Source organism: Butyricicoccus sp. AF35-5AC (assembly GCF_003477715.1).
GTDB lineage: Bacteria > Bacillota > Clostridia > Oscillospirales > Butyricicoccaceae > Agathobaculum > Agathobaculum butyriciproducens.
In genome coordinates this window covers 173015-229870 of record NZ_QUDX01000005.1, presented here as the reverse complement: position 1 = coordinate 229870, position 56856 = coordinate 173015, and the positions used below count along the sequence as shown (strand labels likewise).

Sequence of the window (56856 nt, the reverse complement as noted above, 5' to 3'; positions counted from 1 at the left end):
TATGCTGAAAGGGTGAGTGGATGTGCGGAAATTAATCTGTGCCGCCTTGCTCAGCGGTCTGTTTACGGTGCAGGCGGCGGCGCTGCCCGAAATGGGCGCGCTCTACGCGAAATCGGCGGCACTATATGCGGCAAACGGGCAGGAGCTTTACGTCTATAACGCCGACGAGCAGCTGCAGCCTGCGTCGGTGACAAAGATCATGACCATGTTGCTGGCGATGGAGGCGTTCGAGCGCGGCGAGGTGACACTGGACACCATGATAACCGGCAGTGAGTACGCCTGCTCGATGGGCGGCACGCAGATCTGGCTGGAGCCGGGCGAGCAGCTGACACTGGATGAAATGCTCAAGGCGATTGCGGTCGGTTCAGCGAATGACTGTGCGGTTGCGGTAGCGGAGCATCTGGCGGGCACAGAGGCCGCCTTTGTCGAACGGATGAACACGCGCGCACGCGAACTCGGCTGCACGAACACAACGTTCGTCAACGCCAACGGACTGGACGGCGAAGGTCAAAAGACGCTGACCTCGGCACGCGATCTTGCGCTTATTTCCTGCGAGCTGCTGCGCCACCCGAAAATACTGGAGTACACCGGCATCTGGATGGACACCGTGCGCGGCGGCAAATTCGGTCTGGCGAACACGAACAAGATGCTCAAAAGCTATCAGGGTCTGACCGGTCTCAAAACCGGCTACATCCGCGAGGCCGGCTTCTGCATTTCTGCAAGTGCCGAGCGGGACGGACTGAGCCTTGTAGCGGTCGTGATGGCGGCGCCCACCAAGGAGAACCGCACAGCGGACGCGACCGCGCTGCTCAATTACGGCTTTGCCAACTTCACGGCGTACACGCCTGCGGCTGACGATCTGGCACCCATTCCGGTGACGCTCGGCACCGCGGAGACCGTGCAGCCGGTGCTCGAGGGCAGTGATTCGTTCGTGATCGAAAAGACGAAAGCAGGGGATATGCAGACCGCGTTCGACCTGCCGGAGACGCTCACCGCGCCGATACAGGCCGGTCAGCGGTTGGGCGAAATGACGGTATCCGCCGGCGGAGAGACGGTTTTGACCGTTCCCATCATCGCCCAAGCCGGTGTGGACGCGCTCGGACTGCCTGAGCTGCTTATTTCCTTTGTGCGCGGCCTTGCAGGAAATGTTGTAAAAGATGAAAAATAACGTCAAAATCCGGCGTTTTCCGAACAAAATTGGAAAGGCTGAGAAAATTACCATACAAAATGACGGAAAGTTTGCAATTCGGACTTGTGATTTTGGCTAAACTATGGTACACTAATAGCAACCTCAAAGGTTGGGAGGATAAAAACTATGGTAAAACTTATTATTGGCGGTACCGGTTCCGGTAAGACCAAGGAGCTTATTGATCAGGTCAACGCTGCAGTAAAAGAAGAAAAGGGCAGTGTCGTTTGCATTTCCCGCGGCAACAAGCTGACTTTCGATATCTCGCATGACGCGCGTCTGATCGACGCAGCGGATTATCCGGTTAGCGACATCGCAAGCCTGCTCGGCTTTGTCGGCGGTCTGCATGCCGGCAACTACGATATCACCCGTGTCTTCATCGACGGTCTGTACAAGATCATCGGCGGCAAGGACGCAGCCAAGGCTGAGGAGTTCCTCGTCGCTCTGGACGCATTCTCTTCCAAGCACAGCGTAAACTTCACCGTTTCGCTCAGCGAGGAGCCGGAGTCTGCTACCGAAGGCATGAAGCGTTTCCTGTAATCCTTAAACGGAAATACATATCGCAAGCACAAAAAAGCAACGATGAAAGTCGTTGCTTTTTTCTTTTGCCCGCAGCCGGGCTGGTAAGAAAAAAACAATGGGGAATGCTGCGTCTTTTTCCCTTTGTGATAAAAAAGACAATCTGGCATTTTACATATACTTAATAAGAATAATTTGTGCAGAATGTATGATACGACACAAAGTCACAAAAAATATTTAGCTTTTCTGAGCAAAAGTATTTTACTTTTTGGGCAAGTTGTTTATAATAAGTAATATAGCGTGCCGAGAGAGCACGCTGCATTTTGTACAATGTTGCTATGGCGTTCATGAAGGGGGAATGCGATTGCAAAGAGGGAAAGAAGGCTTTAGTGTGCTGCGCTACCTGATCTATTTTTCTCAGGTAGGCTTCACAGTGATCACACCGCCGGTGCTTTGCTGCTTCGGAGCGATATGGCTCCGCAACCGGTTCGGTTGGGGCAACGGTGTGGTGATTATCGGAATCCTGCTCGGTATCGCGGTTGCAGCCTGCAGCCTGCGTGACTTTCTGCGATTTACCGAGCGCAAAGCCAGAGAAAGCGCAGAGAAAGAAAAGGAGCTGTGACGGAAATGCACATCGTTTATGAGGAAACGAAGCGCATGCTGCGCGGCATGCTCCCGTTGGCGCTGGTGACCTTCGGTGTGTTCGCTCTTTGCGGACAGGGTATCGCTCGGTCCGGCGCAAGCGTTCTGCTCGGTACGGCGTTCGCGCTGCTGCTGTTCTATATGATCGGCAGGAGCACGGTAAGGGCAACCGCCTTTCCGCCGGCACAGGGCATTCGCATTACGCGGCGCGGCTATGTAGTTCGCTACATGCTCACGGCGGTGTTCGTTATCGCGGCGATCAAGCTGCCGTATCTGAACGCAGCTGCAGCGGTCATTCCGCTGTTTTTCACCAAGGCGCTGCTCCTCTGGCGCCACGCAGTTCAGCGGAAAGGAGGTTAAACGGTTGAACGTCGAAATAAACGGTCCTAAAATACTGGGTTATTTGTTCGGCAATACCAATCTGCCGATCACGGAGACCATGAGAAACTCATGGATCATCATGGCGTTTATCCTGTTCCTGTGTATCTTTTTAACACACCGCATGCAGAAGATCCCAAAAGGCAAGCAGGCACTGGCCGAAAAGGCGGTGCTGATGATCGACGGTCTGGTCGAAAGCACGATGGGTGAAGGCTGTCAGGCTTTCTCGCCGTACATTATGACGCTGATGATGAGCTCGCTGTTCGGTTCACTGGCCAGCCTGTTCTGGATGCGCTCTACCACGGCAGACCTGAACACCACGCTCGGCTGGGCGCTCATCACGTTCGTGCTGATCACGTTCAATAAGATCAAGTACGGCGGCATCAAGGGCTACCTCAAAGGTTTCCTCGAGCCGATCTTCGTCATGGCGCCGCTTAACGTGCTCAGCGAGATCGCAACGCCGGTCTCCATGTCGTTCCGTCACTTCGGCAACATGGCAGGCGGCCTTGTCATCACTACGCTGATCATGGGCGCACTCAAGGTGCTGTCTAATGCGGTATTGGGTTTCCTGCCCGATAATATCGCGCTGCTGCAGATCGGTCTGCCCGGTGTGCTGTCGCTGTATTTTGACTGCTTCACGGCCTGCATGCAGGCGTTCATCTTCAGTATGCTCACCATGGCTTATGTGGGTGACGCAAGAAACAGCTGACGTGAAGAAAAAACAAATTCCAATTTCGTTATCTGAATTAGGAGGAAGAAAAGTATGGATCCCAAAGCATTCGTAGCAGGTATGTCCGCTCTTGGTGCAGGTATGGCAATGATCGCCGGCCTTGGCCCTGGTATCGGCGAGGGTTATGCCGCCGGTCAGGCGTGCTCCGCAATCGGCCGTCAGCCGGAGGCGCAGGGCGATATCACCCGTACCATGATCCTTGGTATCGCAATGGCAGAGTCCACCGGTATTTACGCGCTGGTTATCGCGCTGATCCTGCTGTTTGCCAATCCGTTTGTTAGTCAGTTTTAAGGGAAGCGTCAATATCCCAACTGGGTTTGCCAGTTGAAATATTGCCTCTTTATAGACCGCGCGTATTGAGCGGTCTATGATTGAAAAGACGAAACGGATTCTTCCGTTTGGGAAGGAGGTAAACCAGTGACAGCAGCATTATATGAAGCGTTCGTTAGCATCGGCTGGTGGGAGATCCTCGTGACGATGTGCAACACGCTCATCACGTTCCTGATCATCAAGAAGTTTCTGTACAAGCCGGTGCGCAAGATGCTCGCTGCTCGCAGCGAGGAGGTACAGTCCATGTACTCCAACGCCGAGAAGGCGCAGAGCGAGGCCGAGCAGATGCGCAGCGAATACACCGAGCGTCTGTCCAAGGCGAAGGAGGAGGCTGCCGAGATCGTCGGCTCCGCTACCCGACGTGCGGCAGAGCGCAGCGATGAGATCCTGCGCGAGTCCTCGCAGCAGGCATCCGCTATGGTCAAGAAGGCCGAGCGCGTCATTGAGCAGGAGCGCATCAAGGCGCACAAGGAACTCAAGGATGAGGTTGCGGATCTGTCCGTGATGATCGCCTCCAAGATCGTGGAGCGCGATGTAAAGCCGGAGGATCACGAACGCTTTATCGAAGACTTTATTGACAAGGTGGGGTGAGCAAACATGGCGGATATGGTAAGCGAGCGCTACGCACTGAGCCTTTACGAGGTCGCGCAGGACGAGAAGCAGGAAAAGCTGTATCTCGATCAGCTGACCGAGGTGTGCGCGGCGTTTGACAGCGAACCGGATTTCCTCAAAATGCTCACAACGCCCTCTATCGCGGCGGAGGACAAGCAAAAGGTCCTCAAAACCGTGTTCGAGGGACGTATCGAGCCTTTTCTGCTCAATTTCCTGATGCTCGTAACGGATAAGGGCCGCATCGGCCTTATCCACGAGATGTGTCAGGCATATAAGGAGCAGTATTATTTTGAAAACGGCATCGTAGAGGTGCTGGCGGTCACGGCGGTGCCGATGAGTGCGGCGCTGACCGACAAGCTGCGCGGCAAGATGGAACAGGTTACGGGTAAAAAGGTAGAGCTGAAATGCTCGGTCGATCCGAGTATTATGGGCGGCATCGTTGTTAAGGTGAACAACGAGCAGTTCGATACCAGCCTGCGCACCCGTCTGGAAGAGCTTGCAGCACGGTTGACCGGTACACAGGAAAGCAGGTGATTTTTATGGAATTGCGCTCCGAAGAGATCAGCAGCATTATCAAGGAGCAGATCACGCATTATCAGAGCCAGATCAAGCTGACCGACGTAGGTACTGTCGTTACCGTCGGTGACGGTATCGCGCATATCCATGGCCTTGAAAACTGCATGGCAGGCGAGCTGCTCGAATTCCCGGGCGGCGTGCAGGGCATGGCGCAGAACCTGGAGGAAGAACTGGTCGGCGCGGTTATCCTCGGCTCGGACCAGAATATCCGCGAGGGTGACACGGTAAAGCGCACCAAGCGAATCGTAGAGGTCCCGGTCGGTGAAGCCATGCTGGGCCGCGTTGTTGACGCACTCGGCAAGCCGATCGACGGCAAGGGCGCTATCGAGACCAAGGAGAGCCGTCCGATCGAAATGCCCGCACCGGGCATCATCGAGCGTGCACCCGTTAATGTGCCGCTCCAGACCGGTATCAAGGCGATTGACTCCATGATCCCGATCGGCCGCGGTCAGCGTGAGCTGATCATCGGTGACCGTCAGACCGGCAAGACCGCGATCTGTCTGGACACCATCATCAATCAGAAGGGCACAGGCGTTATTTGTATCTATGTAGCAATCGGTCAGAAGCGTTCGACCGTTGCACAGGTTGCAGAAACGCTCGCGGCCAACGGCGCGATGGACTATACCTGCATCGTAGCCGCAACCGCATCCGAGTCTGCACCGCTGCAGTACATTGCACCGTACGCGGGCTGCTCGATCGGTGAATTCTTCATGCACAAGGGCAAGGACGTTCTGGTCATTTACGACGATCTGTCCAAGCACGCGGTAGCTTACCGTGCACTTTCCCTTCTGCTTCACCGTCCGCCAGGACGTGAGGCGTACCCCGGCGACGTATTCTATCTGCACTCCCGTCTGCTCGAGCGTGCAGCGAACATCCAGAACGGCGGCAGCCTGACCGCACTCCCGATCATCGAGACGCAGGCAGGCGACGTTTCGGCGTATATCCCGACCAACGTAATCTCCATTACCGACGGTCAGATCTTCCTCGAGACCGAGCTGTTCAACTCCGGTATCCGTCCGGCGGTAAACCCGGGTATTTCGGTATCCCGCGTCGGCGGCAACGCGCAGATCAAGGCGATGAAGAAGGTTGCCGGTACGCTCAAGCTGGCGTACTCGCAGTTCCGTGAGCTGCAGGCGTTCTCGCAGTTCGGCTCCGACCTGGACGCGGACACCAAGAAGCGTCTGGAACAGGGCGCGCGCATCGTAGAGGTGCTCAAGCAGCCGCAGAACAGCCCGATTCCGGTCGAAAAGCAGGTTATCATCATCTATGCCGTTGTTTCGGGCGCACTGCTCGATATTCCGGCAAATCAGATCGGCGAGTTCGAGAAGGAGCTGTTCTCCTTCGTGGACAGCGTTTACGGCGACATTCCGGAGTCCATCCGCACCACCGGCAAGCTGGAGGACGATGTGAAGGAAAAGCTGACAAAGGCAATCGAGGAATGCAAGAGCAAGTTCCTTTCCGAGCACTAACGCGAAAGGGAGGGACTGAAAATGGCTTCCGGAAATATGAAGGACATCAAGCGCCGTATCAAATCGGTGCAGTCCACCATGCAGATCACCAAGGCGATGGAGCTGGTTGCGTCCTCCAAGATGCGCCGCGCGAAGGAGCGTGCCCTCGGGGCCCGTCCGTACTTTAACGCGCTGTATCAGACCATCACCCGCCTTGCGGGCGCGACCCGCGGCAGCGAATCGGTTTATACCAGACCGCGTGAGGTCAAGAACAGCCTGTACATCGTCATCGCGGGCGACCGCGGACTGGCAGGCGGCTACAACGCCAACCTGTTCAAGCTCGCCGCTGCCGAGATGCAGGGCAAGCAGGCACAGGTCATCACCATCGGCAAAAAGGCGCAGGAGCATTACGCAAAGCGTCCGGTAACGGTGGCGGCGGACTATCCCGGCATTGCCGAGACCATGCGCATCAGTGATACGCATCCCATCGTGGAGGACATGCTGAAGCTGTTCCGCGAGGGCAGGGTGGACGAGGTTTTCCTGTGCTACACGGAGTTTATCTCCCCTCTGCAGCAGGAGCCGAAGTGCCTCAAGCTGCTGCCTGCGCACTTTGACGCGGCAGACAAGCAGCCGGCAGGCGCCCATGTTCTGACCGAATACGATCCCTCGCCGGAGAGCGTGTTTGATGCAGTCATTCCGGAGTATCTGTACGGCGTGCTGTACGGCGCGGTAGTCGAAAGCTACTGCTCCGAGCAGTCCGCGCGCCGCATGGCAATGGAGGCTGCGTCCGATAACGCGGGCGAGATGATCGAAAATCTGAATCTGTCCTACAACCGTGCGCGTCAGGCAGCGATCACACAGGAAATTACGGAGATCGTAGCCGGCTCGGGCGAGGTAGGAGCTTAAAATAAGTTAGGAGGTAGGAGTGCTGCGGCATGCTTTATTCGCAGCAGACTCGATAAACCAAAGGGAAACTCCACACTCCTAACTCCTCACTGAATTAAGGGAGTTTTGCCAATGAGTGAGCAGAATATTGGCACCGTTGTCCAGATTACCGGACCGGTGCTTGACATTAAATTTGCCGCTGACGCGCTTCCGAAGCTGCTGAATGCTATTACGATCGACAACCACGGTCAGATCATCACGGTCGAGGTTGCGCAGCACATCGGTCAGGATACCGTGCGCTGCATCGCAATGGAATCCACCGACGGCTTGGTGCGCGGCATGAAGGCAGTCGATACCGGCAGCCCGATCACGGTGCCGGTAGGCGACAAGAACCTCGGACGTATCTTCAACCTGCTCGGTCAGCCGGTGGACAACAAGCCGGCGGTCGAGGGCGAGGAGCGCTGGCCGATCCATCGTCCGGCGCCGTCCTACGAGGAGCAGCAGTCCACGACCGAGATCCTTGAGACCGGCATCAAGGTCGTTGACCTGATCGCGCCGTTCGCCAAGGGCGGCAAGATCGGTCTGTTCGGCGGCGCAGGCGTCGGCAAGACCGTTATCATCATGGAGCTGATCAACAACATCGCAAAGCAGCACGGCGGTATTTCGGTATTCACCGGTGTCGGTGAGCGTACCCGTGAGGGCAACGACCTGTACAACGAGATGCAGGAATCCGGCGTTATCAACAAGACTGCGCTGGTTTACGGCCAGATGAACGAGCCGCCCGGAGCGCGTATGCGCGTTGCACTTTCCGGTCTGACCATGGCGGAGTATTTCCGCGATGTCGAGGGTCAGGACGTGCTGTTGTTCATCGACAACATCTTCCGCTTCACGCAGGCCGGCTCGGAGGTATCCGCGCTGCTCGGCCGTATGCCGTCTGCCGTAGGCTATCAGCCGACGCTGGCAACCGAGATGGGCGCGCTGCAGGAGCGAATCACCTCGACGAAGAAGGGCTCGATCACGTCCGTACAGGCTGTTTATGTGCCTGCCGATGACCTGACCGACCCGGCTCCGGCTACCACGTTCTCGCATCTGGATGCAAAGGTCGTTCTGTCGCGTGATATCGCATCCATGGGTATTTACCCGGCGGTTGATCCGCTGGATTCGTCCTCGCGTATCCTGTCGGCGGACGTTGTCGGCAAGGAGCATTACGAGGTTGCCCGTGCGGTGCAGTCCATTCTGCAGAAGTACAAGGACCTGCAGGATATCATCGCCATCCTCGGCATGGATGAGCTGTCCGACGAGGACAAGCTGACCGTTGCCCGTGCCCGTAAGATCCAGAACTTCCTCTCGCAGCCGTTCCATGTTGCAGAGCAGTTCACCGGTATGGCGGGCAAGTACGTGCCGGTCGCTGAGACCATCCGCGGCTTCAAGGAGATTCTTGAGGGCAAGCATGACGATCTGCCTGAGTCGGCGTTCCTGTTTGCCGGCACGATCGACGAGGTAGTGGAGAAGGCTAAGAAGGGGGCATAATATGGCTACCTTTCATCTCAAGGTGCTCACGGTCGATAAGCAGTTTTTCGACGGTGAAGTGGACCGTATCGTGGTTCGCACCTCACAGGGCGATGTCGGCATCCTGCCGAACCATGTGCCGTATGTTGCGGCGCTCGGCACCGGTGGCCTGACCATCATCCGGAACGGCGAACGCCGTGTAGCGGCGGTTTCGGGCGGTTTTGTGGATGTTTCGGCAGAGCAGACGGTCGTGCTGGCGCGTACCTGCGAGTGGGCCGACGAAATCGACGTTGCCCGTGCCCGTGAGGCCGCAGACCGTGCGAAAGCGATTCTGCAGAAAAAGACCGGCGACCGTGAAATGGATATCGCACAGGGCAAGCTGAAAAAGGCGGTAAACCGTATTCGCATCGCGGAGAGCAAATGATACAATTTCCGGCAGAGGAATTGTATCAGTATCACTGAATAATTCGGCATATTGACCGAATATAAATCCCTCGATTTGATTGAATCGGGGGATTTTTTGTGCTATAATAGCCGCTAGAAGACAAAGAAAAGTTCTCTGCTGAAGTGAAATGGGGGAATTTCCATGAGACGAGCGCACGGGCAGATGTCGGAATCGCTGCTGCTGGGTGCACTGCTGGCTATGGCCGGCGGTTTTTTTGACGCATATACCTATCTCTGCCGCGGCAAGGTGTTCGCCAACGCGCAGACCGGCAATATTGTGCTGTTCGGCGCGAATATTGCCGAGGGCAACTGGCTGCGTGCGGCCGAGTATCTCTTACCGATCCTGGCGTTCGCACTGGGCGTTGTGGCGGCGGAGATTGTCAAGCGGCGGTACAAAAAACGCCAGAGCGACATCAACATTCACTGGAGACAGATTGTCGTGCTGGTCGAGATCGTGCTGCTGATTGCAGCGGCTTTTATGCCGCAGACGCTGAATACCACGGTCAACATTATGATCTCATTCATCTGCGCGATGCAGGTCGAGTCGTTCCGCAAGGTGCGCGGCAGCGCATTTGCAACCACGATGTGTACAGGCAACCTGCGTTCGGGCACCGAGCAGCTTGTGATCTGGGCACAGACCGGCGACCGGAATGCGATCCGCAAAACGCGCAACTATTACGCAATCATCCTGTTTTTCATCCTCGGCGGTGCGATTGGCGCACTGACGACCGCGAGAATTGGCGAAAAAGCGCTGCTGCTGACCTGTATCCCGCTGAGTCTGGTCTTTGCAGTCATGTTTGTCGAGGAAGAACATACGCTCGAGGCGGAGGAGACCGCCGGAAAGGAACGGTAAACCATGTCGATCAAACTGATCGCCGCAGATATGGACGGCACGCTGCTGTCCAGCCGCAAGCAGCTGCCCAAGGGCTTTTTTCCGCTGGTGCGCACACTGAAAAAGATTGGTGTACGCTTCGCACCTGCATCCGGACGGCAGTATTACAACCTGTACGAGCAGTTCGGAGAGATAGCGGACGAGCTGATGTACATCAGCGAAAACGGCGGCATGGTGTGCGACGGACGCAAAATCGTGTCGTTCGAGGCCATGCCGCAGCAGCTGGTGTGCGCGGCTGTGGAGCTGGCGCGCGGTCTGCCGAATGTGCACGCAATCGCGTCCATGCAGGACGGCGCGGCCTACGAGGACGACGATCCGGTGTTCGTGGAGAACATGGCGATGTACTACGCGCGTCGCAAAAAGGTGCCTGATCTGCTTGAAGCCGTGCAGCAGGAGCCGGTGTGCAAGGTGGCGCTTTTCTGCAAAAATGCAGCGGAAACCAACGTGCTGCCGTACTATCGGCAGATGTTCGACGATAAGCTGCAGGTAGCGCTCTCCGGCGCGGACTGGGTGGATTTGATGCGCCTGGGGCTGAGCAAGGGCGTGGCCGTGGGCGTTATGTGCGATAATCTGCACATCACACCCGCGCAGTGCATGGCGTTCGGCGATTATCTGAACGATGTAGAGCTTCTGCGCTCGGTGGGCGAGTCCTACGCGATGGCGAATGCACATGAGCGGCTCAAGAAGGTCGCAAAGCATGTTTGTCCATCCAATGATGAGGACGGCGTGTGCCGCACGATCCGCAGCGTATTGGCGGTGGAATAAAAGGCGAAACCCGGGAATCGAAGGATTCCCGGGTTTCTTTTTGAATTAGGCTGTATTTGTATTCTGTTTGGAGACTTGAATATAAATAAGAGAGAATAAATTGAATGTGGAATAAGAATGCGGTTTCGAGAACGATTATTCGAGGGTCAGCTTCTTGTCGGTCAGGAAGGACTCCTTGCAGCGGAAGGCGATCTTGGTGGACTGGGTGCCGTCGATAACGCCCGGAGTTGCCTTGCGGCCGGTTGCTACGCAGTCGCAGAATTCTTCAATCTCAGTGATGTATGCATCGTGCCAACGGGTGATGAAGTCCTGATAGCACTCGCGGCATACGCCGTGCTGGCTCATAACCTCTACGAGAGAGTCGGTCGGAACGGATGCGATACGCAGGGTGCCGCGGGTACCAACGATTTCGGTCTCAACATGAGAGCCGTGAGCTGCTGCACGACCGGCAAAGAAGAATGCCATAGCGTCGTTTTCCATCTTCATCAGGCCGGAAACGTTGTCGCCGTCGTCCCAGTCCTTGTACTGCTTGAACTCGTAGCAGCCGCCGGTAGCCCACAGCTCCTTGACCTCGGAGCCGGTCAGCCAGCGAATCAGGTCGAAGTCGTGAATGGACATATCGATGAACTGACCGCCGGAGCGCGGAGCGTACTCCAGGGTGCCCTCGATGATGGAGATCGGGTCCTGCGAGTAGCAGCGAACCAGAATAACATCACCGATGTCACCGTTTTCCATCTTCTTCTTAGCTACCTGATAGGAGTGGTCATAGCGGCGCATGAAGCCCAGCATAAAGGTCAGCTCCGGGTGAGCGGCGATGATGGCCTCGGCCTCCTTGCACTTTTCAACCGTGTCCGCCAGCGGCTTCTCGCAGAAAACGTGCTTGCCTGCGTCCATCGCAATCTTGATCATCTCAACGTGAGAAGCGGTGTTGGTGATGATGGCAACGGCCTCAACGTTCGGGTCAGCGCACAGATCCTTCGGGTCGTTGTAAACGGCGGTTACGCCCAGTTCTTCAGCGACCTGCTTTGCGCGGTCGAAGTTTGCGTCTGCGATAGCTACCAGTTCCGAACCCGGAACGCGGTTTGCAATGTTGCAGGCGTGCTCATAACCCAGACGGCCTACACCGATGATACCGATCTTCAGTTTTTTCATAGTAATACTCTCCTTTGCGATCTTTTCTTGCTCTTTTTATTAAGGCAACACCGCACAATTAAAGCTGCGGCGCTTTGCGGAAATTTTGTGCCCTGACTTTGTTGCGATTTCACGGTAATACGTCAAGTATTACCGCAAAACCGCGCCTCGTCAGTACGCAAAATTTACTCGCAAATCGCTCTTGTCCAATTATGCGGTATTGCCTTGAAAATAATGGGTTAACTTACAGTCCGGTGTGCTCCTTGACGTAGGCGCGGGCCATGCGGGCGTACTCGAGCGGATTTGCGATAGCCGGATCCTGCTCAGCCTCTACGACCAGCCAGCCCTCGTAGTTGTACTCGTCGAGCAGCTTGAATACGGTCGGGAAGTCTACGCAGCCTTCCGGGTCGCCGGGAACGGTGAACACGCCTTCCGGAATCGAACGGAGGAAGCTCTTGTTCTCAGCGTAGCACTTGTCCATTGCAGGCTTGCGGACATTTTTGAGATGGACATGGCCGATGCGGTCGTGGTGCTTCTTGAGAATTTCGATCGGGTCCTCGCCGGAGAAGGTGAGATGACCGGTATCGTAAATCATGCTGACGTACTTCGGGTCAGTCATAGCGAGCATACGGTCGATTTCGTCGGTCTTCTGCACGGTAGTCGTCATGTGATGATGGTACACGATCTTCATGCCGCTGTCATAAGCGATCTTGCCGAGGTGATCCAGACCCTTGGTCAGTACCTCCCACTCATCGTCGTTCAGCACCTTCTTGTTGGAAAGCGGAGTGTTCCACTGATGCTGAATGGAGAACGACTGATCGGATGTGTTGATAATCGTAGCACCGATCGACTTCAGGAAGTTCATGTGGTCAACGAACGCACGCTCGTTCTGCCACATCGGCAGTTCATTTAAGTAGGTGCTGATCCAGCCGGTGATGGCGGAAATACCGCGGCGGCCAAACTCCTTATTCAGAATCGCCGGATCACGCGGGAACTGGCAGCCGATCTCGGTGCCAACATAACCGGTCAGAGCGATTTCACTGATCGTCTGCAGGAAGCTGTTTTCAGCACCCATCTCCGGCATGTCGTCCTCGGTCCATGCAATAGGCGCGATACCGATTTTAACCTTTTTGGGATCTAACATAATGCTTCGTCCTTTCATTCTTGTTGTATCTCACAACTGAGCTGTGAGATTCTTTCTTCTCTTTGTGCTTATAGTTTAGCAGATATGGCGAACGGTTTCTTTTAGATTCTTGGCTTGATTCAAAAAACGGAAACTTTTTTTCGGACACCCGAAAATCCCATATATATAATATATTAGAGGTAAAAGCGGCGGTAAAAATGCACAGTATTTTTTCGGAGCGGGTTTGAGGCTGTGCGCCTGTTTTTATAAATCCTGCTTTTTGCCGGTCGGAGACCGCCGAATCGGCAGGTTTGCGAAAGCTGAAAAACCGCAGAGAAACATACGGAAGATTCTCGGTCGGATATGCTATACTATAAATAAGCGAGAACAAAAAACAAGAATCTGCAAATAGCAAGAATTTATAATTATTCTCAGCCCGACCGCAAAAAAGCACGATATACGGCGGTCTGCAAAAGCAAATATGTGCTAGCGCACAACGGACCCGTGTGCTATACTTTTATAAGAGTAAAATCACCGTCAGAGAAAGAGAGGAGCTGCAAAAAACTATGCCGAAGGCAAGCCTGAACGTACAGTGCTTTGTAGAGAAGGAAGTTAAATCAATTTTTGAGGGGGAGAATCAGCCGAAGCTGCTTTACGTCAGTGAAATCCGACCGGATGCCAGTGCGCATCCGCGTGTCATGCATGCGCATGAGGATTTTGTCGAGCTGATTCTCATTTGCAGCGGTTCAAGTGAATACCTGATTCACGATAAAAAAGTCATCATCAAGCCGGGTGATCTGCTCGTATACAACGCAGGCGTGGTGCACGACGAGGTTTCCGGTCCGAATATGGAGGTCGGCAGCTACTGCATTGCCGTCGGCGGGCTGCATATGCCCGGTCTGCGCGAAAACGCACTCATTCCGGATGATGCGGGCTATGTATTCCCGACCGGCAAGTATTTTGCTGATCTGCACTGCCTGTTTGAAATGATGTTCCGCACCCTGTCGGCAGGCGAGCCGAATGCTGAGTTGTTCTGCAGTTCGCTGATGCACGCGCTGCTGATGTCGGTGCTGACGGTCACCGCCGGTTCTCACGCGGAGTCGGAAAAGCCGCTGGAGGAGCCGCACATTCTCGGCAGACGGATTAAGGAATATATTGACAAGCATTATATGGAGCCGATCACGCTGCAGAGCATGGGTGAGGCGCTGCACATCAGTCCGTATTACTTATCGCATGTTTTCAAGCAGATGAGCGGGTATTCGCCCGTGCAGTATCTGCTGCGCCGCCGCATCGGTGAAGCACAGACGCTGCTGATCACGACCGACCTGTCCATCACGCGTATCGCAGAGAGGGTGGGATATGACACGCAGAGCTATTTCAATCTGCAGTTTACCAAAAACGTCGGTATGCCGCCGAATAAGTTCCGGCAGAATTATATTGTGTCCACCGGCATCGAGGAGAAGCCTAAGCGCAAACGCAAGTAAAAAATCCCTGTACAGAGTAAGAATTCTGTGCAGGGATTTTTTTAATGAGGAAAACTGCGGAAAAAGAAGCATTCTCGTGGACAGAGCAGGCGATTTGCTGCGGGAGTTTTTGTACGCATATTCCGTCCGAAATCCGCATAGAATTTCGTGAAATGGGGTCATGCTGTGCGGGTCAGAAAAGGAACGATTTTATACGCGGCAGGCGTGCTCGCGTGCGGAAATGTGCTGCTGCAGGTGCTCGGATTTGTCTATCGCGTGGTGCTCAGCCGCTTTGCGGGTGCGGAAGGTCTGGGCGTGTATCGGCTGGTCAATTCGGTGTATTTAGTATTGAATGCGGGCTGTCTGTCCGGCGTGACAACAGCGTGTTCGCGGCTGAGCGCGGCGTGCGAAGCAAGAGGGGAGAGCCATCGCTTAGGCGCGGTTTTGCGGCTGGCGTTCCGCGCCTTTTTTGCGCTGAGTGCGGCCTGCACAGCGGTGGTGCTGCTGTGCGGCGGCAGTATCGCGGCAAATCTGCTCGGTGATGGACGCTGTGCGCGCGCGTTTCCGTACATGCTGCTGTGTCTCGCACTCACTGGCGTGGAAAATATTTTTAAATCGCTGTTTATCGGACTGGAAAGGGTGCAGTACACGGCCTGCTCCGAGGTCGGTGAGCAGCTTATCCGCATATTCGCGGTCAGCTTTCTGCTGTACGAATATGGCAGCGGCGACTATGGCAGAATCGCCATGCTCATCTTCGCGGGCATGGTGTGCAGCGAGATTTTCAGCGCGCTTTTCCTCACACGGCTGTTCCGACGAAATATGCGGCATATTCGCTTTACAAGGCCGGATAAGGAACTTTACGGTCAGTTTTTCGGCATTGCCGCGCCATTATCGGCCTCGGCGCTGATCGGGAATATGCTTGGCTCGGCAGGCTCCGTTTTGCTGCCGCAAAGGCTGATGGCCGCTGGTCTGGACTATGAGCAGGCGCTGTCTGCGCTCGGCGTGATCTCGGGCATGGCCATGCCGCTGCTGCTGTTTCCGGTCGCGTTCGTCAGCTCGGTCTGCACGGCGCTGCTGCCCGCCGTCACGGCAGCGCAGGCAGTCGGTGAGCAGGCACGCGTGCGTGTTTTGACCGGCCGTGCCGTTACGACTGTGGGTCTCATCGGCATGCCGGCAACTGCTGTTCTCGTGCCGCTGGCACCGCAGCTGAGCGAGATGTTTTTCCGCCAGTCACTCACCGGCGGCTACGCCGCGCTGCTCGGCGCGGCAGCCGTGGCGGCCTACTACCAGATGGCGACCGGCAGCCTGCTCAATGCGCTCGGTCTGCAAAGGTGGAACGTGGCAACCGCCATCTCTGCGGAGCTGTGCCAGCTTGCGTTGCTGTACCGCTGGTGTGCAAGGCCAACGCTCGGCATTTACGGCTACCTGCTTGCCATGTTTTTGACCGGAGCGAGCGCCGCTGCGGTCAACCTTGCCATCCTGCACCGGCGGACAGCGTTCCGCCTGAAACCCTTCCGGCGGTTCGGCGTGCCGCTGCTCTGCGGCGCTGCAGTTTACCTGTGGACTCGCTTTTTCGCGCAGACGTTCGCCTGCCGGTTTGATAACACCGTGACCGCCCTCACGGCAGCACTCGTGTCGGCTATCATACTGTATTTGCTCGTGCTGAGGCTGCTCGGCATCCGTCTCGGACGGTATCTGGCACATCGCGTGGAAAATCCGGCAGTCCTTCCATTATTCTTGTGGTAGGAAAATAGAGAAGTGCTATCAGTGTGAAGGTGGAAAAGTGTCAGATATGTATGAGGCCGGCGCCTGCAAAATGCAGACGCCGGCTTTTTTGTTGCAGGAATAAAAAATGAAAACAGAGCGCTTCACAGCAGTGAAACGCTCTGTTTTTGTATGAGTATCATCGGATTTGCGTGCTCCGGAGCCTCCTGCAGCCATTGCTCGGAAATCCGGATGAAGCAGTTCCGCAGCAGCCGGAGATGATTCGTACAGCGGGAACTTCTCGGTGAATACATGATTTGTCTGTTTTACGCAGTTTTTCCGACCGATTTCACAGGGAATACTATTTACTACTTGAATAGTACGGATTTTTGCGGTATACTATAAACAAACAAAAAGCAACAGGAGGCTACTATCATGGCTGCTATTACGAAGAAGTCCACCATTGGTGAGGTTCTGAATATGAACATCGAGACCGCTCGTTTCTTTATGGAAATCGGCATGCACTGCCTCGGCTGCCCGGCATCTCAGGGCGAGAGCATCGAGGAGGCCTGCATGGTACACGGCACCAATGCAGATGAACTGGTTGCCAAGCTCAACGCTTTTCTGGGCGAATAAGTCGAGTGAGTAAGAAAATTAGAGCTGGCATTGTTTGCCGGCTCTGTTTTTTTGGAGTTTTACATGGAAAGTATGATTTTAACACCGCGGCTGGCCTGTATGGCGGCTCTGGTGCCGCAGAATGCTCGATTGGCGGATATCGGAACGGATCACGGCAAGCTGCCGATCTCACTGCTGCTGGATGGGCATATTGCATCGGCTATCGGCTCGGATATCCGTTCGGGACCGCTGGCGCATGCGGAGCGCAATGCGAAAGAGCATAATGTATCCCTGTCTCTGCGGCTTGCGCCGGGACTGGAGGCTGTGCGGGCGGAGGAATGCGACACCGTAACAATCGCAGGCATGGGCGGTCAGACCATCGCAGAGATTTTGACTGCCGCACCGTGGACCGCCCAAGGTGACCATCTGCTGCTGCTCCAGCCGATGACCATGATTGCCGAACTGCGCCGGTGGCTGTACGCGCACGGCTACGCCATCGAGCGTGAAACGCTGTGCCGCGAGGACAGACGGCGTTACGTCGTTCTCAGCGTGCGCGGCGGTGCATCGAAGCGGGAAATACCGCTGAGCGAATGTGCGGTTTCTCCGGCCTTGCTGCGTGCAGAGGGGGCTGCCGATTATCTTGAGCAGCTCTACCTGCGGGAGAAAAAGGCACTGGACGGCATGGAACAGGGCGCATCGGAGAACAAGCGTCTCGCGTACCAGCGTGCGCTGGTGCAGTGCATCCAATCTGCAAGGGAGGAACTGAAATGACGACAGTTCAGGATATTTTGACATTTATGGAGGGCCTTGCTCCCTACGAGCTGGCGGAAAGCTGGGACAATGTCGGCCTGCTGTGCGGCGATCGTGCGCAGGAGGTCACGAGCGTGCTTTGTGCGCTCGATGTGACAGAAACGGTCGTGCAGGAAGCGGCTGAGCGCGGTGCGCAGCTTGTTGTCGCACACCATCCGGCGATCTTCACCTCAGTCAGCCGTGTGACATCGGACGATACGACCGGTCGAGTGCTGCGTTACGCGATCAAGCACGATATTTCTATTATCTGCATGCATACCAACGCAGACTGTGCGGAGGGTGGTGTCAATGACGCACTCGCGTCCGCGCTGTTCCTCACCAACGTGGTGAATATGGAGGCCGGCGAGAACGGCATGCTCGGTCGTGTGGGCGATCTGCCGCGTGAAATGCAGCCGCGCGAATTTGCACTCTATGTCAAGGAATGCCTGCGTGCGGGCGGTGTGCGCTTCTGTGACGGCGGCAAGCCGATCACGCGCGTAGCGGTCGGCGGCGGTGCCTGCGGCAAGCTGATGGACTATGCCGCTGCAGGCGGCGCACAGGCGTTCGTCATCGGCGACTGCAGCTACGATCTCATGCAGCGTGCACAGGCCATCGGTCTGTCTCTGGTGGATGCAGGACACTTCCCGACCGAAAATCCGGTCGCAGCCGTGTTTGCCGATAAAATCACAGCCGCATTCCCGCAGGTGCTCACCGAGGTTTCCGAGCGGCACGCGGACTGTATCCAATTTGTTTAAGGAAGAATTTATATGCCATTAGATGCGATCTGCCTGCGGGCAGTGACAAATGAACTCAATAACGTACTGGCAGGCTGTCGTGTAGAGAAGGTTTATCAGCCGGACCGCGATGAAATCGTACTGCAGACACGCGGCGGTCAGGGCGGTCCGCGCCGACTGCTGCTGTCGATCGCGGCAGGTGCGCCGCGCGTGCATTTTATTGACGCGGCTCGAGAGAATCCGGCGGCACCGCCGATGTTCTGCATGCTGCTGCGCAAGCATGTGCAGGGCGCAAAGATTGCGGCAGTGAGCCAGCCGGCGGTTGAGCGTATGCTCACCATTGAACTGGATACGACGGATGAAATGGGTGTGCCCTGCAAAAAGCACCTCATCTGCGAGCTGATGGGCAAGCATTCCAACGTCATCCTGTGTGGCGAGGACAACCGCATTATTGACGCTCTGCGCCGTGTAGACGGCGACCTGTCCGGCAAGCGACAGGTTCTGCCCGGTCTGTTTTACCGCATGCCGCCCGCACAGGACAAGCACGACCCGTTCACGGTTTCCGGCACGGGACTTGCCGCCGCCGTATCGCAGGCCGAGGAAGGGCAGACGCTTGACCGCTGGCTGCTCAGCCAGCTTCTGGGTTTTTCGCCGCTGCTCTGCCGCGAGCTGTCCTTCCGCGCGACCGGCGATGCAGCCAAGCCGATCGCACGCATGACAGACGAGAACCGTCAGCAGCTCGGCAAGGTGTACGACGATTTCATGTCGTATGTCGAGGATGACCGAGCCAAGCCTTTCCTGCTGACCAAGGTCGAGGACGGTGCGGTGTTCGACTTCACCTTCCTGCCGGTGACGCAGTACGAGGGCCTGATGAACATCACGCAGGCGGACAGCTTCAGTGCACTGCTTGCAGCATTCTTTGAGAAAAAGGGTAAGGCTGAGCGGATGCAGCGCCGCACCGGCGACCTGCACAAAACGGTCACGAATGCCCGCGACCGCGTGGCCCGCAAGCTGGCGGCGCAGAAAAAGGAACTCGCGGCTACGCACAACCGTGAGCAGTACAAGCGCACTGGTGAACTCATCGCTGCGAACCTGTATCAGCTGGAAAAGGGCATGAACAAGGCGAAAGTGGTCGATTACTACGCTGAAAGCTGTCCGGAGGTTGAAATTACGTTAGATGTGCGGCTGACGCCGCAGCAGAACGCACAGAAGTATTTCAAGCTGTACAACAAGGCCAAGACCGCTGAGGAAGTGCTCACACAGCAGATCGAGCAGGGCACAGCCGAGCTGGATTATCTGGAAAGTGTCCTCGCTGCTCTCAGCGAAGCCGAAAACGAGCGTGATCTTGCACAGCTGCGCGAGGAGCTCACGCAGTCCGGTGTGCTCTCTGCCAAGCAGACGCGCAACAAGAAGCTGCGCGGCAAGCCGGTGCAGGCCAAGCCGTTCCATTACCGTACGAGCGACGGCTTCGACGTATTTGCAGGTAAAAACAATCTGCAAAACGACCTGCTGACACTCAAAACTGCGTTCAAGAGCGATATCTGGTTCCACACGCAGAAGATTCACGGCTCGCACGTTATCCTCGTGACGGATGGCAGGGAGCCGACTGATGAGGCCATGACCGAGGCCGCTATGATCGCGGCGTACCATTCGCGCGGACGCTCGTCTTCTCTGGTGCCGGTGGACTACACGCCGGTTCGCCAGGTGAAAAAGCCTGCGGGCGCGAAGCCGGGCATGGTCATCTACCATGTGTACCGGACCGCGTATGTCACGCCGAACGAAGCCGAAGTAGAAAAGCTCCGCGTAGAATAAAAATAAACCGCTCTCGAACTTTCAAGAGCGGTTTTTACACGAAAAAAGGGATTCTGTCAGAAACAGAATCCCTTTTGCTTTACTTGTGGGATGCGATAACATCGCTCATGTCGTACATACCCGGCTGGGTGCGCTCGGCCATGAAAGCGGCTGCATCAACCGCACCGACCGCGAAAACCTCGCGGGACAGGGCGGTGTGCTTAATCTCGATGATCTCATCGCGGCCGCAGAACAGCACGCTGTGTTCACCGACGATGGTGCCGCCGCGGATCGCGGAGATACCGATCTCGTGTGCCGGACGCTTTTCGCGGCGCTCGTGACGGTCGTAAACGTACTCCGCATCATAGGGGAGTGCGCTCGCAACTGCGTCAGCCAGCATGAGAGCCGTGCCCGAAGGAGCATCCAGCTTCTGGTTGTGATGCTTCTCAATGATCTCCACGTCGTATTTGTCACCCAGAACAGCGGCGGACTGCTTGAGCAGCTCGCTCATCAGGTTGATGCCGAGCGACATGTTGCCCGAACGGAATACTGCGATTTTTGCAGAAGCCGCACGAATGCGATCCAGCTGCGCCGCAGAGTGACCCGTGGTGCAGATAACGACCGGCGTGCCGTGCTGCTCGCAGTAATCGAGCAGGCGCTCGGTAGAAGCGGCGTTGGAGAAGTCAATGATTACATCGCATTCGCCGGTAAACTCGAACGGATCGGCAAAAATCGGGAAACCTGCATACTGCACCGTATTGATATCAAATCCCGCAACGATCTCCATACCTTCTCTGCCGCTGACAATGTCGTTGATGACATGGCCCATACGGCCGCAGCAGCCGGAAAGTGCAATTTTCAACATCTTTTTATAGCTCCTTTAGATCTTGCAGCCGGCGTTTTCCAGCTCGCGCTTGATGTACGCGATGTGCTCCTCGCTCGGCTCAACCAGCGGCAGACGCAGACCGCCGACCTTCCAGCCTAGCAGCTCCATAGCCTTCTTAACCGGAATCGGGTTGACTTCGCAGAACAGTGCATCGATCAGATCGTGATACTGCAGCTGCAGCTTAGCAGCCTCCGGATAACGGTTGTCAAAGCACAGCTGAGTAATGTCGTGTGCAACCTGCGGTGCTACGTTGGACAGCACCGAGATAACGCCCTTGCCGCCGAGAGACATCAGCGGAACAATCTGGTCGTCGTTGCCGGACCAGATATTCAGGTTGTCGCCGCACTTAGCCATGGCCTCAGCCAGCAGGCTGAAATTGCCGGATGCGGCCTTGAGACCATTGATGTTCGGATGCTTGGACAGCTCATACAGGGTATCGGCGGTAAAGCATACACCGGTGCGGCTCGGTACGTTGTACAGAATGACAGGCAGATCGCAGCAGTCTGCGATTGCGGTGTAGTGTGCGATCAGACCGCGCTGCGTAGTCTTGTTATAGTACGGCGTAACCGACAGACCGGCATCCGCGCCGCATTCAGCTGCAAACTTGGTCAGCTCAATGGCGTATGCGGTGTCGTTGGAACCCGTGCCGGCAATGACCGGAACACGATGGTTGACATACTCACAGCACCATGCCAGTGCTTCGCGGTGCTCCTTATCGTGCAGGGTAGATGCCTCACCGGTGGTGCCGCAGACAACGATGGCATCCGTGCCGTGTGCGATCTGGTGGTCGATGATCTTGCCGAATTCCTCGTAATCGACCTCACCGGTGGACTTGAACGGCGTGATAATAGCAACCGCAGCACCGGTAAAAACAGGCTTCTTCATAATAAAACGGTGACCTCCTTAACGGTCCATGTAGCCCTCGGCGCAAAGCAGCTCTGCCATCAGAACAGCGCCGCCTGCTGCGCCGCGCAGCGTATTGTGCGACAGGCTGACAAACTTGTAATCAAAGATGGTATCTTCACGCAGACGGCCGATGGAAACACCCATACCATTCTCAAGGTTGCGGTCCAGCTTGGTCTGCGGACGGTTATCCTCTTCAAAGTAAGTAAGGTAGTGCTCCGGAGCGGACGGCAGGTTCAGTTCCTGTGCGCGGCCCTTGAAGTTGTTCCAGCGCTCGATCATAACTTCCTTGCTCGGCTTGTTCTTAAACTTGACCGAAGCGGCAGCCATGTGGCCGTCAGAGCATGCAACGCGCAGGCACTGTGCGGAGATAACCGGAGTGGTCGCAGACTCGATGTGGTCGCCCTCGATGTGGCCCCAGATCTTCATCGGCTCCTTCTCGCTCTTCTCTTCCTCGCCGCCGATGTACGGAATAACGTTGTCTACCATCTCGGGCCAGGTCTCGAAGGTCTTGCCGGCACCGGAGATCGCCTGATAGGTGCAGACGGAAACCTCGGTCGGCTCAAAGTCCATCAGAGCGGACAGCGCCGGAACGTAGGACTGGATAGAGCAGTTGGATTTAACGGCGATAAAGCCGCGCTTGGTTCCCAGACGCTTGCGCTGTGCCGGAATGATCTCGGCATGGTCAGCGTTGATCTCCGGAATGATCATCGGAACATCCGGGGTGCCACGGTGAGCGGAGTTGTTGGAGCAAACCGGGCACTCGAGCTTTGCGTACTTCTCCTCAAGGGCGCGGATCTCATCCTTCTTCATATCTACCGCGCAGAAGATGAAATCAACCTTGGAGGCGATCTCCTCTGCATCAGCAGTTGCATCATACATTACCATGTCCTTGTACTTGTCGGGCATCGGAACGGTCATCTTCCAGCGACCCTCGCAAGCCTCGGCATAGGTCTTGCCCTTGTTTCGGCCGGATGCAGCGAGTGCTACGACATCGAACCACGGGTGGTTTTCCAGCAGCAGGGTGAAGCGCTGACCTACCATACCGGTCGCGCCGACAATGCCTACTTTGTACTGCTTCATGTTTATCAAATCCTTCCAAAAGGTATTCTAACAAAGAAATTATGTGATGAAAAACATACAGAAAGAACATTCAGAGGTGACTTCGGATGATTCAGCAAGAGCAATTTTTCGCAAAGTGCCGCAGACAAATCGTGCGGAGTTACCTCAAAAGAAAAATACCGGTTGAAAAACCGGTATGATCTATACTATAATAGAAGGAGCGGAACAAACCGCAAACCTCTAAACAGAATAGCTCTCCACCGGCGTTTCCGCTGATGACAGACGCTGGGATATTTTCCGACGGCGTCCAGCACGGTCTTTCCGCAACAAGCACCGGCTTCGGCGGAGGTCCCTTTCCCGGGTGATTATCGGGTCTGCGGACCCTTCCAACCGGTACTGATGAAAACCGCACCTCTATCTGTATTGATACTTTCGCTTTTTATTTTAGAATATACCCTTGAGTTTGTCAATAAGAACAAGGCGAAACAAGGATAAAAAATAAAACAGGAGTTGATAAAATGAAAAAGCTGTTATCCATGCTGCTTTGCGCTGTGATGACGGTCACCTGCATCGGTGCTGTTCCGGCACATGCAGCAAACAGCGATACACGCCTGCGTGTCGGTCTGACAATCAGCGGCGCTTCCGCCTTTGCGGCACCGCAACTCGAGAACGTTAGCGGCTGCAAAACCGGCTACACGGTCGGCACCGTCAGCGGTACCGCGTTCTCCGGCAGCAAGTCGATCACGAGCAGTGCGCTGACCGTCAAGCTGGTGAACGATGCCTTTCAGGTCATCGATACCGACAGCGGCTCGGTGCTGTATACGTCCGCAGCGGGTGCAGACCATATCGCCATCCGTCCGAACAGCACGCTGACGTGGTTCAAGGGCTACAAGTGGCACGGTGATTTTGTGTACCGCCGCGCATCGAACGGCAGCATCACTGTTATAAACTATGTGGGTGTGGAGGATTATGTGAAGGGTGTTCTGCCGTACGAGATCGACCCGGACTGGCCTGCCGAAGCACAGAAGGCGCAGGCAGTCTGTGCTCGTTCGTTCGCACTGGGCACACACAAGCACGGCAGTGATTACGAGCTGTGCAACACCACGAACTGTCAGGTGTATCTGGGCGCCAACCGTGCAACCGAGGCCTCTGACGCGGCAGTAGATGCGACCAAGGGTGAAACGCTGTCGTACAACGGCAGCTCGGTCATCGGTTACTTTTATTCGTCGGACGGCGGCGCAACCGAGGACGCAGCGAATGTCTGGGGCGGCGATTACGCGTACCTCAAGGGTAAGGCTGACCCGTATGAGGACCCGAGCAAGGACAGATGGACGGTGACGCTCACCGCCGATGAGATTCAGCAGAAGGTGAATGCCGCAGGCTATTCCATCGGCAAGGTGGCAAATGTGCAGGTCACCAAGCGCACCGCAACCGATAACGTAAACGAAGTGACGGTGACGGATACGAGCGGCAAGTCGGTTACGATTTCCAGGAGCAGCGTCCGCACAGTGTTCGGTCTCAAGAGCATTCGCTATACGATCACGCCGGTCGGCGGCTCGGGCAACAAGACAAGTCTGCAGGTCAAGGCTTCGACGCATAACGTCAAGGTCAACGGCAAAAACGTATCTCCGCAGGGGTATTACATTGTAAACGGCACGCAGTATGGCAACAATTATTTCAAGCTGCGCGATATTGCATATCTGCTGAGCGGCACCAAAGGCCAGTTCAACGTCCGCTGGGATAAGGAGAATGAACGTATTCTCCTGACCTCCGGCACGGCGTATGAGACCGTTGGCGGCGAGCTTGCGGATTCGTCCACGGCGGTGGAGAAAATCGGCAAATCCACCTCGACGATTGTGCTCGACGGCGAGGAGATCACACTGGACGGCTACATCATCAACGGCAACAACTATTACAAGCTGCGCGATATCGGCAAGGCGATTGGCTTTGACGTTGACTTCGACAACGCAAGCAGCACTGTGCTTGTCAAAACCACAAGTGACTATTCCGGCGATGACGAGGATGCAAACAGCGGTAATTCGGGCAATACCGGCTCGAATACCACGCCGACCGTTACCAATCCGACCAGCTATACGTTCAGCGGCTCCGGCTGGGGACACAGCGTCGGCATGAGTCAGTGGGGCGCTTACGCAATGGCGCAGAAGGGCTTCACCTATGATCAGATTCTGAAATTCTACTTTACCGGCATTGAAATTGCCGAGTAATCTATAAAATCAACACGCAAGGGAGGAAAAACGGCAGGGGCGCTTAGGCGATATTGTCTTAAAAGCGTCCTTGCCTTTGTGATGAAGAAAAGCGATTTTTATTTTGACTTGCCCGAACGCCTGATTGCCCAGCATCCGCTGGAGCAGCGCGACGCGTCCCGGTTGATGGTGCTCGACCGCAGGGACGGCTCGGTGACGCACCGTCATTTCCGCGATCTGCTGGAGTATGTTCAGCCGGGCGACTGCATGGTGTTCAACAATTCCCGCGTTATTCCGGCGCGGCTGATGGGCCACGCTGTCGGCCATGTTACGCCAATCGAGGTGCTGCTGCTGACCGACAAGGGCGACGGCCTGTGGGAATGCCTGACGCGTCCGGGTAAAAAGACCCGCACCGGCGTAGAGCTGACCTTCGGTGACGGCCTGCTGACCGCAACCGTTGAGGCTGTTCAGCCGGACGGCAACCGCCTGATCCGTTTCCACTATGAGGGCATTTTCCTGGAAATCCTCGACAAGCTCGGCACCATGCCGCTGCCGCCGTATATCAAGGAAAAGCTGGATGATCCCGAACGCTACCAGACGGTTTATTCTAAAACACCGGGCTCTGCAGCTGCACCGACCGCCGGTCTGCACTTCACGACCGAGCTGCTTGACGCGCTGAAAGCCAAGGGAGTAAAACTGGCGTTCGTGACGCTGCATGTCGGTCTGGGTACGTTCCGCCCGGTCAAGGAGGATGAGATCACCGACCACATCATGCACTCCGAGTATTATGTCATGGACGAGATGACCGCGGGGATCATCAACGATACGCGTGCCGCAGGCGGCAAGATCTGGGCGGTCGGCACAACAGCCAGCCGCACGCTGGAGACCATCGCAGCTGACGATGGTACCGTGCGCGCACAGTCCGGCTGGACGGATATTTTCATCTATCCGGGCTATAAATTCAAGGCAGTCGATCATCTCGTGACCAACTTCCATCTGCCGGAGAGCACGCTGATGATGCTGATTTCGGCATTTGCGACACGAGAAATGGTCATGAATGCGTATCAGGAAGCCATTAAGGAAGAATATCGTTTCTTCTCGTTCGGCGATTCGATGCTTTTGTACTAATAAAAACAGGATAAGAGGGAATTATGGAAATCGGAAAATTTAACCTAATCAAAACCGAGGGCCGCGCCCGTCGCGGCGAGTTCTGCACGGCACATGGCGTGGTACAGACGCCGGTATTCCAGAATGTCGGCACAGCGGGTGCTATCAAGGGTGCGGTTGACGCATTCGATCTCAAGGAGCTTGGCTGCCAGATTGAGCTGTCCAACACCTATCATCTGCATGTCCGTCCGGGCGACCAGATCGTCAAGCAGATGGGCGGTCTGCACAAATTCATGCGCTGGGACGGTCCGATGCTGACCGACTCCGGCGGATTTCAGGTGTTTTCGCTGGCGACCCTGCGCAAAATCAAGGAGGAAGGCGTAACCTTCCACTCGCACGTTGACGGCCGCAAGATCTTCATGGGACCGGAGGAGAGCATGCGCATCCAGTCCAACCTTGGCTCGGATATTGCGATGGCGTTCGATGAGTGTATCGAGAACCCCGCGCCGCGTGAGTATGTAAAAAACTCCATTGACCGTACCACACGCTGGCTCAAACGCTGTAAAACCGAGCTTGACCGTCTGAACACGCTGCCGGATACGGTAAACCCGCACCAGCTGCTGTTCGGTATCAATCAGGGCGGCACTTATGATGACCTGCGTATCGAGCACATGGAAGCAATTGCGGAGCTGGATCTGCCGGGTTATGCCATCGGCGGTCTTGCCGTCGGTGAAAGCACCGAGGTCATGTACCATATTCTCGATGTTGTTCTGCCGCATGCGCCTGAGCATAAGCCGCGCTACCTGATGGGTGTCGGCACACCGAGTAACATTATTGAAGGTGTCGCCCGCGGCATTGATTTCTTCGACTGCGTTATGCCGACCCGCAACGCGCGTCACGGTCATCTGTTCACGCACAACGGCATCCTGAACATTATGAACGCTAAGTACCAGACCGATGACCGTCCGATCGAAGAAGGCTGTCAGTGCCCGACCTGTCAGCGGTTCAGCCGCGCCTATCTGCGCCACCTGCTCAAGAGCGGTGAAATGCTGTCCCAGAGACTGCTCGTTATGCACAATCTGTGGTTCTACAACCACCTCATGCAGGAAATCCGTGACGCACTCGATAATGGCACATTCGAGGACTATCGCGCAGAATACAGCGAAAAAATGAGCAAACGCATCTGATCCGGATGCAAACCCGAGCGCCATTGTCCCGCGATGATGGCACTATCACTATTCAGAAGGAAGGGGAGAACTGCTATGCAAAAGTTGAGCCGAAGAAGCCTGCTTTTGGTAGGTTTTACACTATTTTCTATGTTTTTCGGTGCCGGAAACCTGATTTTCCCGCCGTATCTCGGTGCACAGGCGGGCACTAACGCGTGGCTGGCCTTTGTCGGATTTGCGTTCAGCGCGATCGGCCTGCCGGTTATTGGCGTGATTGCGGTCGCGCGTGCAGGCGGGCTGTCCGAGCTGGCCGGGCGTGTGCATCCGCGATTTGCGCAAGTATTCGCGCTGCTGGTTTACCTGTCGATCGGTCCGTGTCTGGCCATCCCGCGCACGGCGAGTACATCGTTCCAAATGCTCACGCCGCTCGTTGGCGGAGATGCAATGCGGCAGCTGATTTACTCTATTGTGTTCTTTGCGGCAGCGTTTTTCGTTGCACTGCACCCGGAAAAGCTGACAAGCTGGCTCGGACGTATTCTATGTCCGACGCTGATTGTACTGATTTTCGTGCTGTTTTTCGGCTGCCTGTTTCATCCGGTGGCAGAGCATTACGGCGTGCCGACCGCAGACTACGCTTCGCTGCCGAGCCTGACGGGCATTCTGGATGGCTACCAGACAATGGATACGCTGGCGGCACTCAATTTCGGCGCGGTTATCGCGCTGAATATTCGGGATTACGGTATCGAGGACGAACAGCAGGTGCGCCGCAGCACCATCCGTGCAGGCTGGATTGCAGGCGCAATGCTGCTTCTGATTTACGCGATGCTGACGCACGTTGGCGCACTGTCCGGCGCGGCATGGCCGGGCGGCTCGACTGGCGCGGATACGCTGAGCAATATTGCCAGCGGTCTGTTTGGCCCGGTCGGGCAGGTGCTGCTTGCCGCAATTTTCGTCATTGCATGCTTCAATACCTGTGTCGGCCTGATTGCCTGCGTTGGCCAGTATTTCCATGAGCTGCTGCCGCGTATTCCGTATCCGGCCATTGCGGCGTTCTTTGCTGCGGCCAGCATGATTATTTCGAATATCGGTCTGGCGGGTATTATCCGTCTGTCCACGCCGGTGCTGAACGCGATTTATCCGGTCGCTATCGTACTGATTGCACTGTCGTTCCTCCCGAAGCCGGAGAAACACTGTGCGGTTTACCGCCTCTGCATTGCCTTTACTGCGGTGCAGAGCATTGCCGCGGCATTCCCGATTCCGGTCGTGTCGCCGCTGCTGAGGACACTGCCGCTGAACGCACTCGGCTTCGGTTGGCTGATTCCGGCTGCGGTCGGTCTGTTGATTGGCTTGCTGCTTCCGAAGAAAGCTGAAAAGGCATAAGAAAACACCCGTCAAGATTTTTCTTGACGGGTGTTGAGGCTGTCGAAAAACTAACGTTTTCCGAGCAGCCTCTCGATCGAAACCACGCTTTCGATCGAATTCCGAAGAAAAACCGCGCCTTGCAGGCACATTTTTTCTTCCCTTGTATAAATTCCGAGATACACAAGGTGAATTGCCGCATAGCGGCAAGAGAGGGTGGTCTGGACCATGCTCTCGGAATTTATGAATTTGCTCCGCAAATTCTATTTTATGCGTGCTGCCGCACGAAGTACGAGAGTCGAAATGCTGCTTTTTTGATAGACTGAACACCCGTCAAGATTTTTCTTGACGGGTGTTGCTGTTGTAAAACTGCAGTTCCGGGACGGCCATTAGAACAGAGCCAGAATTTTCGCAATCTCACCGCGGGTGATATTGCCGTTCGGTCGGATGGTACCATCCGAGTAACCGCCGATGACACCGGCGGAAACGCAGGTCTTGACCTGCTCGGTCGCCCACGACGGAATCACGGACGCGTCCGTGTAATTCAGGCTGACCGCCGCATAGCCGCGCGGCAGGCAGCGGCCGATGACCGTCATAACCTCAGCGCGCGTCATGGTGGCCTGCGGGTTGAAGTACAGCTTGCCATTGCTGCTCGAGCCGTTCATAATGTTCGCACGCGAAACTGCGGCAACTGCGCCGCGTGCCCAGCTCGGAATACTGTCCTCATCGGCAAAGCCGAGCGTGCCGGAGGTGCTGGAGGTATCCAGATTCAGCAGACGCGCCATCGTCACCGCGAACTCCTGACGGGTCAGGTTGCGGTTCGGGCGGAAATAGGTGCTGCCGTTTGCGGTTTCGCCCTTCATGATGCCGCGTGCGCTCAGCAGGGAAGCGTAGCCGTTTGCCCAGTGCGACGCGGTGTCCGCGAACACGTTGGATGCCGAACCGGCGGTTACGGTCGCACAAACGCGCGTGCGGTTGCCTGCATCATCGGACACGTCAGCGGTCACGGTATGCGTACCGGCAGACAGTGTGCCGGTCGTAATGGTCATGGTCGAGCCGCTCATCACAGCTGCACCGGAAACGGCTTTGCCGTCCACCTTGACCGCAATATTGCTTGCGCGCACCGGATATTTGCCGTTTTCCATGGTGGCAGTGCCGGAAAGCGCGGCATTTGTGCCGATGCTGACCGTTGCCGAGGTCGTATTCAGCTTGACCGACGGCGCATCCGTATTCGTCACCGCATGATCTGCGCTCAGTACGATCTGGTCGAGGTACAGCGCCGAGCCGCCGGAGCCTGCGTCGGATTTGTCAAACCGCAGACCGGTGAACTGCTGTGCGCCGTCCGGCACGCTTGCCGTCAGCTGTTTCCAGCTGTTACCGGTTGCAGCGGACAGGGGAGCGGTCAGCTCATTGCCTTCCGCGTCGGCAAACACCGCCGTGAGCGTGCCTGCCGTGTTCCTGCTGTGCGCCCACAGTGTCAGGTGCTGCATGCTCGAAGCATCAGCCGCCGGAACAGAAATCGTAAAGCCGTTCGTGTCGGTGCCGTTCCACATCGCCTGGAGCGAACCGGTGCCGCGTGCCACCGAGGTGTAATCCGTCACCCGCGAGAGTGTTACGCCGTCCGATGCGGTCAGATTGTTCAGACCGCTTTCAAAATCCGCAACGGTATGAGCGCTCTGCGCGTCGCCCATGCCAACATTGACCGAAATGGACTTGCTTACGCTGCCATACGAGCAGGTGAGCGTGCCGGAGGCCATCCGGCTGCCCGCAGTGAACACGCCGTCCGCATTTACCGCACCGACATCGCCGGACACGCTCCACTTGAAGCAGGAATCCGCAGCTCCCATCGTATGGCCGAGGTGGTACGCGAGCGCATCCACGTTGACGGTCTGGTTCGGCTTGACCGAGATAGAGCTGAGCGCTTTGCCGCCGCTCTGCAGTGCGATCGAGTCCACACCGGTGGTGATGCACACGTTCATCGAGCCGGAAACCGTGCCGTTTGAGCCGGTAATGGCCGCACGTCCGGCCTTGCTGCCCGCGGTGAACGTTTGGCCGGAGACCGTGCCCAGTTCATCATTCACCGTGTAGCTGAGGTCGGTCGGTGCGTCTGCCGAGGCGTAAGACGCATCTGCACCCTTGACCGAGAACCAGGTACTTCCACCCGGGAGCACATAGCGGTGGCTGGGCGTGAGCACAGCATGAGCCGTCACACCGTCCGACGCGATGTTGTTGACAAAGAAAATGTAGTTGGCGCACGCGCGCTGTGAGCCGTCCGACGGCTGGGAGATCAAAGCTGCGGTGCTCTCGCCGGGATTGCGGACCGCCATTGCGGAGGAGCCGCCGCCATCCAGACAGATGGCGCGGACACAGCCGAGCTCCTTCAGCTCCTGACCGAGTTCTGCCGCCGTCAGACCGACGCTGTACGAGGACTGGTTGCCGTCGATTTCATACAGAACAACCGTGCCGTCTGCCTTCACGCCGACTGCGCTGCGTGCTCTGCGGGTCGAGCCTGCGTCGATGCCGTCGGTCGTGATCGTGCTGTTGTCCATCAGCAGCTTGCCGCCGACCGCATACTGCACGTCGCTCCAGCTGCTGTCGTTCGCTGCGATAGACAGTGTGACTTCCTCGCCAACCTCGAAATCCACCCATGAGGGTACATTTGCGCCGTCCGACTTAGTAAGCACCATCTGGTTTTTGGTGATCGTAATGGGACTGCTGCCCGTGCCCTTGTTCACAACCTTGAGCTTGACCGAGCCGTTGACCTTGACCGGTGTATCATCCACGCGCTCGAGGATAATGCTCGTGCCCTTGGCCGCAAAGTGCGTCGAGTCATCGTAGTTGTGATCGAGCAGGTACGCGCCAGCCGTCGTGCGCGTCTTATTGAAGTAGGATACGTTGACCGTGCCGCTCTTGCCGCTCACGCGGATGCCCATAGTCGGGCGGCCGAGGACAGCTGTGCCGTCCTGCTTGAAGCCGACCGCATACTGCCAGGCATCGGACGAAATGAGCTCGCCGCTGTCGATGACCAGACCGATCGGAATGCCGGTAGACATAACGAAAAAGTCTGCATTCATGCCGCCAAGCACGGTTTTTCCCTGGTTCTGCAGATATTTCACCGCATTTGTGATGGTGGCCTTGCTGCCGTACAGCTGCTCATCGGCGTAGACCATGAGGGGCGTTACACCGGCGTTCGGCGAGTATGTCAGCACGTTCGCGTGCTGCAGACCGGCACTGTTTTTGCCCTCGGTGCGGCTGTACTGCAGACCGCTGCCGAGGGAGTAGGTGTAGCTGAAGCTGTTGTCGAAAACGGCTCCGGCAGCGCCTGCGCATAGCTGCAGAGCGGCAAGCGCGGCTGCAATCAGGCGACAGGGACGTTTGACTGATGTTCTCATAATCCTTGAGTTCCTCCTTTTATTGCGGGTGTGAAAAAAGGGACATACTTTTCAGTATGTCCCTGAGGCTGTCGAAAAACTTCGTTTTCCGAACAGCCTCTCGCTCGAAACCACGCTTTCGAGCGAATCTCGAAGAAAAACCGCGTCCTGCGGACACATTTTTTCTTCCCTTGTATAAATTCCGAGATACACAAGGTGAATTGCCGCATAGCGGCAAGAGAGGGTGGTCTGGGCCATGCTCCCGGAATTTATGAATTTGCAAAGCAAATTCGATTGAATGCGTGCTGCCGCACGAAGCATAAAAATCAAATATTGCTTTTTCGACAAGCTAAGGGACATACTTTTCAGTATGTCCCTAATTATAAACGCATTTAGCAATTTTGTACAGTGCCTTATACGCTCTTTACTACTTTTTCCAGAACCTCGGACAGCTTGGGACTGCGCACCGCGATATCGGCCACTCGATGGTAGAGCGCCTTGCGCGCATTGTACAGGCGGTGTGTTTCCGCCTGCTTGTCCGGCTTATTGAGCAGCGGGCGATTCGTGGAATAGGAAAGGTTCTTCATAATGCGGTAGAACGGTGTGTCGAGCAAGATGAGCAGACCGGTCTCCTTGACAGCCGCCACATTCTCCGGACGGAGGACAGAGCCGCCGCCGAGCGCAAGTACGATGCCGTCTCTCTGAGACAGCTCTTTAATATACGCGGTCTCGCGGTCACGGAAATAGGCTTCGCCCTTTTCAGCGAAAATCTCGGAAATTTTCTTGCCTTCCTTCGCCTCAAGGTAGATGTCCGCGTCAATAAATTCCAGTCCGGTCAGACGCGCCAGCTTACGGCCGATGGTGGTCTTGCCGCTGCCCATAAAGCCGCACAGCACCAGATTTTTCTTGCCATGCTTCTCGTGCAGACGCTTGACCGCCATTTTACCGTAGGTGCGGCGCAGAATGGTTTCGCATGCCTGCGGCTTGAAGGTCACGCCGGTCCAGATGGTCTGCGCATGCGCCGCCTGCATGACCAGCATGAACAGTCCGTCGCGTGTTTTGGTCTTGCGCGGATTGGCGAGCTTCATGGTCGAGGTCACCGGAGGATTGTAGATCGCATCGAACACATACTCGGTCTTGTGCGGCAGATAATGCAGCGGAGCCGCGTTTTCCTTCGGGTACATGCCCACCGGCGTGGAATTGAGCACGATATGAATATCGCGCGGAATGTGCCGGCGGCTGAACACGGAAATGCGTGCGCCCGGAACGGCATCGGTCAGCTGCTTCTGCAGCGCTTCGGCCTTCTCGAGGTTGCGTCCCGTGATGATTAGGTATGCGCCCTGCGTCACGCAGTGGTATGCCATCACGGAAGCCGCGCCGCCGTAGCCGAGCAGCAGCACCTTTTTACCCTGGAGCGATACGCCGTCACGGTTCAGCGACTCCGCAAAGCCGAGGATATCCGTGTTGAAGCCGGTCGCCTTGCCGTCCGCAAAGCGGACTGTGTTGACCGAGTGCAGGTCGCGGGCAGCAGTGTCAATCTCATCGAGCAGGGGGATGACAGCCTTTTTGTGCGGAATCGTGCAGTTGATGCCGCCGAGCTTGCGCTTGGCCAGCTCGAACGCTTCCGGTAAATCCTCGGGCGGCACGGCAACGCCGATGTAGTCCGCGTCCTGACCGGAGGCCTCGAACAGCTGCGCGTGCAGCTCCGGGCTCATCGTGTGGCCGAGCGGCCAGCCAAACAGGGCATAGGTGGTCTTTTTCGGCTCGAAAGCGCGAAATTCGTCCATGGAAAGCAGCATAACTCAGTCCCCCAGACGTTCGAGGGTGTTGAAGAAATCGGGGTAGGAGATGGCAACGACCTCCGGCTTGTCAATGCGGCTTGCGCCCTCGGCTGCCAGACCGAGCACGGCAAGGCTCATCGCAATGCGGTGGTCCTTATAGGTCTCGAAGGATGCGCCGTGCGGTTTGGCACCGCCGTGAACGATCATGCCGTCGTCGGTCTCCTCAACGTCCACGCCTGCCTTGGTCAGCTCGGTGACCATAGCGGCAATGCGGTTGGACTCCTTGACCTTGAGCTCCTGCGCGTCGCGGATAACGGTCTCGCCCTCAGCGAATGCAGCGGCTACCGCGATAACCGGCAGCTCGTCGATCAGACGCGGGATGATAGCGCCGCCGACCTCCACGCCGTGCAGCTTGCTGTATTTGACGGTCAGGTCGCACACCGGCTCGGCCTCATCGCGGAAGTTCGACTCGGTGATGTCCGCGCCCATGTCGCGCAGTACATCAAGAATACCCGTGCGGGTCGGGTTGACGCCCACGTTTTTAATCGTCAGCTCACTGCCCGGAATGATCGCACCGGCAACGAGGAAGAATGCCGCGGACGAAATATCGCCCGGGACCGCAATATCGACCGCATGGAGATCCTCCGGCGGGTCGAGCGTAATGGTGCTGCCGTTGGTCTCAATCTCAACGCCGAGTGCGCGGAACATGCGCTCGGTGTGGTCGCGGGAGGGAGCCGGCTCGATAACGGTTGTCTGACCCTCGGCGTACAGACCTGCCAGCAGGATGGCGCTCTTGAGCTGAGCGGATGCCACCGGCAGACGGTATTCGATGCCGTGCAGCTCGCTCGGGTACAGGGTCAGCGGGCAGAAATTGTCGTTCTTGCCCTCAATGGACGCGCCCATTTCACGCAGCGGCTTCATTACGCGGCCCATCGGGCGCTTCTGGATGGACGGGTCGCCGCTCATGGTAACGGTGAACGGCTGACCGGCCAGAATGCCACACAGCAGGCGGGTGGTCGTGCCGGAGTTGCCGGTGTACAGCGCTTCTGACGGCGCTTCGAGACCGTGCAGACCAACGCCTTCCACGATAACCTCGTCGTCGGTGATGTTAATCTCGACACCCATCTTGCGGAAGCAGTCAATGGTGGACAGGCAGTCCTCGCCCATCAGAAAGCCGGTGATATGGGTGGTGCCGTTGGCAAGTGCGCCGAGCATAACGGCACGGTGCGAGATGGATTTGTCGCCCGGCACGGTAATTTCACCGCGCAAAGGGCCGCAGGGTTGAATTTGCATGGGTTTGTACTCCTTTTATTCGTTAGGCACGCAATAGCTGCCGATTACTTTGATATAGGGAAGCTCCTCATGAAGCTGATACAGCAGGGACTGCACCGCATGGTCGCGCATGTTGCCGGTGAAATCGACATAGAACACATAGCACCACGGGCTGTCCTTGAGCGGACGCGAGTGGATTTCGGTCATGTCGATGCCGTAGTGCGCGATGGTGTCCAGCACGGTGATGAGCGTACCGGACGCGTTCGGGATGTGGAACGCGATCTCGATGCGGTTATCCTCGGGCTGGCAGGTCAGCGTTCTGCTGACGGCGATAAAGCGTGTTTCGTTGTGCTGCATGTCGTTGATGCCCTCGGCGAGAATATCGAGACCGTAGCGCACAGCCGCCTCCTGTGAGCAGATGGCAGCAAGGCTCTTGTCGCCCTTTTTCTGCACGTTCTGGGCCGCAATGGCGGTGTTTGCCACCTCGATGGCCTCCAGATCGTGCTCGGAAATGAAGCTGTGACACTGCGGCAGCGCATGCGGATGCGAGCAGACACGCTTGACATCCTCGAGCTTTGTGCCAGGCACCGCTGCCAGACAGTGCGAGATTTTCTTGATGTACGAGCGGTTGATGTACAGGTCGTAGTCGAGCAGGAGGTCATAGACTTCGCTGACCGTGCCTGCGGTTGTGTTCTCGACCGGCACAACGCCGATATCGGCCTTGCCGTCGCGGACGGACTGGAAAACCTGCTCCCAGGTGGGTACGTTGTGCGGTTCGCAGTTCGGGAACAGCGCACGCGCGGCCAGCTCCTGATACGCACCCGGAACGCCCTGATAGAACACGGTTTTCGGCTCGATAAGCGATTCGCTCGGCTTAAACGGAAACTTTTCCGGCGCCTGACGCAGAATTTCGCTGTACTGATACTCGCGGCTTGCACGGATCATGCTCTGCAGAAGGGAAACATACTTGAGCTGCAGCTCCTCCTCCATACCGGCGGAGCGCTTCTCAACGATTTCCGCTTCACGGTCGGGCTTGTAGATTTTATCATCCGACTGGGCCTTGGTCTTTGCGACCTCGAGAGCCAGCGACATACGCAGCAGGAACAGCTCTCGGATAGCGGAGTCAACGCGGTTGATATCCTGACGGATTTCGGAAAGTTCACGCATGATAACCCTTCGCCTCCCTCAGAAGATCTGCCAGTGCAACGGCACAGGCGGCCTCGACCACCGGCGCGGCGCGGGTGACGATGCACGGATCGTGGCGACCGTGGATGGACAGCGGCTCGACCTTGCCGGTGCGGATGTTGAGCGTATCCTGCACCATGCCGATGGACGGCGTAGGCTTGATGCACGCGCGTACGATGAGCGGCATGCCGCTCGTGATGCCGCCGAGGATGCCGCCGTTGTTGTTGGTTTCGGTCTTGACAACCCCGTTTTCCTCATAAAACGGGTCGTTTGCGTGCGAGCCGCGCAGAGCAGCGAAGGCAAAGCCTGCGCCGAACTCCACGCCCTTGACAGCGGGCACGCCGAACAGGATAGAGGACAGGCGGCTCTCCACGCTGTCGAGCATCGGACTGCCGATACCGGCCGGCAGGCCGACCGCTGCGCACTCGATGACGCCGCCGACCGAATCCTGCTCCTCACGCGCTTCCTCGATAGCGGCCAGCATGGCCTCGAGTGCACGCGGGTTGTTGACCGGGTATTCAGCGTTCCGCAGCGTATCCAGCTGCTCGGCGGTGACTTCTACATCATCAAACGGCATATCCTGAATCTGTGCGATGGACTGGATGTGCGAACCGACCGTCACACCCTGCTCCTTGAGCCACAGCTTGCACAGCGCACCGGCAAACACCAGCGGAGCTGTCAGCCGGCCGGAGAAATGGCCGCCGCCGCGCGGGTCGTTGCAGGAATCGTAGCGCAGCATACCCGTGTAGTCCGCGTGACCGGGACGCGGTTGTGCCGCCAGTTCGGCGTAGTCGTTCGAGCGCTGATTGGTATTGCGGATGACGGCACAGATGGGCGTGCCGGTCGTTTTGCCGTTGTAGATACCGGACTGCACCTCCGGCTTGTCCGGCTCCTTGCGTGCGGTGGACTGCTTGTTGCGGCCCGGTGCGCGGCGCTCCATCTCGCGCAGGACAAACGCCTCGTCATATGCCACACCGGACGGGAATCCGTCTATCACAACGCCGATGCCCGTGCCATGCGATTCACCGAAAATGGAAATTTTAATTGCATTGCCCCAGGTAGAACCCATGTTTCTCCCTCCTTACAGCTTCAGAACGTATTCGTGCAGCTTTTCTGCGTCAATCGGCGTAATTTCCGCCCGACCGGCTTCGCGCACGAGGATAAAGTTGACCGTTGCACCGAATTTCTTTTTGTCCGACAGCAGAGCATTAAAGATGGACTCGCGGTCGTAGTTCAGCTCGGTCGGCAGACCGATGTGCTTCAACAGGTCGATGAGCGGCGCTGTCAAATCCTCGTTGCCCAGCAGAGCGGACAGCCGCATCGCTGCTACCATGCCGATCGCCACCGCCTGACCGTGGGTGAGGTCGGTGTAGTTGCCCAGCTTTTCTGCCGCGTGGCCGATGGTGTGTCCAAAGTTCAGTATCATGCGCAGACCGGTGTCGTGCTCGTCGATGGCAACCACATCACGCTTGATCTTTACGCACTCGTAAATGATATTTTCAATATTCGTCTTGTAGTCCGGCTGAGAAACCATCGTCAGGATTTCCCGGTTGGAAATGTAGCCGTACTTGATGACCTCGGCCATGCCGTCTGCAAAGGTGCTGTCCGGCAGGGAAGCGAGCACGTTCGGGTCGATGAGCACGAGTCGCGGCTGATAGAACGCGCCGACGAGGTTTTTACCCTCGGGCAGATCAACGCCGGTCTTGCCGCCAACCGAGGAATCCACCTGCGCGAGCAGCGTGGTCGGAATCTGGCACAGTGATACGCCGCGCAGGAAGGTCGCCGCCGCAAAGCCGGTGATGTCGCCGACAACACCGCCGCCGAGCGCGATAATCAAATCCTTGCGGGTCATGCCGGCGGTCAGCAGATCATGGTAAATACCTTCAACCGTGGAAAGCTGCTTGTGCTCCTCACCGGCGGGAATGACCGTGTGCGTCACCGGCAGGGAGAACTGCTTTTCCAGCTTCTCGAGATACAGCGGCGCTACCGTTGAATCCGACACGATATGCACGCGGCTGGGCGAAAAGGTTTCGAGGATTACCGTGCCCGCATGGTCCAGCAATCCGGTTTCGATATGAATTTCGGACACGCCGTTCGCGCCCGTCAGACTCAGCGTTTCTGCCATTTTTACAACACCCTTTTGGTTGAATTAGTAATTAGGAATGGGGAATTAGTAATTGCCGTTATCCTTTATATTTGCGAAGGAGGTCGGTGGAACACCGACCTCCGGCTATCTTACATTATAATGCGTATCAGATTTCTCTGTCAACTGCCGCTGCAACAGCGCGCAGTGCGTTCATGGTGTGGTGGAACGAATCGTAGGTCAGCGACTGTGCACCGTCGGACAGAGCATGTGCAGGATCGTTGTGAACCTCAATCATCAGACCGTCTGCGCCGGCTGCAACAGCAGCCTTTGCCAGCGGCTCGACCATCCAGTAAATGCCGCCTGCATGGGACGGATCAACGACGACCGGCAGATGGCTCATGCGCTTGAGCACCGGAACGGCGGAAATATCAAGCGTGTTGCGGGTGTACTTCTCGTAGGTGCGAATGCCGCGCTCGCAGAGGATAACGTTCTCGTTGCCGCCCGCCATGATGTACTCGGCGCTCATCAGGAATTCCTCCATGGTGTTTGCGAAGCCGCGCTTGAGCAGGATCGGCTTGCGGGTCTGGCCGAGTTCTTTCAGCAGCTCGAAGTTCTGCATATTGCGTGCGCCGACCTGGAAGCAGTCGCACTTGTCCATGAAGATGTCGATGTGCGCCGGATTGGTGATCTCGGTGACAACCGGCAGACCGGTTGCCTCATGCGCCTTGTGCAGCAAGTCCAGACCCTCAGCCTTCAGACCCTGGAAGGAGTACGGGGAAGAACGCGGCTTCCATGCACCGCCGCGGAGAACGGTAGCGCCGTCTGCCTGCACATGCTTCGCCACGTCGATGATCTGCTCCTCGCTCTCGACCGAGCACGGGCCGGCCATAACGACCAGCTTCTTGCCGCCGACAACAACGCCCGGTGCAATCTCAACGACAGAGTTGTCCGGATGGAACTTGCGGTTTGCCAGCTTGAACGGCTCCTGCACCTTGATAATGTTCTCAACCTGCGGGTCGAGCATCAGGGCGTCCTTGTCAACAGCACCGGTGTCGCCGACCAGACCGATAACGATGGTGTCCTCGCCGTAGATCGGGTTTGCCTTTACGTTCCAGCGCTCGATATGCTGGGACAGCTCCTCAACGTGCTCATGGGTCGTGCCCTGCTTCATAATGATGATCATGTTGTGTATCTCCTTTATATAGGTGGTATTTGCTGTTTGTCACGGCAGAATGGGTATAAAAAAAGCCCTTCATCCACAAAGAGGGACGAAAGACAAACGGTTCCGCGGTACCACCCACATTCGGCATAACAATGCCGCACTTTTTCGGATACAAATATATCCTATCCCTGTAACGGAGGAAATCCGTCAGCGCCTAATTCGATAGGGTTCAGCGCCGCAGCTCAGGAGGGAACTTCATCGTACCGGCGTCTGCGTCCGTTTCCAGTCATGCCGGACACTCCCTGAAAGCCGCACGTGGAACGATTACTTTCCTCTGTCATCGCTTTGTGCAATATTTGTGTTTATTATATCGCTGGCCGGGCGAGTTGTCAATGACTGATTTGACATGGTTCGATGAAAAAATGCATAAATTTTCATGTATTCTGACAAGTCCCTGGCCTTCCGCACGTCAAGCGGATGCGCAATGAGCCACCGCAGGGCGGGATGAGGTCATCCTGCCCTGCAATACAGATTGGCAATGAAGGATAATGGTCAATCACAACATTCCTTTTCCATCCTCAATTCTCAAGTTACTCTTCTACTTTAGTAATCTGCGGCATAGTCTATAGTGGTGATGAAAATGGACAAACGAAAAGCGGCCTTCCGGCAGGCGATTTCGTGCCTGCCGCCGATACGGCGGGCGCAGCTGGAGCGGCTGGACAGGCTGGAGGACATCGAGGAATTACGCTTTCGCGCGGGACAGCCGCCTGCGGCGAAAACCGCCGTCGGAGAGCGGCCGATCCCGCTTGAGGCGGTCACATCGGCGGAGCTGCGCGAGATGCTCAGCCGCGCCGCGCAGTATTCTGTGCATAGTTATGCAGACAGTCTGCGGCACGGCTTTCTGACTTTATCCGGCGGGCATCGGCTGGGCATCTGCGGCACAGCCGCCGAAGAGGACGGCCACGTTCTTGGGGTGCGCGGCCTGAGTTCAATCAACCTGCGCATTGCACATCAAGCTGAGGATTTACAGGCGCAGATTGCCCGTTGGATAGGAACGGACGAGCCGCAGTCTGCCTTGCTCCTGTCACCGCCGGGATATGGCAAAACGACCTTGCTGAGAGAGTGGGTGCGCTACTTCTCCGACCGCGGTTTCACTGCTGCGATTGCGGACGAGCGCAGCGAGATTGCCGCTCTTGCGGACGGTGTACCGCAGCTTGCGGTCGGGCGCTGCACGGATGTGATGGAAGGCTGCTCGAAATGGCAGGCGGCGGTCATGCTGCTCAAAACCATGTCGCCTGCCCTGCTCGCTCTTGATGAAATTACTGCGCCTGAGGACGCAAAGGCGGTATCGCTCTGCACGCACTGCGGAACGGCAGTGATTGCGTGTGCACACGCGGCCGGGCTGGATGATCTGCGGCAGCGGCCGATCTACCGTGAGCTGCTCGCGCTCGGCGCATTTCATCAAGCGGTTATTATCGAAAAACGGGACGGACAGCGGGTCTACCGCATGGAACGATGGGAGGAGACGAAATGTTAAAGCTAATCGGTTCGGTGATGGTGTTCGGCTCATGTGCGGCGCTCGGACTGTCCGCGCGGCAAAATCTGCGGCGCAGAGTGGCGGCGGCAGACGCCATGCTGCTTGCGCTCGGTCTTATCCGCAGCGAGATTTCCGGAAGACGGACACCTATGCCGGAAATTGTCGGTCTGCTGACGGAAAACGAGCAGCCGATTATCCGCAAAGTCTTTCGCACGCTGCAGCGCCGCCTGCGGGAGCAGAACGGTCTGTCGCTCGGCTACCTGTGGCGCAGCACCTTGCGGGACTGCCGCGCACAGGTCGGACTTGGCGCGCAGGAGTGCGATATTCTGTGCGACGCCGCAAACTACTTAGGCCGCTACGATGCGGACGAGCAACTGACCGGACTGTCGCAGGTGGAGCGGCGGCTGGCGGCCTCGCGGGAGGCAGCGCAGGAGGATTTGGCAAATCGGGGAAATCTGTACCGGACCTGCGGCATTGCGCTCGGTCTGCTGGTGATTCTGGTGCTGATCTAAGCGGAGGAAAACGATGGATGTTGATCTGATTTTCCGCATTGCGGCGGTAGGAATTTTAGTGGCGGTGCTCGGACAGCTGCTCTCCCGCTCGGGCAGGGAGGAGCAGGCGCTGATGACGACACTCGCGGGTTTAATTGTCGTTTTGATGCTGATTGTTCAGGAAATCGACCGCCTGTTCACCATGATGAAAAATGTATTTGGGTTTTGACGATGGAATTAGGCTTGATTTGCGGCATTGTCCTTGCGGCGCTCACGCTGTCACTGGTGCTGAAAAAGGACGCGCCCGCTATCGCGTTTCTGCTGGTGCTGACGGCAGGCGTGATCCTGCTTTTGCGGGTGTTCAGCGCAGCCGGAAGCGCGGCGCAGCGGTTTTCCGGTCTGTTCTCGCAGTGCGGCTTGGATTCCGCGCTGTATCTGCCGGTGTGCAAGGCAGTCGGTGTGGCGGTCGTGGTGCGGATCGCAGCCGCGCTTTGCCGGGACGCCGGTCAATCCGCGCTTGCCGCCAAGATGGAGATTGCAGGCGCTGTCCTGACGCTTTCCGTGTGCCTGCCGCTTTTCGAGCAGGTGCTCGACCTTATTACGGAGTGGGCGGTATGAGCAAACGCAAACTGGCGCTGAATGCCATTCTCGTGCTCCTGCTGTTCCTGCCGTTCGCGCATGCGGCTGTGAGTGAGGAACAGGTGCAGTCAGTCGGCGGCAGCAGCCTGACTGACGCTATGCCGAACAGTGCGCGGCAATACCTTGACGGCGTATCGCCGGAAAACGCGGACACGCTGTCGGATTCGGTCTCCCGCGTGCTGGAAAACATGACCTCGGACAGCCAAAGTGCGATTCGGACTGCACTTGGCGGACTGTTGCGCGTAGCCGTGATTGTGCTGCTGGCCTCGGCGGCGCGCGGCTTTTCTGCGGCGGCGGGCGGAGAGGCCAACGATTGGATCGACATGGCGGCGGCACTCGGCTGTGCGGCAGTGCTACTGCGGGATTTCACGGGTGTGCTGTCGCTCTGCCGCGACACGCTCGACCAGATCGGCGTGTTTTCGGGCACGCTCCAGCCGGTGCTCGCCACTGTACTTGCGACCGGCGGCAACACGGCGACCGCAACGGTTTTACAGGCGGCGACCATGGTGGTGTTTGATCTTGTGATACGGCTGGTGAACGCCCTGCTTGTTCCGGCGGCGTGCGCGTATCTTGCTATCACGGCGGTGGATGCCGCGGCAGGCAACGGCATGCTGCGCGGCATCGCAGACGGCATAAAATCCCTGACCTCGGGTGTACTTAAACTCATTTTAACGCTGTTCACCGCATATCTTGCGATAGCGGGCGGTGTTTCCGGCAACGTGGACCGCATGACGCTCAAGACCGCGAAACTTGCGGTGTCCGGTGCGGTTCCGGTGGTCGGCGGTGTGATTTCGGACGCGACCGAAACCATGCTGTCCGGTGCGGCTCTGCTGCGCGGCTCAATCGGCATTTTCGGGATGCTGTGTGTAGCGGCTATCTGCTTTGTGCCGTTCGTTCGGGCGGGAGCAAGCTATTTGTGCTACAAGGCGGGGGCTGCTGTACTCTCGCCGCTGTGCTCGGACGGCATGAAGCGGTTCCTCGAAAACGTGGGCACCGGCTTTGGTCTGCTGCTCGGCATGCTGAGCACCTGCTGTATGATTTTATTCCTCGAACTCGTGTATATGGTGGCGATGGTGAAACCGATATGACTGAATTACTGCAAACAATATTACTGCGCGTGACGATCGCGGGAGCCGCGTCTGCGGTGGCGCTCAAGCTGGCAGGCGGCGGAGCCTTAAAAGAGGTTGTGCGGACAGCCGCCGGTCTGCTCATGCTGCTGGCGCTCCTGCAGCCGCTGGCGGGACTGCACTTGCTGTCGTGGAACTGGCAGAGCAGCGTCTCGCAGAGCGACTTAGACGAAATGCAGGCGCGCAACATGCAGACCACGATGAGCACGGTCGCGGCGAGCATTGCGAAGGCGGTGCAGCAGCGTGCGGAGGAAGCCGGTATTCCGTGCACGGTGAATGTGGAGATGGCAAATGACGCGGACGGCTTGCTGCAGGTCGATAAAGTGACCGTGTACTACGACAGTACAGCGGCGAATCGCCTGTCCGAGCTGCAAAGTCTGCTGACCAAGGAATGCGGCGTACCCGCAGAACGACAGGAGCTGATCGCAAGATGAAACTGCCGGATAACGAAAACTTAACTGCCGTCAAGGAGAAAATCCTGCCGGTTTTGAAGAAATACCGGGCCGTACTGGCGGTATTGCTCGCGGGCGTGCTGCTGCTCACCTCGGGGCACAGCGGAAACACGGAGCAGGTGCAGACCACAAGTGCGGATACAACGGTTTCGCAGTCGTTCGACCTGAACGATTTTCAACAGGAACTGGAGACGAGGCTTTCGGGGATTTCCGGCGCCGGACGTGTGGAGCTCATGCTGTCGCTCGATCAGACCGAGGAATCGGTCTACGCGGTCAACACCCGCCAGACAAGCGGGAGTGACAGCCGCAGCCGGGAAAGCGATGTGAGCGTGGTCTCGAACGGCAGCTGCGGCGAAACGCCCGTGACGGTCAAGCGCGTTCTGCCGGTATTCCGCGGTGCGGTCGTGCTGTGCGATGGCGCGGATGACGCATCCGTTCGGCTGTCCGTCACACAGGCGGTGAGCACGGTGTGCGGCATCGGCGCAGACAAAGTTACGGTTCTGAAAATGAAATCCGATACATAAGGTATACCAATTCGTTAGGAGGGCAGGCAGATGAAGAAGATCAAAAAACGCGGAGCGGTCTACGGTGTGATCGCGCTGCTGCTGTGCGCAGCGGCTTACCTGAACTGGAGCTACGTTGACACGCCGGAGGACCTTCTTGCGGCGCAGCAGACCGACGCACAGGCGGATACGCAGACCGATACCTCGGCGGACAGTGCCGCCGGTGAGAGCGATTACTTTGCGTCCTCGCGGCTGACGCGCACGCAGGCGCGAGACGAAGCGGTGAGCACACTCAAGGAACTCAGTGAGAGCGACACCGCAGACCAGAGCGCAAAAGACGACGCGGCGGCACAGATTTCCGCACTGGCGGATGACACGGTGGCCGAAGCCAACATCGAGAGCCTGATTCGCGCCAAAGGCTACGAGGACGCAGTTGTGATGCTCGGTGACAGCAGCGCGAATATCGTGGTAGCGCCGCCGGACGGTGGTCTGCAGGCTGAGGACGTGGCTGTTATCCGCGATATCGTTATCTCGGAGACCGGCATGACAGCGGGGCAGATCAAAATCGTGGAAGCGTCTTAATGAACATCGTGTATTTTTACTTTGCTTTTTACACAAACTGTGCTATAATGCTCTTAGACAATACCGGATGATGGGATTGTCTCAAAAAAGGAGAGTGAGCACTATGGCAGATCACAAGGAGTACTGGTCCACCGAAAGCGATCAGGGCTCTATCCGTATCTCTGAGGATGTTGTTGCGTCTATCGCAGCACTGTCGGCCTCGGAAACCAAGGGTGTCAGCGGTTTGTATTCCAGCCTGACGAGCGACATTGTCGGCTTTATCAGTAAAAAGAATTTGTCCAAGGGCGTTCGTATCGAACTCGGCGACGATGATACCGTTAAGGTAGAGATCGGTTTCCTCGCACTGTTCGGCTACAACATCTGCGATGTGGCAAAGGAAGTGCAGGAGAACGTCAAGTCCTCGATCGAGTCCATGACCGGTCTGCGCGTTGTCGAGATCAACGTGCATGTCGGCGGCGTGACATTCAAGCCGTCCGCTTCGGCTGAGGAAAAGGCCGAGCCGGCACCGTCCGAGACCGAAACTCCGGCGGAGACGGCAGACGCCGAGTAACATAAGCAAAACAGGCATGGTTGCGGCTGTGCCTGTTTTTTGTTGTCCGGTTTTATGAAATATGGAATACCGCCTTGCGTTTTGCCCGAAAATAGGATAAAATAGTTATACTGAATAATAGGCAAAATTTGCGTAGAATATAGGAGGTCCTGCCGCATGTGTGTGATGAGCAGAACAAAAGCAAGAGAAATTGCGCTGCACCTGATTTTTGAGATGGGGTTCCAGCAGTTTGAAGAAGAAAATCTGAACGAGCGACTGGATGAGGAAATCATGAAGTCCATCAGCGGCGATATCGCACTGTATGAGGGCAAGCTGAGCGAGGAACAGACCGCGTATATCCGCGCGGTGGTAAAGGGTGTGGCGAACGACCTGCCGGTGCTCGATACCATTATCGAGGCCAATTCCAAGGGCTGGTCGCTCAACCGTTTGTCCCACATGACCATCGCGGTACTGCGTCTGGCGCTCTTTGAGATGCGCGATGTAGACGACGTTCCGGTCGGCGTAGCCATCAACGAGGCCGTTGAGCTGGCGAAGAAGTACGACACCGAGGATGCGGCTTCCTTCATCAACGGCGTGCTCGGCTCTGCCGCCCGTGCAGAGTTCCCGCAGGAAAAGCAGGAGAGCACCAATGCCTGAGCGCTTTCTGGGAATTGATACGTCCAACTATCGCACGTCAGCGGCGATTTATAACGCCGAGACCGGTGAGTGGGTCAACCGCGGCGGACTGCTGACCGTGCCGGAAGGCGCGATCGGTCTGCGCCAGTCGGATGCGCTGTTCCAGCATACCGTGCGTCTGCATGAAAAAATCGAGGCTCTGCCGCAGGGAGAGGTGCGCGCCATCGGCGTCAGCACCCGTCCCCGCGCGGTGGAAGGCTCGTATATGCCGTGTTTTCTGGCAGGAGAGAGCGTCGCGCGGAGCGCGGCGCATTTGCTTTCCGTGCCGCTTTTTACCGTTTCCCATCAGCAGGGACATATCGCGGCAGCGGCGCTGTCGGCTGGCAAGCTGGATTTGCTTGACGGCGAATTCCTGGCGTGGCACCTGTCCGGCGGCACGAGTGAGCTGCTGCATGTGAAGTGCGGCGCGGACGGCCTGCCGGACTGCACCTGCATCGGCGGCACGACCGACCTTGCAGCCGGTCAGCTGCTCGATCGCGCGGGAAATCTGCTCGGTCTGCCGTTCCCGTCCGGCGGCGCACTGGACGCGCTGGCGCTCACCGCCGAGCCGGAAAAGGGTTTCAAACCCAAGGTAAACGAGTGTAAATTCTCGCTCTCCGGTATGCAGAATCAGGTAGAGAATAAATTCAAGACCGCCGAACCGAAGCAGATGGCGCGTTTTGCACTCGAGACCGTGGCAAATGCCGTTATCAAAGCCACCGAGCAGGCGCGCGAGCAGTATCATTGCCCGATTTTATGCGCCGGCGGCGTCATGGCCAGCCAGATCATCCGTGCCCGCATGAATAAGCGGTTCGGCGGGGAGGTCTCCTTTGCGGAGCCAACGCTCTCTGGAGATAACGCAGTGGGCGTGGCAGTGCTGGCGGCAAAACTCTGTAACAGATAGGAGGTAGGAGTTAGGAAGCAGAAATGGAGAATTGAAAATGGAGAATGGAAAATGAACCAAACTCCTCACTCCTTCCTCCTCACTCCTAACTTGTTGGAATGGCAACGATCTACACAGTATCTCAATTAAACAATGAAATAAAGGACTTGCTCGATGCGGTCCCCGGCTACCGCGGGTTAATGGTGCAGGGCGAAATCTCGAACTACAAGGCGCATTCGTCCGGGCACCACTACATGACGCTCAAGGACGAAAACGCGGCCATCAATGCGGTCATGTTCCGTTCGGATGCGATGCGGCTGAAATTCCGTCTGCAGAACGGCATGAAGGTCATCGTCAAGGCGCGCGTCAGCTCGTTCCCGCGCACAGGCGCGGTGCAGCTTTATGTGTCCGAGATCATTCCGGACGGTGCAGGTGCGCTCAACCTTGCGTTTGAGCAGCTCAAGGCGAAATTGCAGGCGGAAGGCCTGTTCTCCGAGCGGTATAAGAAGCCCATCCCGTCCTGTCCGGACAGTATCGCGCTCGTGACCTCGCCGACCGGCGCGGCGGTGCGCGACATGATCCGCATTCTCGGCAGGCGCTGGCCAATGGCCAAGGTTGTGCTCTATCCGGCGCAGGTGCAGGGACAGGGCGCGGCGGAGAGCATTGCACGCGCAATCGCTCTGGCGAACGCCATCGGCGAAGCAGATGTCATTCTGTGCGGCCGAGGCGGCGGCTCGATGGAGGATTTGTGGGCATTCAATGAGGAAGTGACTGCCCGGGCGATTTTTGCCTCCGAGATTCCGGTGATTTCCGCGGTCGGTCATGAGCCGGATTTCACGATTGCGGACTTTGTTGCCGATCTTCGTGCGCCTACGCCGTCCGGTGCGGCGGAGCTTGCCGTGCCTGACAGAGCCGAGTACGCGCTGAACTTACGCACACTGGATGCACGTCTGCACACGGCGGCGCACCGCAGGGCAGAGCAGCAGAGAAAGCTGCTGGACGGTCTGCAGGAGCGGCTGTCGAACCGCACACCGATGAAATACATCGAGGAAAAACGCCTGCTGCTGACACAGACCGGGGAACGCCTGCTTTCGGCGGTTCCGGTACGGCTGGAGACCGAGCGCAACCGACTGAACGGACTGCAGCAGCGCCTGCTCGCGGCAGGACAAAGCGGCCTGCATCGCCGTAAACTGCGGTTTGCACAGACCGTAGCGACACTCGACGCAATGAGTCCGCTGCGCGTTCTGGGACGCGGCTACGCAGTAGCGACCAAGGGTGTCAAGCACACGGTCGTAACCGATGCAGCGGCGCTCAAGCAGGGAGACACTCTGCATATTCAATTCGCAAAAGGTGCGGCTGACTGCCGCGTGACCGATATCGAGGAGGACAAGTAACATGGCGGAAAGAACATTTGAAAGCCAGATGGCACGTCTGGAAGAGATCGTGCGGCTGCTCGAGCGCGGTGAAGCGCCGCTGAACGAAAGCATGAAGCTGTTCGAGGAGGGCACCAGACTGTCCGCGTCCCTCGGCAAGCTGCTGGACAAGGCCGAGCAGAAGGTCACCGTCATGCAGGAGAACATGCAGGGTGAACTCACAGAGCAGCCGTTTGCGGCAGAGGAGGAAGCAAAATGACGTTTTCCGAGCAGTTAAAGGCAGATATTGCGCTCATTGAACCTGCACTGGAGAAATACCTCTCGCGGGAGACCAGCGAGGGCTACGACCGCATTTTCGAGGCTGCAAAGTACTCCGCGATGGCAGGCGGCAAGCGCCTGCGCCCGGTGATCGTGCTGGAATTCTGCCGCCTGTGCGGCGGCGATATCGAGAAGGCGCTGCCGTTCGCGTGTGCGCTTGAGATGATCCATACCTACTCACTCATCCACGATGACCTTCCGTGTATGGACAACGACGACTTGCGCCGCGGCAGACCGACCTGCCACAAGGCTTTCGATGAAGCGACGGCGGTCCTCGCGGGTGACGGACTGCTGACGGCGGCTTTTGAGACGGCTTCGGCGGCAAAGGATGTTCCGGCGGAGACCATTGTGCGCTGCATTCGTATTCTGGGCGAAAACGCGGGCATGAATGGCATGATCGGCGGTCAGGTGCTCGATATGGGCGCCGAGCACCGCAAAATCTCGCTCGACGAGCTGCGTCTGCTGCAGAAGCTGAAGACCGGGTGCCTGCTCCGTGCGGCGTGTGAACTCGGCTGTGCGGCTGCCGGTGCGACTGACGAGGACACCCTCACTCGGGCACGCGCTTACGGCGAAAAGCTGGGCCTGGCGTTCCAGATTGAGGACGATATCCTCGATATTGAGGGAGATGCCGCAACACTCGGAAAATCCATCGGCAAGGACGCGGCCAGTGAGAAATCCACATTTCCATCGCTGCTCGGTCTGGAGGAATGCCGAGAGCTTGCGGCAAAGCTGACCGAGGAAACGGTGGACGCGGTAAAACCGCTGGACGGTCATGCGTTCCTCGTCGAACTGGCGCGCAGCCTGACCGGCCGCACCAGGTAAGACACACATTCACATAAAATTTACACACATTTCTTGAATATTTATGCGTTCTGTGTTAATATAACAGATAAGTGACGTAGTATCCTAGTCAGTTCATGCGATTCCCAAGACGGGCCTAAAAATCCGTAGACGGGCATATCGATGAAGTCTCTGGTGTTTGCTTCTTACGCCCAGTTTGGGGTGGATGCTGGAGGTTAAGGCTTGAGGGCGCGCTTCAATGGCATGAAGTACCGACCCTCTTGCCGTGGAGACCCGTGACTGTCGGATGCCTATAGCATTTCATAAGAGATTGATGGACGTCCAACGGCACGGGATGAAACCTGCAATGCGGTGCAGCGGAAGTTACAAAGGATTGATCACCGACGTAAGGACCAAAGTGCTGTGTGCAGTGTAGCCTGCCTTGAGTGGCCATGGTGAATAAGGTATCCGCCTGCGGTTTCCCGGCCAGGAACGCCGCGGGAATTGACTTTTGAAACCATGTCTGCAAAAGAGGCTAAGAATCGTTTTGACTGTAGTGGAAATCACCTAGGCTATTCTAACGAGGCAGACCGTGGATTGCAGTGCGGACTCAGTGGCAATTCGGTCCCGAACATGGTAACATCTCGGCACGGACTTTAATGGGAAACCCCCTTGACGGCGACGCGAGGCAGTCCGCGGGGAAAACCAACCGAACCTCAAGCCGCAAGATTTACTCGGTCTGCCGTCACTTACCTTATAAAAGAAAAGCCGTATTTGCGGCTTATGATAGACGCTCCGGCGGCGGAATTTGCGGTTTGCCGCAATTTTCTGCTATTATGGAATAAATCCGGGGCAAAAATCGGTGAAGGAGTTATCTTCAGTGGATACGACCGACAAACAAAAGAAAAAACCGCCGCAAAAGCCCAAGGCTGTTAATACCGCATGGGTCGGCTTGATCACTGTCATCAGCTTTGCGCTGAGCGTTGTCATGTCCTATATCTCGAACGAAGCATTGGCCAGTGCGGGCACGATTCTGTCCTTTGCTGTGCTGCTGATCTTCATTGCGCTCGGCATTGTGTTTGACATGATCGGCGTAGCATCCACCTCGGCGACCGAGAAGGAATTTCACTCGATGGCGGCCCACCGTGTGCGCGGCGCGCGCGAGGCGGTCTGGATGGTGCGAAACGCAGAGAAGGTTTCCAGCATCTGCAACGATGTGGTGGGCGATATCTGCGGCATTATCTCCGGTGCGACCGGAGCGCTCATTGTTGCACATATCACCTCGGGCGTGAGTGCGGGACTCAAGGTTGTGGTATCTCTGCTGATTACCGGTCTGGTTTCGGCACTGACCATCGGCGGCAAGGCAGCCGGCAAGGGAATCGCGGTGATGTGCAGCAGCAAGGTGCTGGCGCTCTGCGGACGCGTGCTGTCCGTTCTGCCGCTCAAGCTGGATAACCGAAAGTAACGATATAAATACAGATAAACTGCCTTTCCAAAGGTGGGGATATTGATGAAGCAGAAACGATACGGAATTTTAGACAATATAAGCAGTCCTGCCGATTTGCGCGGACTGTCGTACGACACACTCGGCGTGCTGTGCGCTGCGCTGCGCGAGTTCATTGTGGACTCGGTGTCGCAGACCGGCGGTCATTTGGCGTCCAATCTGGGCATTGTAGAGCTGGCTGTCGCACTCGAGCGCGAGTTCGACTCCTCACGCGACCGCATCATCTACGATGTAGGCCATCAGTGCTATGTCCACAAGATCCTGACCGGTCGGCGCGATCGCTTTGACACGCTGCGGCAGTATGGCGGCCTGTGCGGCTTTATGAAGCCGGAGGAGAGCATCACCGACCCGTGCATCACGGGACATGCCTCGGATTCGGTTTCGGTGGCGCTCGGCATGGCGCATGCACGCACGATTAAAAACCAGAAATATCACGTTGTCGCGGTCATCGGCGACGGTGCGCTGACCGGCGGCATGGCATATGAGGCGCTGAGCAGCGCCGGCACCTCGCGGGAGCCGTTGCTCGTGGTGCTCAACGACAACAATATGTCGATCGCCAAGAATGTCGGCGGACTTAGCCGCCATTTGTCTCGCCTGCGTGTCAGCCCGCAATATCTGCGTGCAAAAACCCGCATCAAGGAGCGGCTCAGCCGTATTCCGGGCGGCGGAACGATCACGCGCGCGGTTTCGCGCTTCAAGGCTAAGATCAAGCGGGCTGTCCTGCCGACCTCGCTGTTCGAGCAGATGGGCTTTACCTATCTCGGTCCGGTGGACGGTCATGACCTCAAGAGCGTGTGCGAGTTCCTGGCACTGGCGAAAAAAATGAAAAAACCGGTTCTGCTGCATGTTATGACACAGAAGGGCAGAGGCTATGCCCCGAGTGAGCAGTATCCGGAGAAATACCACGGCGTTTCCAAGTTCGACCGCGTAACAGGCGCACCGCTTGCCGCGAAGAAAGAGGATTTTTCTGCGTTCTTCGGCAAGGAGCTTTGCGCACTCGCTGAGAAGGATAACCGCATTTGTGCGATCACGGCAGCTATGCCGTCCGGCACGGGACTGACCCGCTTTGCGGAGAAATTCCCGGAACGCTTTTTCGATGTCGGCATCGCCGAGGAGCACGCCATCGGTATGGCGGCTGGTATGGCGGCACAGGGACTGGTGCCGGTAGCGGCCATTTACTCGACCTTCCTGCAGCGCGCTTATGACCAGATCGTTCACGATATTGCAATCGAAGGTCTGCACGTTGTCCTGTGCGTGGACCGCGCGGGCATTGTCGGCGCGGACGGCGCAACGCATAACGGTGTGCTGGATATCGCGTTCCTGCGGTCTGTCCCGGGCGTGAAGATTTTCTGTCCGTCCGACTTTGCGGAACTCCGAGCCATGCTGTCCCGTGCGATTTACAGGGAGACCGGACCGGTCGCTATCCGTTACCCGCGCGGCAGCGAAGGCGCGTACCGCAGGGAGCTGTCGGCGCAGCCGCTCGTGTGCGTACACGAGCAATCCGGCAGCGAGGTGACGATCGTCACACACGGCATTATGGTCAATCAGGCGATCGACGCCGCGGAAATCCTCATGCACGAGGGCATCCGCGCACAGGTTTACAAGGTAAATGAAATCGGCAGCGGACTGGAACAGGCGTATGCCGAGGAGAAGGAAAAACTCGGCGGCTGGTGTGTCGTTGCGGAGGACGTTGTGCCGAACGGCAGCGTCGGCGAGTGGCTTGCCGCGCACCGCAGCGAGCGTACCGATCTTCTGAATACCGGCAACCGCTTTCTGCCGCACGGCGGCGTAAACGAGCTGTACCGTCACTGCGGCATTGATGCCGAGGGCATTGCGGCATATATCATGAAAAATCGGAATGGGAAGGAGAACAGCGTTGGCTAAGAAGAGACTGGACGTATTGCTGTTTGAAAAGGGTCTTTGTCCCTCGCGGGAGCGTGCAAAGACTGCGATTATGGAGGGAATCGTTTACATTGCAGGCCAGAAGGCGGGCAAAGCAGGCGATATGGTTGACGAAAACGCCGAACTGGAGGTTCGCGGCAACGAGAACGCATTTGTGTCCCGCGGCGGCAAGAAGATCGAGAAGGCGCTCAACTACTTTAACATCGACCCGACCGATCTGGTCGTGATGGACGTTGGTGCATCGACCGGCGGCTTTACCGACTGCCTGCTGCGCCGCGGTGCGCGCAAGGTGTATTCCATCGACGTCGGCTATGGCCAGCTGGCGTGGAGTCTGCGTCAGGATCCGCGTGTCAAGTGCATGGAGCGCACCAATATCCGCTATGTAACGCCGGATATGCTGGAGGAAACGCCGTCGTTCTGCGTCATCGACGTGTCGTTTATTTCCCTCAAGCTGGTACTGCCGGTCGTTTCCAGCCTGCTGACCGAGGACGGCCATGTTGCCAACCTCATCAAGCCGCAGTTTGAGGCCGGCAAGGGCAAGGTCGGCAAAAAGGGCGTTGTCCGTGAGCCGGAGATTCACCTTGAGGTGCTGCAGAATTATGTGGAAAACGCGCATGCGGCAGGCTTTAAAGTGCTTGATGTGACGTTTTCTCCCATCAAGGGACCAGAGGGCAACATTGAATTTCTCGGCTATCTGGCAAAGCAGGGCGAGGAGCACATTCCGGATCTGGCAGACGTTGTCCGTCAGGCACATGAGGAACTGGACGCAAAGGCATGATGAAGAACGTTTTCATCTATCCCAATCTGCGCAAGGACAGCGCGCGCGATATCCTGCAGCCGGTGTGCGATCAGCTGCGGCGTGACGGCGTGCGGCTTATGCTGCCCAAGCAGATGCGGGTCGTGCCGCCCATCATTGAGGACGCGGATTACATGAAAACCGAGGACGCCGTGCAGTTTGCGGATATGGCGGTCGTGCTTGGCGGAGACGGAACCATGCTCCGTCTGGCACGAGAGGCGGCGAAGAATCAGCTGCCGCTGCTCGGCATCAACGTGGGTCATGTCGGGTTTATGACCGAACTGGAACCGGCTGAGCTGCCCAAAATGGAAAAGCTGTTCACCGGTGAATTTTCACTGGACAGCCGCATGATGCTGCATGTTGCTGTGCAGCGCGGCGGGCGTATCGTGTATGAGAACGACGCGCTCAATGATATTGTTATCGCAAAGGGCACCGCGTTCCGCGTGGTGCGCGTCGGCATTTCGGCGGACAACGAGGAGGTCACCCGCTTTAACGGTGACGGCGTGATCGCGGCAACGCCGACCGGCTCAACGGCCTACGGTCTGTCGGCAGGCGGCCCGGTCATTGAGCCGAGCGCGGAAAACATCGCTGTTATTCCCATCTGTGCGCACGCACTGGCGGCAAAGTCGTTCGTGTTTGCGCCCGAGCGCAGCGTATCCATCACCGCAGCCTGTGAGGGCGGCAGTGAGGTGTTCATTTCGGCAGACGGCGGACAGGGCTTTGCCGTGCGGCCGGATGATCGGGTCATTATCACCCGTTCCGACCTGCAGACGCGGCTGATTCGTCTGAAAGGCAATAGTTTTTATCGAATTTTACAGCAGAAGCTGTGAGCGGCGCTGCTATAAGAGAGGAAAACGCGAACGATGAAGTTTCAACGACAGGCAAAAATCCTCGATCTCATCGACCGGTTTGAGATTGAAACGCAGGAGGATTTGACCGCACATCTGCGGGCACTCGGCTACAACACCACACAGGCGACCATTTCGCGCGATATCAAGGAGCTGCGGCTTATCAAGACGCTCTCCTCGGAGACCGGCAAGTACAAGTATACCTCCTCGAACGCCGGTGCGGCGGATAGCTTCACCACGCGTCTGCGCAACATTTTCCGTGAATGCGTCACGGATATTGATGCGGCGCAGAACATGGTCGTCATTAAAACACTGCCCGGTCTGGGTCAGGCGGCGGCAATGGCGATTGATGCCATGCGCGCACCCGATGTGGTCGGCACGCTTGGCGGCGACGATACCGTATTCGCCGTTATGCGCGATAACGACAGCGCGCAAAAGTTCTGCAAACAGGCAAGAGACATTCTAAAGTAAGCGAGGGATAAGGCGGCAATGCTGCAATTACTCCACATTGAAAATATAGCGGTCATCGAACGTGCAGACATCGAACTTGATAAGGGTTTGACCGTGCTTTCCGGCGAGACCGGCGCGGGCAAGAGTATCGTTATTGATTCGATCGGTGCGCTGCTCGGCAAGCGCGTCAGCCGCGACTTAGTGCGCTCGGGTGCGCAGAAGGGCTTTGTCAGCGCGGTATTCACCGATCTGCCGCGTGCTCTGCGCGAACTGCTTGACGAGCTTGCACTTTCCGGTGACGAGCCGGACACGCTGTACGTTCAGCGGCAGATTTCCGCAGACGGCAAGAGCACCTGCCGCGTGAATATGAAGCCGGCCAGTGCGGCTGTCCTGCGGCAGCTGGCGCCGTACCTGATCGACATTCACGGTCAGAATGACGGCCAGAAGCTGCTCGATGAAGCGCATCACATCGAATATCTGGACGGCTACGCAGGCTGTGCCGAGATACTCGAGCGATACCGCCCGAAATATCAGGCGCTGGTGACACTACGGCGGGAAATTACTGCGTTGGAGACCGGCGAGCAGGAACGCCTGCAGCGCATCGATATGCTGACCTTCCACAAGGAGGAAATCGAGCAGGCGGCACTTAAACCCGATGAGGATGAGGCGCTTGCACAGCGCAAGGCGTATTTCGATCACGCGGGCAAGATCGCGGGTGCACTCGAGCAGGCACGTATGGCGCTCTCGGGTGACGATGAAATTGCGGGTGCGTGTGAATTGCTCGATCAGGCGGCAAACGCCATCGAGAGCCTGCGCGAAGTGTCGGATGCCTTCGACGGCATGGCCGAGCAGGCCGAGGAAGTGCGCCTGCTGGCGGCAGATTTGCGCGACAGCGTGGCAAGTCAGGGGGACAATCTGGACTTTTCTCCGGCGGAGCGCGAGATGGTCGAGCAGCGCCTGGACGAAATCTACCGTCTGAAGCAGAAATACGGCGGTACGATTCCGGAAATCCTTGCGTACCTCGAGAAGATAACCGCCGAACTGGATACACTCGAGAATGCGGACGACCGCAGGGAAGAACTGCGGGAGCAGTACCGCGATATGCTTGCGGAAGCCAAGGGCATCGCGGCGGAACTCACCGAGCAGCGCCGCAAGGCTGCAAAGCAGCTGGAGAGCGAAATCGTGCGCGAGCTGAGTGAACTGGACATGGACAAGGTGAAAATGCGGGTTGCGGTCCGTACCGGAACTAAGCTGTCCGCGCACGGCTGCGACACCGTGACGTTTGAGATTTCGGTCAATCCGGGTGAGCCGGAAAAGCCGCTCTCCAAGGTGGCCTCCGGCGGCGAGCTGAGCCGCATCATGCTGGCGCTCAAAAACGTATTGACAGCGGGCGAAGATGTTGGTATGCTGATTTTTGACGAGATCGACACCGGCGTTTCCGGCCATGCGGCTCAGCAGATCGGCCGCAAGCTGTCCGCGATTGCGAAAAAGAAGCAGACGCTGTGCGTTACCCATCTGCCGCAGATTGCCGCCATGGGCGACCATCACCTGCGCATTTCCAAATCCGTGCGGGACGGCCGCAGCTACACCGATGTCAGCCCGATGGACAGAGCACACCGCGTAGACGAAATTGCACGTCTGCTCTCCGGCGAGGAAA

Annotated in this window: 56 protein-coding genes, 1 riboswitch and 1 other annotated feature (1 of these 58 running past the window's edge); of the genes, 44 read left to right on the top strand and 12 right to left on the bottom strand. The window is 57.1% G+C overall.

Annotated features, from left to right (window positions below; genetic code table 11):
• Positions 1-22 precede the first annotated feature (22 nt).
• From DWZ82_RS08830 to DWZ82_RS08765, 14 genes are all read left to right on the top strand, one after another.
• Positions 23-1168, top strand: a complete 1146-nt coding sequence (locus tag DWZ82_RS08830; protein ID WP_147356921.1) for a D-alanyl-D-alanine carboxypeptidase family protein — start codon at positions 23-25, stop codon at positions 1166-1168.
• Between the two features lie 147 nt (positions 1169-1315).
• Positions 1316-1726 carry a hypothetical protein gene (locus DWZ82_RS08825; protein ID WP_117750885.1) on the top strand — a complete coding sequence of 137 codons (411 nt, stop codon included), beginning with the start codon at positions 1316-1318 and terminating at the stop codon, positions 1724-1726.
• 343 nt (positions 1727-2069) lie between these two features.
• On the top strand, positions 2070-2327 hold the full coding sequence (locus DWZ82_RS08820; RefSeq protein WP_158557226.1) for an AtpZ/AtpI family protein: 258 nt from the start codon (positions 2070-2072) through the stop codon (positions 2325-2327).
• A 5-nt stretch (positions 2328-2332) separates the two neighbouring features.
• The gene (locus DWZ82_RS08815; RefSeq protein ID WP_110436662.1) at positions 2333-2707 is read left to right on the top strand and encodes an ATP synthase subunit I; all 375 of its coding nucleotides are present in this window, start codon (positions 2333-2335) and stop codon (positions 2705-2707) included.
• Positions 2708-2711: 4 nt separating this feature from the next.
• Complete coding sequence (locus DWZ82_RS08810; protein ID WP_242988059.1) at positions 2712-3434, top strand: F0F1 ATP synthase subunit A; 723 nt, start codon at positions 2712-2714, stop codon at positions 3432-3434.
• Positions 3435-3488: 54 nt separating this feature from the next.
• Positions 3489-3746: an ATP synthase F0 subunit C gene (gene atpE / locus DWZ82_RS08805; protein ID WP_117490611.1), complete on the top strand. Its 258-nt coding sequence runs from the start codon at positions 3489-3491 to the stop codon at positions 3744-3746.
• Between the two features lie 126 nt (positions 3747-3872).
• Positions 3873-4376 carry a F0F1 ATP synthase subunit B gene (gene atpF / locus DWZ82_RS08800; RefSeq protein ID WP_118285957.1) on the top strand — a complete coding sequence of 168 codons (504 nt, stop codon included), beginning with the start codon at positions 3873-3875 and terminating at the stop codon, positions 4374-4376.
• Between the two features lie 6 nt (positions 4377-4382).
• Positions 4383-4931 (top strand): ATP synthase F1 subunit delta, encoded by a 549-nt coding sequence (gene atpH, locus DWZ82_RS08795; RefSeq protein WP_110436665.1) that lies wholly within the window; start codon positions 4383-4385, stop codon positions 4929-4931.
• 5 nt (positions 4932-4936) lie between these two features.
• Positions 4937-6442 (top strand): F0F1 ATP synthase subunit alpha, encoded by a 1506-nt coding sequence (gene atpA / locus DWZ82_RS08790; RefSeq protein WP_118359612.1) that lies wholly within the window; start codon positions 4937-4939, stop codon positions 6440-6442.
• A 21-nt stretch (positions 6443-6463) separates the two neighbouring features.
• Positions 6464-7327: an ATP synthase F1 subunit gamma gene (gene atpG / locus DWZ82_RS08785; protein WP_118480253.1), complete on the top strand. Its 864-nt coding sequence runs from the start codon at positions 6464-6466 to the stop codon at positions 7325-7327.
• Positions 7328-7438: 111 nt separating this feature from the next.
• Positions 7439-8836, top strand: a complete 1398-nt coding sequence (atpD, locus tag DWZ82_RS08780) for a F0F1 ATP synthase subunit beta (protein ID WP_117750882.1) — start codon at positions 7439-7441, stop codon at positions 8834-8836.
• Position 8837: 1 nt separating this feature from the next.
• Positions 8838-9239 carry an ATP synthase F1 subunit epsilon gene (gene atpC, locus DWZ82_RS08775; RefSeq protein WP_118359608.1) on the top strand — a complete coding sequence of 134 codons (402 nt, stop codon included), beginning with the start codon at positions 8838-8840 and terminating at the stop codon, positions 9237-9239.
• Between the two features lie 162 nt (positions 9240-9401).
• On the top strand, positions 9402-10112 hold the full coding sequence (locus DWZ82_RS08770) for a YoaK family protein (protein ID WP_118480251.1): 711 nt from the start codon (positions 9402-9404) through the stop codon (positions 10110-10112).
• 3 nt (positions 10113-10115) lie between these two features.
• Complete coding sequence (locus DWZ82_RS08765; RefSeq protein WP_118480249.1) at positions 10116-10916, top strand: Cof-type HAD-IIB family hydrolase; 801 nt, start codon at positions 10116-10118, stop codon at positions 10914-10916.
• A gap of 135 nt (positions 10917-11051) precedes the next feature.
• Here DWZ82_RS08765 and DWZ82_RS08760 read toward each other — a convergent pair whose 3' ends face one another.
• Both DWZ82_RS08760 and iolE read right to left on the bottom strand, forming a co-directional pair.
• Entirely contained in the window at positions 11052-12068 is a 1017-nt protein-coding gene (locus tag DWZ82_RS08760) for a Gfo/Idh/MocA family oxidoreductase (RefSeq protein WP_116705252.1), read from the bottom strand.
• 223 nt (positions 12069-12291) lie between these two features.
• Complete coding sequence (gene iolE, locus DWZ82_RS08755; RefSeq protein ID WP_110436673.1) at positions 12292-13191, bottom strand: myo-inosose-2 dehydratase; 900 nt, start codon at positions 13189-13191, stop codon at positions 12292-12294.
• A gap of 545 nt (positions 13192-13736) precedes the next feature.
• Here iolE and DWZ82_RS08750 point away from each other — a divergent pair.
• From DWZ82_RS08750 to DWZ82_RS08725, 6 genes are all read left to right on the top strand, one after another.
• A complete protein-coding gene (locus DWZ82_RS08750) occupies positions 13737-14654 on the top strand; it encodes a helix-turn-helix transcriptional regulator (RefSeq protein ID WP_118480247.1) in 918 nt (305 codons plus the stop codon).
• 165 nt (positions 14655-14819) lie between these two features.
• A complete protein-coding gene (locus DWZ82_RS08745) occupies positions 14820-16379 on the top strand; it encodes an oligosaccharide flippase family protein (protein WP_158575159.1) in 1560 nt (519 codons plus the stop codon).
• A 393-nt stretch (positions 16380-16772) separates the two neighbouring features.
• The gene (locus DWZ82_RS08740; protein ID WP_110436676.1) at positions 16773-16973 is read left to right on the top strand and encodes a DUF1858 domain-containing protein; all 201 of its coding nucleotides are present in this window, start codon (positions 16773-16775) and stop codon (positions 16971-16973) included.
• A gap of 63 nt (positions 16974-17036) precedes the next feature.
• Positions 17037-17723 carry a tRNA (adenine(22)-N(1))-methyltransferase gene (locus tag DWZ82_RS08735; protein WP_118480243.1) on the top strand — a complete coding sequence of 229 codons (687 nt, stop codon included), beginning with the start codon at positions 17037-17039 and terminating at the stop codon, positions 17721-17723.
• Positions 17720-18496: a Nif3-like dinuclear metal center hexameric protein gene (locus tag DWZ82_RS08730; RefSeq protein WP_117490624.1), complete on the top strand. Its 777-nt coding sequence runs from the start codon at positions 17720-17722 to the stop codon at positions 18494-18496. The genes DWZ82_RS08735 and DWZ82_RS08730 overlap by 4 nt, the downstream gene beginning before the upstream one ends.
• A 12-nt stretch (positions 18497-18508) precedes the next feature.
• Positions 18509-20287 carry an Rqc2 family fibronectin-binding protein gene (locus DWZ82_RS08725; protein ID WP_118480241.1) on the top strand — a complete coding sequence of 593 codons (1779 nt, stop codon included), beginning with the start codon at positions 18509-18511 and terminating at the stop codon, positions 20285-20287.
• A 79-nt stretch (positions 20288-20366) separates the two neighbouring features.
• Here DWZ82_RS08725 and dapB read toward each other — a convergent pair whose 3' ends face one another.
• The 3 genes from dapB to asd are packed head-to-tail and all read right to left on the bottom strand — an operon-like array spanning position 20367 to position 23138.
• The gene (dapB, locus tag DWZ82_RS08720) at positions 20367-21131 is read right to left on the bottom strand and encodes a 4-hydroxy-tetrahydrodipicolinate reductase (protein WP_118359595.1); all 765 of its coding nucleotides are present in this window, start codon (positions 21129-21131) and stop codon (positions 20367-20369) included.
• A 15-nt stretch (positions 21132-21146) separates the two neighbouring features.
• Positions 21147-22037 (bottom strand): 4-hydroxy-tetrahydrodipicolinate synthase, encoded by an 891-nt coding sequence (dapA, locus tag DWZ82_RS08715; RefSeq protein ID WP_118480239.1) that lies wholly within the window; start codon positions 22035-22037, stop codon positions 21147-21149.
• Between the two features lie 18 nt (positions 22038-22055).
• Positions 22056-23138: an aspartate-semialdehyde dehydrogenase gene (asd, locus tag DWZ82_RS08710; RefSeq protein WP_117490632.1), complete on the bottom strand. Its 1083-nt coding sequence runs from the start codon at positions 23136-23138 to the stop codon at positions 22056-22058.
• Between the two features lie 221 nt (positions 23139-23359).
• A riboswitch (Lysine riboswitch) is annotated at positions 23360-23542 on the bottom strand.
• 93 nt (positions 23543-23635) lie between these two features.
• Here asd and DWZ82_RS08705 point away from each other — a divergent pair.
• The 4 genes from DWZ82_RS08705 (at position 23636) to brnQ (ending at position 28974) form a co-directional block, all read left to right on the top strand.
• A complete protein-coding gene (locus DWZ82_RS08705; RefSeq protein WP_118480237.1) occupies positions 23636-25342 on the top strand; it encodes a SpoIID/LytB domain-containing protein in 1707 nt (568 codons plus the stop codon).
• A gap of 81 nt (positions 25343-25423) precedes the next feature.
• Positions 25424-26449: a tRNA preQ1(34) S-adenosylmethionine ribosyltransferase-isomerase QueA gene (queA, locus tag DWZ82_RS08700; RefSeq protein WP_118480235.1), complete on the top strand. Its 1026-nt coding sequence runs from the start codon at positions 25424-25426 to the stop codon at positions 26447-26449.
• A 23-nt stretch (positions 26450-26472) separates the two neighbouring features.
• Positions 26473-27615: a tRNA guanosine(34) transglycosylase Tgt gene (gene tgt, locus DWZ82_RS08695; protein ID WP_118359587.1), complete on the top strand. Its 1143-nt coding sequence runs from the start codon at positions 26473-26475 to the stop codon at positions 27613-27615.
• A 75-nt stretch (positions 27616-27690) separates the two neighbouring features.
• Positions 27691-28974 carry a branched-chain amino acid transport system II carrier protein gene (gene brnQ, locus DWZ82_RS08690; protein WP_118480232.1) on the top strand — a complete coding sequence of 428 codons (1284 nt, stop codon included), beginning with the start codon at positions 27691-27693 and terminating at the stop codon, positions 28972-28974.
• 368 nt (positions 28975-29342) lie between these two features.
• On the opposite strand, the gene DWZ82_RS08685 is transcribed toward brnQ, so the two are convergent.
• The 7 genes from DWZ82_RS08685 to aroF all read right to left on the bottom strand — a co-directional run bounded on the left by DWZ82_RS08685 (position 29343) and on the right by aroF (position 39831).
• Complete coding sequence (locus tag DWZ82_RS08685; RefSeq protein ID WP_118480230.1) at positions 29343-32345, bottom strand: S-layer homology domain-containing protein; 3003 nt, start codon at positions 32343-32345, stop codon at positions 29343-29345.
• A 392-nt stretch (positions 32346-32737) separates the two neighbouring features.
• The gene (locus tag DWZ82_RS08680; RefSeq protein ID WP_118480228.1) at positions 32738-34123 is read right to left on the bottom strand and encodes a shikimate kinase; all 1386 of its coding nucleotides are present in this window, start codon (positions 34121-34123) and stop codon (positions 32738-32740) included.
• Between the two features lie 3 nt (positions 34124-34126).
• Positions 34127-35398 carry a 3-phosphoshikimate 1-carboxyvinyltransferase gene (gene aroA / locus DWZ82_RS08675; RefSeq protein WP_118480226.1) on the bottom strand — a complete coding sequence of 424 codons (1272 nt, stop codon included), beginning with the start codon at positions 35396-35398 and terminating at the stop codon, positions 34127-34129.
• Between the two features lie 15 nt (positions 35399-35413).
• Complete coding sequence (pheA, locus tag DWZ82_RS08670; RefSeq protein WP_118480224.1) at positions 35414-36544, bottom strand: prephenate dehydratase; 1131 nt, start codon at positions 36542-36544, stop codon at positions 35414-35416.
• A complete protein-coding gene (gene aroC, locus DWZ82_RS08665; RefSeq protein WP_118480222.1) occupies positions 36537-37631 on the bottom strand; it encodes a chorismate synthase in 1095 nt (364 codons plus the stop codon). Before aroC ends, pheA begins: the two co-directional genes overlap by 8 nt.
• A 12-nt stretch (positions 37632-37643) precedes the next feature.
• Positions 37644-38687 carry a 3-dehydroquinate synthase gene (aroB, locus tag DWZ82_RS08660; protein ID WP_118480220.1) on the bottom strand — a complete coding sequence of 348 codons (1044 nt, stop codon included), beginning with the start codon at positions 38685-38687 and terminating at the stop codon, positions 37644-37646.
• Between the two features lie 127 nt (positions 38688-38814).
• Entirely contained in the window at positions 38815-39831 is a 1017-nt protein-coding gene (gene aroF, locus DWZ82_RS08655; protein ID WP_118285978.1) for a 3-deoxy-7-phosphoheptulonate synthase, read from the bottom strand.
• Between the two features lie 78 nt (positions 39832-39909).
• Positions 39910-40160, bottom strand: a binding site (T-box leader).
• A 290-nt stretch (positions 40161-40450) separates the two neighbouring features.
• On the opposite strand from aroF, the gene DWZ82_RS08650 reads away from it, so the two are divergent.
• The 20 genes from DWZ82_RS08650 to recN form a co-directional block, all read left to right on the top strand.
• Positions 40451-41347 (top strand): stage III sporulation protein AB, encoded by an 897-nt coding sequence (locus DWZ82_RS08650; RefSeq protein ID WP_118480218.1) that lies wholly within the window; start codon positions 40451-40453, stop codon positions 41345-41347.
• Complete coding sequence (locus DWZ82_RS08645) at positions 41341-41859, top strand: stage III sporulation protein AB (RefSeq protein WP_158575157.1); 519 nt, start codon at positions 41341-41343, stop codon at positions 41857-41859. Before DWZ82_RS08650 ends, DWZ82_RS08645 begins: the two co-directional genes overlap by 7 nt.
• 13 nt (positions 41860-41872) lie before the next feature.
• Positions 41873-42067 carry a stage III sporulation protein AC gene (spoIIIAC, locus tag DWZ82_RS08640; protein WP_110436696.1) on the top strand — a complete coding sequence of 65 codons (195 nt, stop codon included), beginning with the start codon at positions 41873-41875 and terminating at the stop codon, positions 42065-42067.
• 2 nt (positions 42068-42069) lie between these two features.
• Entirely contained in the window at positions 42070-42456 is a 387-nt protein-coding gene (locus tag DWZ82_RS08635) for a SpoIIIAC/SpoIIIAD family protein (RefSeq protein WP_118480214.1), read from the top strand.
• On the top strand, positions 42453-43565 hold the full coding sequence (locus DWZ82_RS08630; protein WP_118480212.1) for a stage III sporulation protein AE: 1113 nt from the start codon (positions 42453-42455) through the stop codon (positions 43563-43565). Before DWZ82_RS08635 ends, DWZ82_RS08630 begins: the two co-directional genes overlap by 4 nt.
• The gene (locus tag DWZ82_RS08625; protein WP_118480210.1) at positions 43562-44038 is read left to right on the top strand and encodes a stage III sporulation protein AF; all 477 of its coding nucleotides are present in this window, start codon (positions 43562-43564) and stop codon (positions 44036-44038) included. The genes DWZ82_RS08630 and DWZ82_RS08625 overlap by 4 nt, the downstream gene beginning before the upstream one ends.
• Positions 44035-44580, top strand: coding sequence for a hypothetical protein (locus DWZ82_RS08620; protein ID WP_118480208.1), 546 nt, complete (start codon positions 44035-44037; stop codon positions 44578-44580). Before DWZ82_RS08625 ends, DWZ82_RS08620 begins: the two co-directional genes overlap by 4 nt.
• Before the next feature lie 30 nt (positions 44581-44610).
• On the top strand, positions 44611-45141 hold the full coding sequence (locus tag DWZ82_RS08615; RefSeq protein WP_118480206.1) for a SpoIIIAH-like family protein: 531 nt from the start codon (positions 44611-44613) through the stop codon (positions 45139-45141).
• Between the two features lie 103 nt (positions 45142-45244).
• A complete protein-coding gene (locus DWZ82_RS08610; RefSeq protein ID WP_110436702.1) occupies positions 45245-45691 on the top strand; it encodes an Asp23/Gls24 family envelope stress response protein in 447 nt (148 codons plus the stop codon).
• Between the two features lie 156 nt (positions 45692-45847).
• A complete protein-coding gene (gene nusB / locus DWZ82_RS08605; protein ID WP_243022918.1) occupies positions 45848-46327 on the top strand; it encodes a transcription antitermination factor NusB in 480 nt (159 codons plus the stop codon).
• The gene (locus DWZ82_RS08600; RefSeq protein WP_110436704.1) at positions 46320-47249 is read left to right on the top strand and encodes a DNA-binding protein; all 930 of its coding nucleotides are present in this window, start codon (positions 46320-46322) and stop codon (positions 47247-47249) included. Before nusB ends, DWZ82_RS08600 begins: the two co-directional genes overlap by 8 nt.
• A gap of 98 nt (positions 47250-47347) precedes the next feature.
• A complete protein-coding gene (gene xseA / locus DWZ82_RS08595) occupies positions 47348-48622 on the top strand; it encodes an exodeoxyribonuclease VII large subunit (RefSeq protein WP_118480204.1) in 1275 nt (424 codons plus the stop codon).
• 1 nt (position 48623) lies between these two features.
• Positions 48624-48860, top strand: coding sequence for an exodeoxyribonuclease VII small subunit (xseB, locus tag DWZ82_RS08590; RefSeq protein WP_117490672.1), 237 nt, complete (start codon positions 48624-48626; stop codon positions 48858-48860).
• Entirely contained in the window at positions 48857-49741 is an 885-nt protein-coding gene (locus DWZ82_RS08585; protein WP_118480202.1) for a polyprenyl synthetase family protein, read from the top strand. Before xseB ends, DWZ82_RS08585 begins: the two co-directional genes overlap by 4 nt.
• An 838-nt stretch (positions 49742-50579) precedes the next feature.
• Positions 50580-51164, top strand: a complete 585-nt coding sequence (locus tag DWZ82_RS08580; RefSeq protein ID WP_199667434.1) for a hypothetical protein — start codon at positions 50580-50582, stop codon at positions 51162-51164.
• 45 nt (positions 51165-51209) lie between these two features.
• Positions 51210-53087 (top strand): 1-deoxy-D-xylulose-5-phosphate synthase, encoded by a 1878-nt coding sequence (gene dxs, locus DWZ82_RS08575; protein ID WP_118480200.1) that lies wholly within the window; start codon positions 51210-51212, stop codon positions 53085-53087.
• Positions 53062-53883 carry a TlyA family RNA methyltransferase gene (locus DWZ82_RS08570; protein ID WP_117490678.1) on the top strand — a complete coding sequence of 274 codons (822 nt, stop codon included), beginning with the start codon at positions 53062-53064 and terminating at the stop codon, positions 53881-53883. The genes dxs and DWZ82_RS08570 overlap by 26 nt, the downstream gene beginning before the upstream one ends.
• A complete protein-coding gene (locus DWZ82_RS08565) occupies positions 53880-54731 on the top strand; it encodes an NAD(+)/NADH kinase (protein WP_118480198.1) in 852 nt (283 codons plus the stop codon). Before DWZ82_RS08570 ends, DWZ82_RS08565 begins: the two co-directional genes overlap by 4 nt.
• 33 nt (positions 54732-54764) lie before the next feature.
• Positions 54765-55220 carry an arginine repressor gene (locus DWZ82_RS08560; protein ID WP_110436711.1) on the top strand — a complete coding sequence of 152 codons (456 nt, stop codon included), beginning with the start codon at positions 54765-54767 and terminating at the stop codon, positions 55218-55220.
• 18 nt (positions 55221-55238) lie between these two features.
• Positions 55239-56856, top strand: the 5' portion of a protein-coding gene (gene recN / locus DWZ82_RS08555) for a DNA repair protein RecN (RefSeq protein ID WP_118480196.1). 62 nt of this gene lie beyond the right edge of the window; only the first 1618 of its 1680 coding nucleotides appear in the window; its start codon is at positions 55239-55241; the stop codon falls past the right edge of the window.

Excerpts from the sequence above, each read along its gene's own strand:
- DWZ82_RS08625 (WP_118480210.1), top strand. The coding sequence starts at position 43,562 with ATGACTGAATTACTGCAAACAATATTACTGCGCGTGACGATCGCGGGA.
- DWZ82_RS08635 (WP_118480214.1), top strand. The coding sequence starts at position 42,070 with ATGGAATTAGGCTTGATTTGCGGCATTGTCCTTGCGGCGCTCACGCTG.
- aroB (WP_118480220.1), bottom strand. The coding sequence starts at position 38,687 with ATGGCAGAAACGCTGAGTCTGACGGGCGCGAACGGCGTGTCCGAAATT.
- asd (WP_117490632.1), bottom strand. The coding sequence starts at position 23,138 with ATGAAGCAGTACAAAGTAGGCATTGTCGGCGCGACCGGTATGGTAGGT.
- atpG (WP_118480253.1), top strand. The coding sequence starts at position 6,464 with ATGGCTTCCGGAAATATGAAGGACATCAAGCGCCGTATCAAATCGGTG.
- DWZ82_RS08725 (WP_118480241.1), top strand. The coding sequence starts at position 18,509 with ATGCCATTAGATGCGATCTGCCTGCGGGCAGTGACAAATGAACTCAAT.
- atpA (WP_118359612.1), top strand. The coding sequence starts at position 4,937 with ATGGAATTGCGCTCCGAAGAGATCAGCAGCATTATCAAGGAGCAGATC.
- DWZ82_RS08610 (WP_110436702.1), top strand. The coding sequence starts at position 45,245 with ATGGCAGATCACAAGGAGTACTGGTCCACCGAAAGCGATCAGGGCTCT.
- pheA (WP_118480224.1), bottom strand. The coding sequence starts at position 36,544 with ATGCGTGAACTTTCCGAAATCCGTCAGGATATCAACCGCGTTGACTCC.
- DWZ82_RS08650 (WP_118480218.1), top strand. The coding sequence starts at position 40,451 with ATGGACAAACGAAAAGCGGCCTTCCGGCAGGCGATTTCGTGCCTGCCG.
- DWZ82_RS08750 (WP_118480247.1), top strand. The coding sequence starts at position 13,737 with ATGCCGAAGGCAAGCCTGAACGTACAGTGCTTTGTAGAGAAGGAAGTT.
- atpE (WP_117490611.1), top strand. The coding sequence starts at position 3,489 with ATGGATCCCAAAGCATTCGTAGCAGGTATGTCCGCTCTTGGTGCAGGT.
- xseA (WP_118480204.1), top strand. The coding sequence starts at position 47,348 with ATGGCAACGATCTACACAGTATCTCAATTAAACAATGAAATAAAGGAC.
- aroF (WP_118285978.1), bottom strand. The coding sequence starts at position 39,831 with ATGATCATCATTATGAAGCAGGGCACGACCCATGAGCACGTTGAGGAG.
- DWZ82_RS08560 (WP_110436711.1), top strand. The coding sequence starts at position 54,765 with ATGAAGTTTCAACGACAGGCAAAAATCCTCGATCTCATCGACCGGTTT.
- DWZ82_RS08730 (WP_117490624.1), top strand. The coding sequence starts at position 17,720 with ATGACGACAGTTCAGGATATTTTGACATTTATGGAGGGCCTTGCTCCC.
- DWZ82_RS08565 (WP_118480198.1), top strand. The coding sequence starts at position 53,880 with ATGATGAAGAACGTTTTCATCTATCCCAATCTGCGCAAGGACAGCGCG.
- spoIIIAC (WP_110436696.1), top strand. The coding sequence starts at position 41,873 with ATGGATGTTGATCTGATTTTCCGCATTGCGGCGGTAGGAATTTTAGTG.
- queA (WP_118480235.1), top strand. The coding sequence starts at position 25,424 with ATGAAGAAAAGCGATTTTTATTTTGACTTGCCCGAACGCCTGATTGCC.
- dapA (WP_118480239.1), bottom strand. The coding sequence starts at position 22,037 with ATGAAGAAGCCTGTTTTTACCGGTGCTGCGGTTGCTATTATCACGCCG.
- DWZ82_RS08760 (WP_116705252.1), bottom strand. The coding sequence starts at position 12,068 with ATGAAAAAACTGAAGATCGGTATCATCGGTGTAGGCCGTCTGGGTTAT.
- brnQ (WP_118480232.1), top strand. The coding sequence starts at position 27,691 with ATGCAAAAGTTGAGCCGAAGAAGCCTGCTTTTGGTAGGTTTTACACTA.
- DWZ82_RS08740 (WP_110436676.1), top strand. The coding sequence starts at position 16,773 with ATGGCTGCTATTACGAAGAAGTCCACCATTGGTGAGGTTCTGAATATG.
- dapB (WP_118359595.1), bottom strand. The coding sequence starts at position 21,131 with ATGTTGAAAATTGCACTTTCCGGCTGCTGCGGCCGTATGGGCCATGTC.
- iolE (WP_110436673.1), bottom strand. The coding sequence starts at position 13,191 with ATGTTAGATCCCAAAAAGGTTAAAATCGGTATCGCGCCTATTGCATGG.
- DWZ82_RS08570 (WP_117490678.1), top strand. The coding sequence starts at position 53,062 with ATGGGAAGGAGAACAGCGTTGGCTAAGAAGAGACTGGACGTATTGCTG.
- DWZ82_RS08705 (WP_118480237.1), top strand. The coding sequence starts at position 23,636 with ATGAAAAAGCTGTTATCCATGCTGCTTTGCGCTGTGATGACGGTCACC.
- aroA (WP_118480226.1), bottom strand. The coding sequence starts at position 35,398 with ATGCAAATTCAACCCTGCGGCCCTTTGCGCGGTGAAATTACCGTGCCG.
- DWZ82_RS08825 (WP_117750885.1), top strand. The coding sequence starts at position 1,316 with ATGGTAAAACTTATTATTGGCGGTACCGGTTCCGGTAAGACCAAGGAG.
- atpC (WP_118359608.1), top strand. The coding sequence starts at position 8,838 with ATGGCTACCTTTCATCTCAAGGTGCTCACGGTCGATAAGCAGTTTTTC.
- DWZ82_RS08615 (WP_118480206.1), top strand. The coding sequence starts at position 44,611 with ATGAAGAAGATCAAAAAACGCGGAGCGGTCTACGGTGTGATCGCGCTG.
- DWZ82_RS08585 (WP_118480202.1), top strand. The coding sequence starts at position 48,857 with ATGACGTTTTCCGAGCAGTTAAAGGCAGATATTGCGCTCATTGAACCT.
- DWZ82_RS08685 (WP_118480230.1), bottom strand. The coding sequence starts at position 32,345 with ATGAGAACATCAGTCAAACGTCCCTGTCGCCTGATTGCAGCCGCGCTT.
- DWZ82_RS08735 (WP_118480243.1), top strand. The coding sequence starts at position 17,037 with ATGGAAAGTATGATTTTAACACCGCGGCTGGCCTGTATGGCGGCTCTG.
- DWZ82_RS08765 (WP_118480249.1), top strand. The coding sequence starts at position 10,116 with ATGTCGATCAAACTGATCGCCGCAGATATGGACGGCACGCTGCTGTCC.
- DWZ82_RS08770 (WP_118480251.1), top strand. The coding sequence starts at position 9,402 with ATGAGACGAGCGCACGGGCAGATGTCGGAATCGCTGCTGCTGGGTGCA.
- atpD (WP_117750882.1), top strand. The coding sequence starts at position 7,439 with ATGAGTGAGCAGAATATTGGCACCGTTGTCCAGATTACCGGACCGGTG.
- DWZ82_RS08680 (WP_118480228.1), bottom strand. The coding sequence starts at position 34,123 with ATGCTGCTTTCCATGGACGAATTTCGCGCTTTCGAGCCGAAAAAGACC.
- DWZ82_RS08620 (WP_118480208.1), top strand. The coding sequence starts at position 44,035 with ATGAAACTGCCGGATAACGAAAACTTAACTGCCGTCAAGGAGAAAATC.
- DWZ82_RS08645 (WP_158575157.1), top strand. The coding sequence starts at position 41,341 with ATGTTAAAGCTAATCGGTTCGGTGATGGTGTTCGGCTCATGTGCGGCG.
- aroC (WP_118480222.1), bottom strand. The coding sequence starts at position 37,631 with ATGGGTTCTACCTGGGGCAATGCAATTAAAATTTCCATTTTCGGTGAA.
- DWZ82_RS08630 (WP_118480212.1), top strand. The coding sequence starts at position 42,453 with ATGAGCAAACGCAAACTGGCGCTGAATGCCATTCTCGTGCTCCTGCTG.
- DWZ82_RS08600 (WP_110436704.1), top strand. The coding sequence starts at position 46,320 with ATGCCTGAGCGCTTTCTGGGAATTGATACGTCCAACTATCGCACGTCA.
- atpH (WP_110436665.1), top strand. The coding sequence starts at position 4,383 with ATGGCGGATATGGTAAGCGAGCGCTACGCACTGAGCCTTTACGAGGTC.
- nusB (WP_243022918.1), top strand. The coding sequence starts at position 45,848 with ATGTGTGTGATGAGCAGAACAAAAGCAAGAGAAATTGCGCTGCACCTG.
- dxs (WP_118480200.1), top strand. The coding sequence starts at position 51,210 with ATGAAGCAGAAACGATACGGAATTTTAGACAATATAAGCAGTCCTGCC.
- tgt (WP_118359587.1), top strand. The coding sequence starts at position 26,473 with ATGGAAATCGGAAAATTTAACCTAATCAAAACCGAGGGCCGCGCCCGT.
- xseB (WP_117490672.1), top strand. The coding sequence starts at position 48,624 with ATGGCGGAAAGAACATTTGAAAGCCAGATGGCACGTCTGGAAGAGATC.
- DWZ82_RS08815 (WP_110436662.1), top strand. The coding sequence starts at position 2,333 with ATGCACATCGTTTATGAGGAAACGAAGCGCATGCTGCGCGGCATGCTC.